The organism is Methylophilales bacterium MBRSF5 (genome assembly GCA_001044335.1).
GTDB lineage: Bacteria > Pseudomonadota > Gammaproteobacteria > Burkholderiales > Methylophilaceae > BACL14.
In genome coordinates, this window is record CP011001.1 from 1,153,431 (window position 1) to 1,211,101 (window position 57,671).

Annotated in this window: 56 protein-coding genes and 4 pseudogenes (2 of these 60 cut by a window edge); 36 read left to right on the top strand and 24 right to left on the bottom strand. The window is 34.6% G+C overall.

Features of this window, described 5'->3' with window-relative positions; genetic code table 11:
• The 6 genes in view from UZ34_06190 to UZ34_06215 are tightly spaced (at most 3 nt apart) and all read left to right on the top strand, a layout consistent with a single transcriptional unit that may run on beyond the window.
• Positions 1–919, top strand: the 3' portion of a protein-coding gene (locus UZ34_06190; protein ID AKO64934.1) for a hypothetical protein. 308 nt of this gene lie to the left of the window's left edge; 919 of the gene's 1,227 nt are visible here — the last part of the coding sequence; the start codon falls outside the window, past its left edge; the stop codon is at positions 917–919.
• A gap of 3 nt (positions 920–922) precedes the next feature.
• Positions 923–1,999 (top strand): peptide chain release factor 1, encoded by a 1,077-nt coding sequence (gene prfA / locus UZ34_06195; protein ID AKO64935.1) that lies wholly within the window; start codon positions 923–925, stop codon positions 1,997–1,999.
• Positions 1,999–2,844 (top strand): hypothetical protein, encoded by an 846-nt coding sequence (locus UZ34_06200; GenBank protein AKO64936.1) that lies wholly within the window; start codon positions 1,999–2,001, stop codon positions 2,842–2,844. The genes prfA and UZ34_06200 overlap by 1 nt, the downstream gene beginning before the upstream one ends.
• A gap of 1 nt (position 2,845) precedes the next feature.
• Positions 2,846–3,958, top strand: a complete 1,113-nt coding sequence (locus tag UZ34_06205) for a homoserine acetyltransferase (GenBank protein ID AKO64937.1) — start codon at positions 2,846–2,848, stop codon at positions 3,956–3,958.
• 1 nt (position 3,959) lies between these two features.
• Positions 3,960–4,538 (top strand): methionine biosynthesis protein MetW, encoded by a 579-nt coding sequence (locus UZ34_06210; GenBank protein AKO64938.1) that lies wholly within the window; start codon positions 3,960–3,962, stop codon positions 4,536–4,538.
• Between the two features lie 3 nt (positions 4,539–4,541).
• Positions 4,542–5,768 (top strand): hypothetical protein, encoded by a 1,227-nt coding sequence (locus UZ34_06215; GenBank protein AKO64939.1) that lies wholly within the window; start codon positions 4,542–4,544, stop codon positions 5,766–5,768.
• Here UZ34_06215 and UZ34_06220 read toward each other — a convergent pair.
• Positions 5,750–6,529: a DNA-(apurinic or apyrimidinic site) lyase gene (locus UZ34_06220; GenBank protein AKO64940.1), complete on the bottom strand. Its 780-nt coding sequence runs from the start codon at positions 6,527–6,529 to the stop codon at positions 5,750–5,752. The two genes, UZ34_06215 and UZ34_06220, sit on opposite strands and share 19 nt — an antisense overlap.
• A gap of 2 nt (positions 6,530–6,531) precedes the next feature.
• Between UZ34_06220 and pyrE the strand changes: the two genes are divergently transcribed.
• Positions 6,532–7,164: an orotate phosphoribosyltransferase gene (pyrE, locus tag UZ34_06225; protein AKO64941.1), complete on the top strand. Its 633-nt coding sequence runs from the start codon at positions 6,532–6,534 to the stop codon at positions 7,162–7,164.
• Here pyrE and gatB read toward each other — a convergent pair.
• Genes gatB through UZ34_06240 form a run of 3 tightly spaced genes read right to left on the bottom strand, consistent with a single transcriptional unit; the run spans position 7,161 to position 10,331 of the window.
• Positions 7,161–8,588, bottom strand: a complete 1,428-nt coding sequence (gene gatB, locus UZ34_06230; GenBank protein ID AKO64942.1) for a glutamyl-tRNA amidotransferase — start codon at positions 8,586–8,588, stop codon at positions 7,161–7,163. The two genes, pyrE and gatB, sit on opposite strands and share 4 nt — an antisense overlap.
• Positions 8,585–10,039: a glutamyl-tRNA amidotransferase gene (locus tag UZ34_06235; protein ID AKO64943.1), complete on the bottom strand. Its 1,455-nt coding sequence runs from the start codon at positions 10,037–10,039 to the stop codon at positions 8,585–8,587. The genes gatB and UZ34_06235 overlap by 4 nt, the downstream gene beginning before the upstream one ends.
• Before the next feature lie 4 nt (positions 10,040–10,043).
• On the bottom strand, positions 10,044–10,331 hold the full coding sequence (locus UZ34_06240; protein AKO64944.1) for a glutamyl-tRNA amidotransferase: 288 nt from the start codon (positions 10,329–10,331) through the stop codon (positions 10,044–10,046).
• Between the two features lie 83 nt (positions 10,332–10,414).
• Here UZ34_06240 and UZ34_06245 point away from each other — a divergent pair, with 83 nt between their 5' ends.
• From UZ34_06245 to UZ34_06335, 19 genes and pseudogenes are all read left to right on the top strand, one after another.
• Positions 10,415–11,470: a rod shape-determining protein MreB gene (locus UZ34_06245; GenBank protein ID AKO64945.1), complete on the top strand. Its 1,056-nt coding sequence runs from the start codon at positions 10,415–10,417 to the stop codon at positions 11,468–11,470.
• Complete coding sequence (locus tag UZ34_06250; GenBank protein AKO64946.1) at positions 11,470–12,309, top strand: hypothetical protein; 840 nt, start codon at positions 11,470–11,472, stop codon at positions 12,307–12,309. Before UZ34_06245 ends, UZ34_06250 begins: the two co-directional genes overlap by 1 nt.
• Before the next feature lie 2 nt (positions 12,310–12,311).
• Positions 12,312–12,746 carry a hypothetical protein gene (locus tag UZ34_06255; protein AKO64947.1) on the top strand — a complete coding sequence of 145 codons (435 nt, stop codon included), beginning with the start codon at positions 12,312–12,314 and terminating at the stop codon, positions 12,744–12,746.
• A pseudogene (locus UZ34_06260) lies at positions 12,736–14,523 on the top strand (hypothetical protein). Before UZ34_06255 ends, UZ34_06260 begins: the two are co-directional and overlap by 11 nt.
• 14 nt (positions 14,524–14,537) lie before the next feature.
• On the top strand, positions 14,538–15,632 hold the full coding sequence (locus UZ34_06265; GenBank protein ID AKO64948.1) for a hypothetical protein: 1,095 nt from the start codon (positions 14,538–14,540) through the stop codon (positions 15,630–15,632).
• 2 nt (positions 15,633–15,634) lie between these two features.
• A complete protein-coding gene (locus tag UZ34_06270; GenBank protein AKO64949.1) occupies positions 15,635–16,432 on the top strand; it encodes a lipoprotein in 798 nt (265 codons plus the stop codon).
• Entirely contained in the window at positions 16,413–16,694 is a 282-nt protein-coding gene (locus UZ34_06275; GenBank protein ID AKO64950.1) for a hypothetical protein, read from the top strand. Before UZ34_06270 ends, UZ34_06275 begins: the two co-directional genes overlap by 20 nt.
• Before the next feature lie 7 nt (positions 16,695–16,701).
• The gene (locus UZ34_06280) at positions 16,702–17,307 is read left to right on the top strand and encodes a hypothetical protein (GenBank protein AKO65186.1); all 606 of its coding nucleotides are present in this window, start codon (positions 16,702–16,704) and stop codon (positions 17,305–17,307) included.
• Positions 17,288–18,220, top strand: coding sequence for a lipoyl synthase (locus UZ34_06285; protein ID AKO64951.1), 933 nt, complete (start codon positions 17,288–17,290; stop codon positions 18,218–18,220). Before UZ34_06280 ends, UZ34_06285 begins: the two co-directional genes overlap by 20 nt.
• Entirely contained in the window at positions 18,217–19,485 is a 1,269-nt protein-coding gene (locus UZ34_06290; GenBank protein ID AKO64952.1) for a glutamate--cysteine ligase, read from the top strand. The genes UZ34_06285 and UZ34_06290 overlap by 4 nt, the downstream gene beginning before the upstream one ends.
• The gene (locus UZ34_06295; protein AKO64953.1) at positions 19,478–20,398 is read left to right on the top strand and encodes a hypothetical protein; all 921 of its coding nucleotides are present in this window, start codon (positions 19,478–19,480) and stop codon (positions 20,396–20,398) included. Before UZ34_06290 ends, UZ34_06295 begins: the two co-directional genes overlap by 8 nt.
• Positions 20,364–21,410, top strand: a complete 1,047-nt coding sequence (locus tag UZ34_06300; GenBank protein AKO64954.1) for a hypothetical protein — start codon at positions 20,364–20,366, stop codon at positions 21,408–21,410. The genes UZ34_06295 and UZ34_06300 overlap by 35 nt, the downstream gene beginning before the upstream one ends.
• An 88-nt stretch (positions 21,411–21,498) precedes the next feature.
• Positions 21,499–21,747 (top strand): annotated as a pseudogene (locus UZ34_06305) (hypothetical protein).
• Positions 21,728–22,258 carry a heptaprenyl diphosphate synthase gene (locus UZ34_06310; GenBank protein ID AKO64955.1) on the top strand — a complete coding sequence of 177 codons (531 nt, stop codon included), beginning with the start codon at positions 21,728–21,730 and terminating at the stop codon, positions 22,256–22,258. The pseudogene UZ34_06305 and the gene UZ34_06310 overlap by 20 nt, the downstream one beginning before the upstream one ends.
• A gap of 153 nt (positions 22,259–22,411) precedes the next feature.
• Entirely contained in the window at positions 22,412–23,665 is a 1,254-nt protein-coding gene (locus UZ34_06315) for a diaminopimelate decarboxylase (protein AKO64956.1), read from the top strand.
• A 92-nt stretch (positions 23,666–23,757) separates the two neighbouring features.
• Positions 23,758–24,678, top strand: coding sequence for a 4-hydroxy-3-methylbut-2-enyl diphosphate reductase (ispH, locus tag UZ34_06320; GenBank protein ID AKO65187.1), 921 nt, complete (start codon positions 23,758–23,760; stop codon positions 24,676–24,678).
• A 5-nt stretch (positions 24,679–24,683) separates the two neighbouring features.
• A complete protein-coding gene (locus tag UZ34_06325) occupies positions 24,684–25,121 on the top strand; it encodes a hypothetical protein (GenBank protein ID AKO64957.1) in 438 nt (145 codons plus the stop codon).
• Positions 25,114–26,211: a quinolinate synthetase gene (locus UZ34_06330; protein ID AKO64958.1), complete on the top strand. Its 1,098-nt coding sequence runs from the start codon at positions 25,114–25,116 to the stop codon at positions 26,209–26,211. The genes UZ34_06325 and UZ34_06330 overlap by 8 nt, the downstream gene beginning before the upstream one ends.
• Positions 26,204–26,617 carry an HIT family hydrolase gene (locus UZ34_06335; protein ID AKO64959.1) on the top strand — a complete coding sequence of 138 codons (414 nt, stop codon included), beginning with the start codon at positions 26,204–26,206 and terminating at the stop codon, positions 26,615–26,617. Before UZ34_06330 ends, UZ34_06335 begins: the two co-directional genes overlap by 8 nt.
• Here the strand turns inward: UZ34_06335 and UZ34_06340 are convergent.
• From UZ34_06340 to UZ34_06360, 5 genes and pseudogenes are all read right to left on the bottom strand, one after another.
• On the bottom strand, positions 26,606–26,917 hold the full coding sequence (locus UZ34_06340) for a hypothetical protein (protein ID AKO64960.1): 312 nt from the start codon (positions 26,915–26,917) through the stop codon (positions 26,606–26,608). The genes UZ34_06335 and UZ34_06340 overlap by 12 nt on opposite strands.
• A 1-nt stretch (position 26,918) precedes the next feature.
• Positions 26,919–27,314: pseudogene (locus UZ34_06345) on the bottom strand (hypothetical protein).
• 341 nt (positions 27,315–27,655) lie between these two features.
• Positions 27,656–29,002 (bottom strand): UDP-N-acetylmuramate:L-alanyl-gamma-D-glutamyl-meso-diaminopimelate ligase, encoded by a 1,347-nt coding sequence (locus UZ34_06350; protein AKO64961.1) that lies wholly within the window; start codon positions 29,000–29,002, stop codon positions 27,656–27,658.
• 5 nt (positions 29,003–29,007) lie between these two features.
• Positions 29,008–32,757 carry a methionine synthase gene (locus UZ34_06355; GenBank protein AKO64962.1) on the bottom strand — a complete coding sequence of 1,250 codons (3,750 nt, stop codon included), beginning with the start codon at positions 32,755–32,757 and terminating at the stop codon, positions 29,008–29,010.
• 39 nt (positions 32,758–32,796) lie between these two features.
• The gene (locus UZ34_06360; protein ID AKO64963.1) at positions 32,797–33,030 is read right to left on the bottom strand and encodes a phosphoheptose isomerase; all 234 of its coding nucleotides are present in this window, start codon (positions 33,028–33,030) and stop codon (positions 32,797–32,799) included.
• A 211-nt stretch (positions 33,031–33,241) separates the two neighbouring features.
• Here UZ34_06360 and UZ34_06365 point away from each other — a divergent pair, with 211 nt between their 5' ends.
• From UZ34_06365 to UZ34_06385, 5 genes are all read left to right on the top strand, one after another.
• Positions 33,242–34,039, top strand: a complete 798-nt coding sequence (locus tag UZ34_06365) for a hypothetical protein (protein AKO64964.1) — start codon at positions 33,242–33,244, stop codon at positions 34,037–34,039.
• Between the two features lie 34 nt (positions 34,040–34,073).
• Complete coding sequence (locus UZ34_06370; protein AKO64965.1) at positions 34,074–34,412, top strand: nitrogen regulatory protein P-II 1; 339 nt, start codon at positions 34,074–34,076, stop codon at positions 34,410–34,412.
• A 10-nt stretch (positions 34,413–34,422) separates the two neighbouring features.
• Positions 34,423–35,826, top strand: a complete 1,404-nt coding sequence (locus UZ34_06375) for an ammonia channel protein (protein ID AKO64966.1) — start codon at positions 34,423–34,425, stop codon at positions 35,824–35,826.
• Between the two features lie 124 nt (positions 35,827–35,950).
• Positions 35,951–37,861: a sulfatase gene (locus UZ34_06380; protein AKO64967.1), complete on the top strand. Its 1,911-nt coding sequence runs from the start codon at positions 35,951–35,953 to the stop codon at positions 37,859–37,861.
• Positions 37,858–40,053, top strand: coding sequence for a hypothetical protein (locus UZ34_06385; GenBank protein ID AKO64968.1), 2,196 nt, complete (start codon positions 37,858–37,860; stop codon positions 40,051–40,053). Before UZ34_06380 ends, UZ34_06385 begins: the two co-directional genes overlap by 4 nt.
• A 203-nt stretch (positions 40,054–40,256) precedes the next feature.
• On the opposite strand, the gene UZ34_06390 is transcribed toward UZ34_06385, so the two are convergent.
• The 10 genes and pseudogenes from UZ34_06390 to UZ34_06435 form a co-directional block, all read right to left on the bottom strand.
• Positions 40,257–41,486: a murein transglycosylase gene (locus tag UZ34_06390; protein ID AKO64969.1), complete on the bottom strand. Its 1,230-nt coding sequence runs from the start codon at positions 41,484–41,486 to the stop codon at positions 40,257–40,259.
• Positions 41,483–41,863, bottom strand: coding sequence for a magnesium transporter ApaG (locus UZ34_06395; GenBank protein ID AKO64970.1), 381 nt, complete (start codon positions 41,861–41,863; stop codon positions 41,483–41,485). Before UZ34_06395 ends, UZ34_06390 begins: the two co-directional genes overlap by 4 nt.
• A gap of 1 nt (position 41,864) precedes the next feature.
• Positions 41,865–42,632: a thiazole synthase gene (locus UZ34_06400; protein AKO65188.1), complete on the bottom strand. Its 768-nt coding sequence runs from the start codon at positions 42,630–42,632 to the stop codon at positions 41,865–41,867.
• Between the two features lie 16 nt (positions 42,633–42,648).
• Entirely contained in the window at positions 42,649–42,849 is a 201-nt protein-coding gene (locus UZ34_06405) for a thiamine biosynthesis protein ThiS (protein AKO64971.1), read from the bottom strand.
• A 12-nt stretch (positions 42,850–42,861) separates the two neighbouring features.
• Positions 42,862–43,602, bottom strand: a complete 741-nt coding sequence (locus UZ34_06410; protein ID AKO64972.1) for a dienelactone hydrolase — start codon at positions 43,600–43,602, stop codon at positions 42,862–42,864.
• A gap of 9 nt (positions 43,603–43,611) precedes the next feature.
• The gene (locus UZ34_06415) at positions 43,612–43,812 is read right to left on the bottom strand and encodes a hypothetical protein (protein AKO64973.1); all 201 of its coding nucleotides are present in this window, start codon (positions 43,810–43,812) and stop codon (positions 43,612–43,614) included.
• Between the two features lie 69 nt (positions 43,813–43,881).
• Positions 43,882–44,271 carry a hypothetical protein gene (locus tag UZ34_06420; protein AKO64974.1) on the bottom strand — a complete coding sequence of 130 codons (390 nt, stop codon included), beginning with the start codon at positions 44,269–44,271 and terminating at the stop codon, positions 43,882–43,884.
• A 160-nt stretch (positions 44,272–44,431) separates the two neighbouring features.
• Positions 44,432–45,229, bottom strand: a pseudogene (locus UZ34_06425) (hypothetical protein).
• Between the two features lie 60 nt (positions 45,230–45,289).
• Positions 45,290–45,952, bottom strand: a complete 663-nt coding sequence (locus UZ34_06430) for an NrdJb (protein ID AKO64975.1) — start codon at positions 45,950–45,952, stop codon at positions 45,290–45,292.
• 9 nt (positions 45,953–45,961) lie between these two features.
• A complete protein-coding gene (locus tag UZ34_06435) occupies positions 45,962–48,121 on the bottom strand; it encodes an NrdJa (protein AKO64976.1) in 2,160 nt (719 codons plus the stop codon).
• Between the two features lie 229 nt (positions 48,122–48,350).
• Between UZ34_06435 and UZ34_06440 the strand changes: the two genes are divergently transcribed.
• A complete protein-coding gene (locus UZ34_06440) occupies positions 48,351–49,604 on the top strand; it encodes a hypothetical protein (protein ID AKO64977.1) in 1,254 nt (417 codons plus the stop codon).
• On the opposite strand, the gene UZ34_06445 is transcribed toward UZ34_06440, so the two are convergent.
• Genes UZ34_06445 through UZ34_06455 form a run of 3 tightly spaced genes read right to left on the bottom strand, consistent with a single transcriptional unit; the run spans position 49,588 to position 52,149 of the window.
• Complete coding sequence (locus UZ34_06445; protein AKO64978.1) at positions 49,588–50,142, bottom strand: isochorismatase; 555 nt, start codon at positions 50,140–50,142, stop codon at positions 49,588–49,590. The genes UZ34_06440 and UZ34_06445 overlap by 17 nt on opposite strands.
• On the bottom strand, positions 50,132–51,523 hold the full coding sequence (locus UZ34_06450) for a type I secretion protein TolC (protein ID AKO64979.1): 1,392 nt from the start codon (positions 51,521–51,523) through the stop codon (positions 50,132–50,134). The genes UZ34_06445 and UZ34_06450 overlap by 11 nt, the downstream gene beginning before the upstream one ends.
• Positions 51,496–52,149 (bottom strand): hypothetical protein, encoded by a 654-nt coding sequence (locus UZ34_06455; protein AKO64980.1) that lies wholly within the window; start codon positions 52,147–52,149, stop codon positions 51,496–51,498. Before UZ34_06455 ends, UZ34_06450 begins: the two co-directional genes overlap by 28 nt.
• 226 nt (positions 52,150–52,375) lie before the next feature.
• Here UZ34_06455 and UZ34_06460 point away from each other — a divergent pair, with 226 nt between their 5' ends.
• The 3 genes from UZ34_06460 to UZ34_06470 are packed head-to-tail and all read left to right on the top strand — an operon-like array spanning position 52,376 to position 56,077.
• The gene (locus UZ34_06460; protein ID AKO64981.1) at positions 52,376–54,265 is read left to right on the top strand and encodes a thiamine biosynthesis protein ThiC; all 1,890 of its coding nucleotides are present in this window, start codon (positions 52,376–52,378) and stop codon (positions 54,263–54,265) included.
• A gap of 6 nt (positions 54,266–54,271) precedes the next feature.
• Positions 54,272–55,066: a UDP-diphosphatase gene (locus UZ34_06465; protein AKO64982.1), complete on the top strand. Its 795-nt coding sequence runs from the start codon at positions 54,272–54,274 to the stop codon at positions 55,064–55,066.
• Positions 55,067–56,077 carry a hypothetical protein gene (locus tag UZ34_06470; protein ID AKO64983.1) on the top strand — a complete coding sequence of 337 codons (1,011 nt, stop codon included), beginning with the start codon at positions 55,067–55,069 and terminating at the stop codon, positions 56,075–56,077.
• Here the strand turns inward: UZ34_06470 and UZ34_06475 are convergent.
• Positions 56,066–56,503, bottom strand: a complete 438-nt coding sequence (locus tag UZ34_06475) for a hypothetical protein (GenBank protein AKO64984.1) — start codon at positions 56,501–56,503, stop codon at positions 56,066–56,068. The two genes, UZ34_06470 and UZ34_06475, sit on opposite strands and share 12 nt — an antisense overlap.
• 56 nt (positions 56,504–56,559) lie before the next feature.
• On the opposite strand from UZ34_06475, the gene UZ34_06480 reads away from it, so the two are divergent.
• On the top strand, positions 56,560–56,967 hold the full coding sequence (locus tag UZ34_06480) for a DoxX (GenBank protein AKO64985.1): 408 nt from the start codon (positions 56,560–56,562) through the stop codon (positions 56,965–56,967).
• 27 nt (positions 56,968–56,994) lie between these two features.
• Here UZ34_06480 and UZ34_06485 read toward each other — a convergent pair whose 3' ends face one another.
• Positions 56,995–57,671 carry the 3' portion of a beta-lactamase gene (locus UZ34_06485; protein AKO64986.1) on the bottom strand. It continues 223 nt past the right edge of the window, so the window shows 677 of its 900 coding nt (coding positions 224–900); the start codon falls outside the window, past its right edge; its stop codon occupies positions 56,995–56,997.

The window sequence follows — 57,671 nt, forward strand, 5'->3', positions numbered from 1 at the left end:
TAGTATGATTATTGGGGAACCTCAAATCCTTGGCCAGGTAAAGCAAGCTTATCGTATATCTGAAAATGGCAGTTTACTAGACAACAATTTAATACCTTTTTTTAGCAAAGTGTTTGAGTTATCAAAGATAATTCGCTCAAAAACCCAAATAGGTACCAATTCAACTACCATTGCATCCGCTGCCGTTAGACTGATTACAAAAATTTTTGGAGCCATCAGTGACCTTAATATTTTATTCATTGGTGCAGGAGAAATGAATGAATTAAGTGCAAAATACTTTGCAAAATATTCCCCAAAAAAATCCACAATAGCCAACAGGACTCTAGATAAGGCATCCAAGCTTGCAAAAAAAATTAATGGTGATTCATGTTTAATCAGTGACGTTGAAAAAATCATTCATCAATATGATGTTGTAGTGTCATGTACTGGCAGTCAATTGCCCATCATAGGGCTTGGTATGATCGAAGAGGCTATCAAAATAAGAAAACATAAACCCATGTTCTTTGTCGACCTGGCTGTTCCAGCAGACATTGAAAAAGAAATAGAAAACCTTGATGATACCTTTTTATACAACTTAGATGATTTGGCGATGTTAGCCCAAGAAGGCATAGATCTACGCACACAAGAACTTGAAAAAGCTTTTAGACTTCTTGATAAACTTTTAAATGATTATCTAAAAAATCAAAACACAAAAAATGTTCCTCTGACTATTTCACTAAAAAATCTTTTTGATGATACAAAGTCTAAAGAGCTTGAAAAAGCGATTAAAGAAATTCAAAAAGGTATTGATCCAAAAGAGGTATGCGAAAAACTTGCCAGGAACCTTACTAAAAAATTACTTCATTTTCCAACGAAATCTATTAATGAAGATAAAAATAACGCCAAGCTAATTAAACAAATATATAAGTTAAAGGATTAACTAATGAAAGACTCCATGAAGAATAAATTAGAAAATTTAATCCTAAAATATGAAGAATTAAATAATAAATTGAGCTCGGAAGGAATCACTTCTGATTTAGATTTATTCAAAAAAATATCAAAAGAACATGCTGACCTAACACCTATTATCGAAACTTATTCGGGATATAAAAAACTCGCCCAGAATATTGAAGAAGCAAAAGAAATGTTATCCGACCCTGAGATGAAAGAGTTTGCTCAAGAAGAAATTGATAACAGCAAAGATGAAGTCATAAATTTTGAATCAAAATTACAAACACTTTTGATACCTAAAGACCCGAATGATGATAAAAATATTTTCCTAGAAATCAGGGCTGGTACTGGCGGTGATGAATCTGCTTTATTTGCTGCAGATCTTTACCGAATGTACACGCGTTATGCGGAAAGAAATAATTGGAATGTTCAAGTAATTTCAGCAAATGAAAGTGGGCTTGGAGGTTACAAAGAAATTATTGCAAAGATTAACGGAGACGGAGCTTACTCAAAGCTAAAATTTGAATCCGGGGGGCATCGTGTGCAACGTGTTCCTGACACAGAAACACAAGGAAGAATTCATACCTCTGCATGCACTGTTGCTGTACTGCCTGAGGCGGATGAAATTGAAGATGTAGATGTCAATCCTGCAGACATCAGAATAGACACATATCGTGCATCTGGCGCCGGTGGACAACATATTAACAAAACTGATTCTGCAGTTAGAATTACTCACGAGCCAACTGGAATTGTAGTTGAATGTCAGGATGATCGCTCACAACATAGAAACAAAGCACAAGCGATGAGTATTCTTGCAGCAAAAATAAAAGACAATCAAATTCAAGCTCAGCAATCCCAACGGGCCAGTGAAAGAAAAAGTTTGATCGGTAGCGGGGATAGAAGTGAAAGAATAAGAACATACAATTTTCCTCAAGGAAGAATTACTGATCATCGTATTAATTTAACTCTCTATAAGATAGATTTTATTATGGACGGTGATCTTGAAGAAATGATCAATGCTCTCTCTCTTGAGCACCAAGCATCACTTCTGGCTGAAGAAAATGAGTAATGACTTCAATCAGTCTTAGTCAATTAAAACATGAGTGTACACAATTATTATCGGATAATTTAAAAATTTCATCTAGAGAAATATCTTTAGAAGTAAATCAAATTTTACTGTTTGTCCTGAAAATAGATAACTCTCAATTGCTTTTAAAAAAAACAATAAGCAAAGCTCAATATGAAAAAATTAAAAAATTTGTCAGTGTCAGAGCATCAGGAAAACCCCTCGCCTACATTTTTAAAGAATGGAGTTTCTATGGGCGATCTTTTTATATTAACTCATCGATGTTAATTCCCAGACCTGAGACAGAATTAATTATTGATATATTGAAAGAAAAAAATATCTTAAATGATAATGTCGAGCTTTTAGATTTGGGTGCTGGCAGTGGATCAATTGGCATTTCAGCTAAATTAGAAACAAAAAACAAAGTAAATCTTCATTTAAGTGATATTTCGAAACGTTGTGTTCATGGTATTAAAAAAAATCTACAAAAATTTGACATACAGGCCAACGTTTATTTAAGCAACTGGTTTGAAAATATTCCGAACATAAAATTTGATGTCATTATCTCTAATCCACCCTACATTTCTTATAAAGATCCTCATTTAAATGAACTTCACTTTGAACCGAAGCGAGCATTAGTATCAAAAAATGACGGGCTTGCTGATATTCATAAAATTATTAAAAATAGTACTCACTATTTAAATAGACAAGGCTTAATGATTATTGAACATGGATATAATCAAAAAGATGAAGTACAAGAGATTTTTAATAGGTATAATTTTAATCAAGTAGAATCTTATAAAGATTTATTAGGCTATTACAGAATCACTAAAGGGTTATTTTCTTAAATTGGGTAAATCGGTTGGCATTGTAGAGTCAAAAATATTTCATTGTAAGGATGAGCTGGCACTGGTTTGTGGCAAAAAGCTCAGTGAATTTGATTTAATTTATGAAACCTATGGTAAATTAAATAAGAACAAAACAAATGCTATCTTTATTCCTCATGCCCTATCAGGAAATCACCACATAGCTGGCAAATATCATAAAAATGATAAATATTCAGGGTGGTGGGATAACATGGTTGGACCAGCCAAGCCTATAGACACAAATAAATATTTTGTTATTGGTATTAATAATCTTGGCGGTAACGATGGTTCTACATCTGCAAAATCAATAAACCCAAAAACAAAAAAAGTATGGGGATCTTCATTTCCTATTTTAACAGTGAAGGATTGGGTTGCCTCTCAAAAAAAATTAATTAATAGTTTAGGTATTGAAAAACTATATGCAATTGTTGGAGGAAGTTTAGGTGGAATGCAAGCTATGCAGTGGTCCATTGACTTTCCTGATGCAGTTGAAAAAATTTTATGTATTGCTGCAGCTCCCAGTCTTACCGCACAGAATATTGCATTCAATGAGGTTGCCAGACAAGCCATTCTTCAAGATGATGAATTTTATAAGGGTAATTTTTATGAACAAAAAACAAAACCAAAAAAGGGGCTTCGAATAGCTAGAATGCTTGGTCACATTACCTATCTGTCAAATGATTCTATGGACAAAAAATTTGGAAGAAAATTAATTCAAGGAAAATATAACTATAATTTTCAACAAAATTATGAAATAGAATCCTATTTAAATTATCAGGGTGATAAATTCGCAATGACTTTCGATGCAAATACCTATCTACGAATGACTAAGGCGCTTGATTATTTTGATCTAGAAAAAAATTTCAAAAATAAATTATCAAAAGTATTTGCAAAAATAAAAGCTAAATATTTAGTTGTTTCATTTTCAAGTGACTGGAGATTTCCTCCATCACGATCTAAAGAAATTGTAAAAGCTCTCTTGGATAATAATATCAATGTCACATACGCTGAGATTGAAGCTGAAACAGGGCATGATGCATTCTTGTTAGAAAGTGAGCATTATCATAATACTGTCAGGAACTATCTAAGGTCTTAATATGAATAGACTCGATTTTATTAAAATTTCTGAGTGGATAGAACCTAATAGCAAAGTATTAGATTTGGGTTGTGCCGATGGAGCTTTATTGAAATATTTACAAGCAGAAAAAATGACTGCTGGCTATGGCATCGAAATCAGTCCAGCAAATATTGAAAAGGGAATTAAGAATAAAATAAACATTATCCAAATGAATCTTGAGGATGGTTTATCTGTTTTTGATAATCAATTTTTCGATACAGTTATTTTATCTCAGACCCTACAAGCCATGGTCAATATTGAAAAGATTATGGATGAAATGAAAAGAGTTGCAAAAAACATCATTGTTTCATTTCCTAATTTTGGTTATTGGAAAAATAGATTGCAAATCATAAATGGCAAAATGCCAAAGTCATCAGATTTACCTCATGAGTGGTATAACACTCCCAATATTCATTTGTGTACAGTGAAAGACTTTTATGATTTATGCGAAAAAAAACGTTTAATTATTGAAGATCAGTTATTTCTTACTCAAAATCAATCAATCAAATATTTTTCTAACTTAAGAGGGTCAATTGGTATTTTTAAATTAAGCAAATAGCCAATGAATAAATACCTAAAAGTTCTTCTTAATAAAAAAATGGGCATATGTTGCCTGACAGGTTTTTCTTCTGGCCTGCCACTTTTTATCTTAATTAGTTTAATACCCGCTTGGTTAAGAATTGAAAATATTGACTTAAAAGTTATCGGATTATTTTCTCTTATTCAGTTACCTTTTACCTGGAAGTTTATATGGGCTCCGATATTTGATCGATATAGAATTTTAATGGGCCGGCGGCGAGGGTGGCTTATTGTTTTCCAAATTTTATTACTTTTATCAATATCATCACTAGGTTTTTTCAATGCAGCTATAGATTTAAAAACAATCGCTTTAATTTCATTTTTAATTGCAATCTTTAGCGCAAGTCATGATGTCGTTATTGATGCTTACAGAAGAGAAATTCTGGATGATGCTGAACTCGGTATAGGAAATGCAATTCATGTAAATGCTTATAAAATTTCTAGTTTGATCCCAGGATCTCTGTCACTTATTCTTGCAGATATGATCTCATGGCAAAATGTTTTCCTCATTACTTCCCTATTTATGTTGGTTGGAATTGGGATGACCTTAACTGTCAAAGAACCTGACACACAATATATTCAACCAAAAAATCTTAAAGATTCTGTTATTCAACCTTTTATTTCTTTTTTCAAAAAAAATGGCAGGGAAAATGCTTTGTATATTTTGTTATTCATATTTCTATACAAGCTGGGTGATAGTATGGCGACGGCATTAGTTACTCCATTTTACATTGATCTCAATTTTTCGATGACCGAGATAGGAATTATTGCGAAAAATGCAGGGCTGTGGGCAAGTGTGATTGGGGGCTTTCTTGGTGGGATTTGGATGATCAAAATTGGTATTAATAAGGCGCTTTGGATTTTTGGTTTCCTCCAGCTTGTTACAATCATTCCATTTATTGTCTTATCAATGGTCGGGCATAACCTAATTTTATTAGGCATTACAGTCGGTTTAGAATCTTTTGCAATGGGTTTAGGCACAACAGCATTAATTGCTTTTATATCCAAACAGACTGATCCTAGATATACAGCAACTCAATTTGCCTTGTTCACAAGCCTTGCGTCTATCCCAAGATCCATCACCAATGCTTCAACAGGCTTTGTAGTGGAATCACTAGGCTGGACAAATTTCTTTTATTTATGTTTTTTGCTGGCCATCCCTGGAATGTTATTGCTTCTGAAAGTTGCTCCTTATAAATTAAAATCATAATCCACTATCAATGGGGAATGATCACTAAATCGTTCTTCCTTGTAAACTAGAGCATCTTTTATTTTGAAGTTAAAGCTAGGTGATGTCATTTGATAATCAATCCTCCATCCAACATTATTTGACCAGGCCTGACCCCTGTTGCTCCACCATGTATAAGCCAACTCTTCTTCATTAGGATAAACATTTCGATAAGTATCTTTCCAACCTATTTCCTCTATTAAATAAGTTATCCATGCCCTTTCTTCAGGTAAAAACCCGGAATTCTTTTTATTGCCTCTATGATTTTTTAAATCGATCTCTTTGTGAGCAATATTTAAATCACCACATAGAATTATTTTTTCTTTTTTTTGAGTTTTAAAATTTAAAAATTTAGTCATAAATTTAAGAAAATCAAATTTTATTTCTTGACGAATATCGCCACTTGAACCGGATGGAAAATATGAAGAGATTATGGATAAATCATCGTAAATTAATTCAATATATCGTCCTTCATCATCAATAGTGTCAAAATTCAATTTGGTAATTATTTTTTTTGGTTTAATTTTTGTATAGATACCTACACCGCTATATCCAGGCTTCTGAGCATATGAAAAATACCCAACATACCCATTAATATTAAGCATTTCTTCGGTCATATCTTTCTCTTGAGCCTTAAGTTCTTGAATGCAAATAAAATCAGCATCTTGTAATCGCATCCATTCAAAAAATCCCTTTCTTAAAGCAGATCTGATACCATTTAAGTTGACTGTTATAACTCTCATATATGAATACACTTTCTGAACAATTTATCAATTTTACCATTTCAAATCAGATACTTAAATTTGGAGAATTTAAAACAAAAGCAGGAAGAATTTCTCCTTATTTCTTTAATATGGGTCTTATCAATAACGGTAAGGATTTGAAAGAATTAGGAGAGTTTTACAGGGATCTCATTAAAAAAAATAATATTACTTTTGATTTATTGTTCGGTCCAGCATACAAAGGAATATCGATAGTCAGTGCAACAGCAATAGCGTTTGGAGATGCAAAGATAAACTTTGCTTTTAATAGAAAAGAAGTAAAAGATCATGGTGAGGGAGGTCAAATTGTTGGGTATCCAATTCAAGGTGATGTGATCATCATTGATGATGTTATTTCTGCTGGTACTGCTATTCGTGAATCAATAAATATTATTAAAGCACACGGGGGAAATCCAAAAGCAATTATCGTGGCCATTGATCGCCAAGAAAAAGGACAAGGTCCTGAAAGTGCAATTCAAGAGGTTAAAAATGATTTCAATATTGATGTTTTTTCTTTGATAAATCTTGATGATGTTATAGATTTCATCAAGAAAAATAAGGAATTGAATCAATACTTAGAAAAAATTGAAAATTACCGAAGTGTTTATGGGGCCTAAAGTTTATTCAGCTCATCTTTTAGGATTTCACTGACCTGTCCTGGGTTTGCCTTCCCTTTGGATAATTTCATTACCTGTCCGACAAGCGCATTAAAGGCTTTGTCCTTACCAGATTTAAATTGTTCAACCATGACTTGATTATTTGCAATAACCTCCTGAACCAATGGAAGAATCGCTGATGAGTCACTCACTTGCTTAAGCCCCAAGGACTCAATAGATTGATCAACATCAACTTTTGGATTATCCCAGAGCAGTTCAAAAATTTTCTTCGCCGCATTATTTGAAATAGTCTTGTCCATTATCCGACGAATAAGCAATACAAACTGATCTTTATTAATTGGGGAATCATTGATGCTTAATTCGTTATCATTTAATTTTGCAAATAAATTTCCCACAATCCAATTCGCTGTAATTTTTGGATCTAGTCCTTCAGAAATCAGGGATTGAAAAAAATCATACGTTTGCTTATTGGATGTGAGGATTGAAGCATCAGCATCATTTAATTTAAAATCCTTGACTAACCTTTTAATTGATACCTCAGGAAGTTCACCCAAAGTGGATCTAATATCATCCATATCTTCTTGGGTAATTTTTAGAGGAAGCAAATCTGGATCAGGGAAGTAACGATAGTCATTAGCCTCTTCCTTAGATCTCATAGCTCTCGTTTCACCGGTGTCAGGATTGAATAAAACTGTGGATTGAACTATTTCATTTCCATCCTCAAGCTGTTCAATTTGCCAATTCACTTCGAAATTGATTGCTTGCTCCATATTTCTAAATGAATTTAAATTTTTAATTTCCCTACGTGTGCCGAGCTTCTCGTAACCACTCGGCTTAACAGAAACATTTACGTCACATCGGAAGCTACCCTCTTGCATATTTCCGTCGCAAACTCCAATCCATTGGACCAGATTGTGTAATTTTTTTGCATAGGCAATTGCTTCTTGAGCGGAGTTCATATCAGGCTCTGTCACAATTTCGAGCAAAGGAGTCCCTGCACGATTTAAATCGATACCTGTTTGATTATTTAAGATTCCATGGACAGACTTGCCTGCATCTTCTTCAAGATGAGCACGCAGGATTCTAATTTTTTTATTATCACCAATTGTTAAAAAACCATTATTCAACACAGGTAATTCAAATTGACTTATTTGGTAACCTTTAGGCAGATCAGGATAAAAATAATTTTTTCTAGCAAAAACAGAATGCTCAGCAATGTCAGCATTCACAGCCAAACCAAACTTAATGGCTTTTTTGACAGCTTCTTTATTAAGTACCGGAAGAGTTCCAGGATAGGCAAGGCTGACTAAACAAGCATTTTCATTGGCTGGCATGCCAAAAGAAGTGGAGGCGCCAGAAAAGATTTTTGTCTGGGTGGTTAACTGTACGTGAGTTTCTATGCCTATTACAATATCCCAGCTCATACAGCAGCCCCTGGAGTTTTTTGATGCCAATGAGTTATCTGCTGATATTGGTGTGTAAAGTTTAATATCGTGGCCTCATCGAAATAGTTTCCAATCAGCTGAAAACCGACAGGCATCTTGTTTATAAACCCTGCCGGAGAACTGATCGCAGGAAGTCCGGCTAGATTCGTTGAAATTGTATACATATCCTGCATGTACATTGAGACAGGATCTTCTGTTTTGTCACCAATTTTAAAAGCTGTTGACGGGCAGGACGGAGCCAAAATTAAATCACATTCTTTAAAGGCATTTTTAAAATCATCAGCTATTAGTCTTCTAATTTTTTGTGCTTTCAAATAATAGGCATCGTAATATCCAGCGCTAAGAACATAAGTACCCACTAAGATTCGTCTCTTAACTTCCTCTCCAAATCCCTGCTCTCTAGTTTTTAAATACATTTCTTCAAGATCTTTAAAGTCTTTCGCTCTGTATCCAAACTTCACTCCGTCATATCTGGATAGGTTACTTGAGGCCTCTGCTGGCGCAATCACATAATAGACAGGTATTGAGAGATGTGAATTGGATAGTGAAATTTCCTTGAAGTTAACTCCCATTTTCTGATAGGAATCGATCACTTGCTCTAATACAATCTTCACTTCCTGATTTAAATCATCATTAAAGAACTCTTTTGGTAGACCAATTGTTTTCCCTTTAATTGGATTATCAAGATTTTTTGGATAATCAGGAATTTTCTGATTGATTGAGGTCGAGTCTCTTGTATCATGGGCTGCCATGACTTTCAGCATTAACGCACAATCTTCTGCAGATTTTGCGATTGGGCCAGCTTGATCAAGACTGGATGCAAAAGCAATCATCCCAAAACGAGATACTAAACCGTAGGTCGGTTTTAAACCTGTAAGGCCACATAAAGATGCTGGCTGTCGAATAGATCCACCCGTGTCAGTTGCTGTTGCAGCCGGAGCCATACCGGAAGCTACAGCAGCTGCACTTCCTCCAGAACTTCCTCCTGGAACATAATCTAAATTCCATGGATTCCTAACTTCGCCATAGTATGAAGTTTCATTTGACGATCCCATAGCAAATTCATCCATGTTGGTTTTACCAATATTGACTGCACCGCATTGGTTGAATAACTCGATCACTTTGGAATCATAAGGTGAATAAAAATTATCAAGCATTTTGGAGCCACAGGTTGTCTTCCAACCTTTGGCGCAAAAAATATCTTTTTGTGCAATTGGTATTCCCGTCAATTCATTCATATTATCTTGACTAATTCTCTTGTCAGCATCGCGTGCTTGTTGAAGACTTTTATCTTCATCAATGGTAATGAAAGCATTAATTTTAGGATTAGATATTTTTATTTCATTTAAAAAAAACTTGGTGAGCTCCTCGCTTGAAAATTTTTTACTTGATAGTCCCAAATTTAATTCTTTTAAAGATAAATTCTTCATAAATTTACTCAACGACCCGAGGAACTATAAAATAATCATCATTAGATTCTGGGCCTAACTCTAAGAAATCATTTTTTTGATTTTTTTCCGTGACCACATCTTCTCTGAGTGGCTGAGTGATATCAAGGGCATGTGACATGGGGTCAATGTTATCGGTATTCACTTTCTGCATGGAATCAATTAGCTTAATAATTCCATCTAATTTGGCAAGAATAATTTCTTCATCTTTTGAATCAATTTTAATTTTTGCTAAATGACTCAGTTTTTTAATATCTTTGTCTGTTAGGGCCATAAATATAAGGATATAATGTTCAGAATGCAGTATTATACATGGACAAAAGTATTCATAAATAGTTTGTAAGACATAATTTAATCATGAAGAATTTTTTAAAAAACCTCTTTTCTGAACAAGACATGGCTATTGATCTTGGTACGGCCAATACTTTAATTTACGTTAAAGGTAAAGGAATCATTTTAGATGAGCCTTCCGTTGTTGCAATGCGATATCAAAATGGTCCAGCTGGATCTCAACCTAAAACAGATATTCTTGCAGTTGGAGCCAAAGCAAAAACCATGCTTGGTCGCTCACCACAAAATATTACTGCGATCAGACCGATGAAAGATGGTGTTATTGCTGACTTTAATGTTACAGAAGAAATGATCAAATATTTCATTAATGAAGTTACTTCAAAAAGTTGGTTTTCCCCCAACCCAAGAATCGTCATCTGTGTCCCCTACGGCGCTACTCAAGTTGAACGAAGAGCAATTCGTGAATCTGCTGAACGTGCTGGAGCAAAACAAGTTTTTCTAATTGAAGAGCCTATGGCAGCCGCTATTGGAGCAGGGCTTCCTGTTAATGATCCGACAGGTTCGATGGTCATTGATATCGGTGGAGGAACTGTTGAAGTAGGTGTAACCTCGCTGGGAGGAATCGTATATGCCATATCGGAGAGAGTAGGTGGTGATAAAATTGACCAGGCGATCATTGATTATATGCGACGCAACTATGGCATGATGATTTCTGAACCCACTGCAGAAAAGATCAAAAAACAAATTGGTAGCGCTTTCCCATTAAATGAAATTTTAGAAATGGAAATTACAGGGAGAAGTATGTCAGAAGGACTGCCTCGTAAGATTATCATCAGTAGTAATGAAATTCTCGAAGCTCTAGCTGAGCCTTTAAATGCAATAATTAGTGCAGTTAAAAATGCACTTGAACAAACACCGCCAGAGCTTGGAGCAGATATTGCTGAAAATGGTATGGTCCTCACTGGTGGAGGAGCCATGCTGAAAAACTTAGATAGGCTTTTATTTGAAGAAACTGGGATCCCTGTATTGGTAGCAGAAAATCCATTAATGTGTGTCGTAAACGGTTGTGGTATGGCTCTTGATGCTTTGGATGAGTTTAAAAATGCGTTTGCAAATGATTAATGTTTTTATCCTCAAAAAAAAGTAAATATAAAACACTTTTCTCAAAAAATGAAATAAATCTTAATCTGTTAATTATTTTATTTATCATAAATTTTTCAATTTTTTCAAGTAATCAGGACAATAGATATCTCAATCAAATAAAAAAATCACTTCAATTTGGACCTCAGTCTATTAGTTTAATTTTTGAATTTGGGGCCAATTTACTTAATGACGTATCAAGCTATTTTATTTTCAAACAAAACCTTCTGAGTGAAAATGAAAAACTCCAAAAAGAAAATGCTGAATTAAAAGCCTATGTTATGCAAATGGCGGATATCGAGTCAGAGAACTATGAATTAAATAATAAATTGAATATCCAAAAAAAATATTTTAAGGAATCCATCATCACCCAAATTTTAAATTTAAATTATCAAGGTCAAAATCATCATTTTTTGGTCGACAAGGGTGAAGTAGATGGTGTTTATGCAGGGCAAATTGTTGTAGATAAATCAGGTATTGTTGGACAGGTTATCGAAGTAAACAATAACAGCTCTGTAATTAGAACAATATTATCCAATCAGCTATATCTCACTGGTTACATCAAATCAGGAAAAAATATTTATCAATCGCTCATCCAAGGTAATGGAAAAAATCTCACCGTAAATTATTTCAACAAAACCAATAAAATTAATCATGGTGACGAAATATTTACTACCGGCGATAATTTGAATATACCTAAAGGCTTGAGAATCGGTAAGATAAAAAAAATTCTTAATACTGAATTGAATGATTTTTATAAACTAATCATTGAACCATCTTCAAACCCATACAAAGAAAGATTCTTAGTGATCGTTAAATAAATATGATTAAATTTTTTCAGATAAAACTCTTTGCCCTCAGTGCCCTTCTTACCTTATTGGCAAGCCTCTTTGATATCTTTTACCCCACAATTAGTTTGATTATTGCTTTTTTTATCTATTGCTTTTTTGTCTCTACTGATGGATTTAAATTTTTCTGTGTATTAATTAGCGGCTTTTTATTTGATGGTTTTTTTAACTTTAATTTTGGCACATGCAATTTAATTTTTTTAAGCTTGGTATTTTTTGATTTAACCTTAAAGAAGTTCATTTCCATAAAGAAAAAACAAATTAATTATTATTTTCTTTTATTGATTGTATTAGGACAGCTTATTTTTCTCTTACTTCACCCTTTAAGCCAAAATTTTATTCCTTATTTACTTATTAACAGCTCTCTCAGTATTATTTATCTCATATTATTAATTAGGTATGCTAAATAATCGACTCATACTCGTCCAGAGATTTAATATCCTTATTGCATTTTTATTTTTAATTTTTCTTTTAATCTTTCTAAGATTATTTTGGTTACAAATATATAAAAATGATTTTTATCTTGAAAGCTCAAAATCAAATTATGAGAGGGTCGAACCGATAAAGCCACTAAGAGGTCTTATTTTTGATAGAAACAATAATGTCCTTGCAGAGAATATTCTTACTTATAATTTAGAAATTAATATCGAAAATAAATCTAAAGAAGACCTGAATGCAATCATTAAAGAATTATCAAAAATACTTCCCATATCTGAGCATGAAAGAAATCTATTTTTTAAAATTTGGTCCGATCGAAAGTTTCTCAGAAAAATTCCACTGAAAACTAATATTAATAATGATGAATTAGCCTTTTTTGTTTCAAAAATGTTTTTATTTCCTGATGTTAATTTAAAAGAGGAGTTTTTAAGAAGCTACAAATATGGTAAAAAAAACGCACATTTAATTGGCTATATTAATCGAATATCCAAGAAGGATCTTGAAAAGATCGAAAATGATCCTGAAAAATTAGATAACTATTTTGGAATAACTCATATCGGTAAGCAAGGAATTGAAAGATCATTTGAAAATAGCTTGCGAGGTAAGTCGGGTTTTAAAAAAATTAGAGTCAATGCTAGAAATTCATTTATTGCTGAAATTGAAAACAAAAAAGCTTTTGATGGTCAAGATTTAATCCTTTCAATCGACCTTGAACTTCAAAAAAAATCACATGAACTTCTTAGAGGTTATAAAGGCTCATTAATCATGACAGACATTTCAAATAATGAAGTATTAGCCTATCAAAGTAACCCCAGCTTTGACCCAAATCTTTTTGTAAATGGAATAGGTTTTTCGGAATGGGATAAATTAAATACAGATCCTAACAAACCTATGCTGGATCGGGTTACCAATGCGGTGTATCCACCAGGCTCCACTATAAAACCTTTTCTTTCCATAGCTGGACTTGAGAACAACGTAATTAATACTGCCTATTCAATCAATGATCCTGGTTTTTACCAACTTCCGAAAACAAAGAAAATATTCATGGACTGGAAAAAGGAAGGGCATGGTAATGTCAACATTATTAACGCAATTGCTGAGTCTTGTGATGTTTATTTTTATGATTTAGCTTACCGATTGGGTATCGAAAAAATGGATAAAAGTTTAAGAAAATTTGATTTTGGTCAAAAAACCGGAATCAACTTACCCGCTGAGAAAAAGGGAATCCTACCATCACCTGAATGGAAATTAAAACGTCATAAAAAAAAGTGGAATACTTATGAAACCATCAATACCTCAATTGGACAAGGGGATTTTTTAAGTTCCCCAGCTCAACTTGTTCATGCTTTAAATATATTATTGAATAACAAGAAAATGCCTCCGTTGAGTCTATTAAAAAATCAATCTTCTGATGCCCCATTGAGCGTAGAAAAAATTACAGATGAAAAATATATTGAAATAGTGAAAAGAGGGATGCAAGAAGTAACCAATTCAAACGGAACATTTAGATCTATTGCCAATAACAATAAGAACAAAATTGCTGGGAAGACAGGAACAGCACAAGTTTTTTCTTTGAAAAATCAAGAATATGATGAAGACAATATTGCCGACCATCTCAAAGATCATTCCCTATTTATTGGCTATGCTCCATATGATAACCCTCAAATATCGATTGCTGTTATCATTGAAAATGGAGGCCACGGAAGCACTGTTGCGGCTCCAGTTGCAAAGAAAATGATTGATTTTTATTTTGAAACAATAAAATGACAAATTTTTTCACCTTTTTATTTTCTAGAACAGATAAACAATTATTTATCCTTTTGTTAATCATCTTACTTTTTAGTTTAAATTTAATAGGACAAGCTGCTGGATTTCACTCTCCTTTCTTTTTTAAGCAACTTTTTTTTATTTTTACTGGCCTCATCATATTTATGCTGGTAAGCATTTTAAATCTAAAATTCTTATTTAGGCATTCGTTAATTATTTATATATTATCAATTCTGCTTTTAATCTTAACTGCTCTCTTTGGAACTGAGATTAATGGATCCAAGCGCTGGTTAGATTTTGGGGTATTTAAACTCCAATCATCAGAAATTTTGAAACTTACATTGCCGATTTTTCTTGTTTCACTCATAGAGTATTTTAAAAATAGATCACAAATTTTGAGTGAATTAGTATTTCTTTCAATTAGTTTTATTCCATTTTTTATTATTTTGAGACAGCCTGATCTTGGCTCTGGGCTAATTATTGTCTTTTCTGGATTGATTATTATTTTTCTAAATGGACTGAGTTTAAAAAAGATATTAATTGGGATTTTGGGTTTTTTAATACTTTTACCCTATGCATGGTTAAATATCCTTAAAGATTACCAAAAGGGAAGAATACTTAATCTTATCGATCCCTTCAGTAATCCGCTTGACGGGGGCTACCATGCAATTCAATCATCAATAGCTATTGGCTCTGGTGGTTTGTTTGGAAAAAGTTCTGAATTCTCCAGTCAACATGACCTTTTATTTCTTCCAGAAACTCATACTGATTTTATTTTTGCCGTATTATCTGAAAAATATGGATTTTTAGGAAATATCATTTTTTTCTTAATATTCTTTTTATTTATCTATAAGTTAGTAATCATTTCCATTAATCTTCACTCCCACTCCCATCGATTACTTGCAATGACCTATGTTATGATTTTTACTATATGTTTTTTAATAAATATTGCCATGGTCTCGGGTCTTTTTCCAATTGTTGGAATTCCTTTGCCATTGATTAGTTACGGTGGATCTTCTCTTTTTATTTACCTTATTATGTTTGCTTTAATCAATTCATTAAACTATAACAAAACATTAATCGCTGATTAGTTATGAAATTTTTATTTATCCTAATTATTATCTTATTAAACTCTTGTTCCTCTTTACAAGTATCTTCAGACAACAAAGGAGCCTATTACCAAGATGATGGGCCCCATGAAGTCATAGATGTGAAACTCGAAAATATTAAGAATGCTATTCCAAAAGTTGAGGCAATTAATAAAAACACAAAAAAACCATATAAAGTTTTTGGCCAAAAATATATTCCCATGACAAAAATAGTGCCTTTTAAAGAAAAAGGCTATGCATCATGGTATGGAAAAAAATATCACGGAAACAAAACCTCTACTGGAGAAATCTACGACATGTATGCTATGACGGGTGCACATAAAATTCTCCCCTTACCTTCATATGTCAAAGTGACAAACTTAAAAAATAAGAAATGGGTGATTATTCGGTTAAATGACAGAGGGCCATTTTTAAAGGATAGAATAATTGATCTCTCTTATGCTGCAGCGCATAAATTAGATATTATTGAAAAAGGGAGTGAGTTAGTTAAGGTTGAATTAATCAACCCGAAAGAGTATAAAGAGGCAGTGGTAGATAATCAAAGCAATGACGAAAATTATTTACAGGTAGGTGCTTTTAAGGATTTTATCAATAGCCAAACATTGCTTGATAAAATTAACAACTTAAAAATACTCGATGACTATGAAGCAAAAAATATCCAAATCAATAATTTATTTCATATTTTGATCGGGCCTATCAAAAATAGTGGTGAGCTTAATAACATTAAAGAAAATTTAGAATCAGAATATAATCTTCCGGTGTATGTCAAAAAATATCATTAATGAACAAGAATCTTTGATTAAGTTTCCATGTAACTTTATCATTAAAGTTACTGGGGTCATGAAAGATAATTTCACCCACTCCATCATTGAAGAAATAAATAAGGTCGATAAAAGTTTCAATGCTTCAAAAATAGAAATACGACCAAGTCAAAAAGGAAATTTCATTGGATTGACTTGTAATGTTTATGTAAATTCTAAGTCAGATTTAGATTTAATTTATCAACATCTGTCCTCTCATCCTGATACCAGATTTGTCATCTAAATTTAAAATTAAATATTTTAGAATCGAAGATTACAATGTAATTTTTGAGGATATGAAGGAGGCGATAAAAAAACCTCTAGATATCAATCAATTTTGGATCCTTGAGCATTACCCTGTTTTTACCTTAGGGGTGAATAAAAAAAACATTGTTCTGCCCGATACAAAAATTCCAACTATAAGCTCAGATCGAGGAGGAAAAATTACCTACCACGGCCCTGGCCAGGTCATTATTTATACACTAATTAATCTCGATCAATTTAGTATGACGATAACTAAGTTAGTCAGAATTTTTGAAGAATCGATAATAGAATTTTTATCCCGATTCAATATATCTGGTAAGCAACAAGCTGATGCGCCTGGTGTATACGTCGATTTAAAAAAAATAGCCTCTATTGGACTAAGAGTTAAAAATAATCAAACATATCATGGGATCAGTATTAATAACAATATGGACCTGTCGCCTTTTAGTCTAATTGACCCATGTGGTTATAAAAATTTACAAATGACACAGCTAAAAGATTTTGGAATTATTTTAGATAATAAAGATGTAGCTGATAAAATAATAACCATTATAAAAAACAAATTAATGGAATATGAAATTACCAGGGACTAAAGACAGTCATAAAGATAAAGTTTCTCGCAATCCGATAAAAATTTATCCTAGTGTTCCAAAAAAAAAGCCCGCTTGGCTAAAAATAGAATTACCTCATTCAGAGAATTTTAAAAAAGTAAAAGAAATTATTCATCAAAATAATTTACATACTGTTTGTGAGGAAGCGAGCTGCCCAAATATTGGAGAATGTTTTAGCAAAGGTACGGCAACATTTATGATTATGGGTGATATTTGTACCAGACGCTGTCCATTTTGTGATGTATCACATGGGAGACCATTGCCGCTGGACAAAAATGAACCAAAAAATCTAGCCGAATCAATCAACAAACTCAATTTAAACTATGTGGTAGTAACCAGTGTTGATCGAGATGACTTAAAAGATGGTGGGGCTGGGCACTTTGTTGAGTGCATTGACTCCATCAGAAATAAAATACCAAGTATCGAAATAGAAATACTCATTCCTGATTTTAGAGGAAGAGAACAAACAGCGATTAAATCTTTTGCACAGTCACTGCCTGATGTTTTAAATCACAATATTGAAACCGTTCCCCGGCTTTATAAAGAAGTAAGACCGGGATCAGTTTATAGTCAATCTCTAAAATTATTAAAAGATTTCTCTGACACCTACCCTGAATTAGTTACAAAATCAGGGTTCATGATTGGCCTAGGCGAAACATTTGAAGAAATCGAAGAAACGCTTGCCGATTTAGCTGAACATAATGTAAAAATGGTGACTATCGGTCAATATCTTCAGCCCTCAATGGATCACCTACCAGTTCATACCTATTACGACCCAGCATATTTTGAACGAATTAATCAGGTTGCCAAACAGTTTAACTTTTCATCAATTGCCTGTGGTCCCTTTGTTAGAAGTAGTTATCATGCAGATATACAAGCAAAACAGTTATCATGATTCCTGAATTAAAAACTGCCATCAACTCTGAATTTTTAAAATTAGAAAATATTATTATTAGAAATTCGTGTGAGATTGAACAATGGTTCAGATCAAATTGGCTTGATCATGAAGCGCCTTTTTATGCATCGGTTGATTTAAGAAACTCTGGTTTCAAAATATCTCCAGTTGATACAAATTTATTTCCTGCTGGCTTTAATAATTTAAATCCTCAATTTGAACCTCTTGCCATCCAGGCTACAACTATTGCAATTGAGAAAATTTGCCCCGAAGCATCTAAGATTATCATTGTCCCAGAAAATCATTCACGAAATATTTTTTACTTCAAGAATTTACTCAGCCTAACTGAGATTTTTAAAAACGCAGGGCTTGAAGTAGAAATTGGGAATTTGGATCCTTCTTTTCAAAAGACAGAATATGATATTGAGAACCAAAAAATTGTTATCCACCCATTAAAAAAAGAAAATAATAAGGTTTTCATTGAGAATTATGGCGTTAAATTTATACCATGTTCAATTTTATTGAATAATGACCTCTCATCTGGCGATCCAAAATTTTTAAAAGATATTACACAAACCATTCTTCCAAATACCTCTGCAGGTTGGTTTAATAGACGTAAATCAAATCATTTCAAATTTTATAATGAGGTAGCTAAAGAATTTACAGACTTTTTAAACATAGATGAGTGGCTTATAAATCCTTACTTTGATGTTCATGAGGATATGGATATAAATAATCAAGATGATTTAAAAATAATTGCAGAAAAGTCCGAGTTTTTACTTAGAAAAATTAAAGATAAATACACTAAGTATGGCATCGATCATCAACCCTATTTAGTAATCAAAGCAGATGCGGGAACATATGGCATGGGAATTATTACTATTCAAGAGCCAAGTGAAATAATGCAACTGAATAGAAAAAAGAGAAACAAGATGAGCACCATCAAAGATGGCCAAAAAGTGTCAAAAGTCATTATTCAAGAAGGAATTCACTCTGAGGAGATTTTAAATGAGGCCGTCAGTGAGCCGGTTGTTTACACAATTGATCACTATGTGATTGGTGGTTTTTACAGAGTTCATACATCAAAAGATAAAAATGAAAATTTAAACTCTCCTGGGATGCAATTTTTTCCAACACCCTTTGAGCAATCCTGTCTCATGCCAGATCAAGGACGTGATTGTAATGATCCACCAAATCGATTTTATGTTTATGGAGTTATCGCACGATTAGCTTTACTTGCTGCAGCACGGGAAATATATGGCTAAATCCATCCTATTTATTATCGATCCAATCCAAGCTTTAAAAAAAGATAAGGATACAAGCCTCCTTTTGATGAAAACGTCCATGGAAATTGGTCATCAGGTTTTCTTTTGCACTCACACTGATATCAGTTTAAAAAATAATATTCCGTATGGAAAAATAAAAGAAGTTAAAAAATTTAATGATGAATTTTCAGAGGTAGTTGAAACACAAGTTAATCTCAATCAATTGGATGTTATTTTTATCAGAAAAGATCCTCCTTTTAATAAAGATTATTTATTTTTAACCATCTCACTCAGTCTGTTAAAAAAACCAAAAATTATTAATTGTCCTCAATCGCTGCAAACCCATAATGAAAAGCTTTCCATTTTAAATTTTCCAAAATTAATTCCAAAAACGCTTGTGAGTGGTAATTTAAAGGAAATAATCCAATTCATTTCAAAATACAAACAAGTTGTATGTAAGCCTATCGATGAAATGGCTGGAAATAAAATTTTTCTTTTAAAAAAAAATGATCCTAATATTAATGTAACTCTAGAGGTCCTTACTGATAATTACTCAACTCTAATAATGATTCAAGAATATATCCCTGAAATTAGAAAGGGAGACAAGCGAATTATTATTGTTAATGGTGAACCCCTTCCATATGGTTTATTAAGAATTCCTAAAAAAACTGATTTTAGGGGAAATTTAGCAAAAGGTGGCAAAGCGAAAGTTTTCAAATTGTCATCATCTGATCTAAAAATTACAGAGGCTATTAAACCTTATCTAATGGATCATAATTTAAATTTTGTTGGTATCGATGTGATTGGAAATTACCTAACTGAAATTAACATAACAAGTTCCACAGGACTTGTTGAAATTCAAAAGTTAACCAAACAGAATGTTGCCAAGACAGTTATTCAAAACCTTTTTTAATTTACTAATTATTTGTCTGCTGCTGCTCAATAGCTCTTGCACAAAACCAAACTTCTATGAAAAAAAATTTTTAGTGTATGGGACTATTTTAGAGTTTAAATTCTTTGAAACACCAAAAAATATTGCCGATGAAGCGATGGCAAATATCATTGCACAATTAAATGAATTAAATTCAATCTTTCATCCTTGGCAGAATACTGTAATAAAAAAGTTTAATAACAATCAAATTGCTAACATTTGTGATGATAGACAAATTCAAATTATTTATAGAGCCTCTCATTATGAAAAAGTAACTAATGGTTTTTTTAATCCAGCTATTGGGGCCTTGATTGAAGCATGGGGATTTCATACTGATGAAATTGTTGAAAAAACTCCAGATGATGCTTTAATTGATAAAATTATAAATTCTCGCCCCAGCTTAAAGCAACTTAATTTAAATCAGGGGTGTTTAGAAAAAGTAAATCATTTTCTCCAGATCGATTTAGGAGGAATGATAAAAGGTTATGCACTTGATTTAGCAAAGGATGAATATCAGAAACTGAATATTAAAAATGTTTTAACTAATTTTGGTGGGAATATTTACGCTCATGGACAACCTGAAAATCGCTTTTGGGAAGTTGCTATTCAAGACCCATATGATCAAACTCAATTATTAGCTAAGTTAAAACTTCCACCTGGATCCGCCATAGGTACTTCAGGAAATTATGAAAAATATTTCATGCATAATGGAAAAAGATATTCCCATCTAATCAATCCAACAAATGGTAGTGCATTTTCCAATCATTCCTCAGCTACTGTTTTTATTAGTCCTCAAGATGAAGTTGGGGTTAAGTCAGATGTCTTTTCAAAACCATTTTATTTTTCTAGTGATTTAAAACAAACTCAGTTGGATATGAATTTTAATAACTTTTTTGTTACAGATCTTAATCGTAATATTTATATTACAGAATCTATGTTAGAAAAAATTGAATGGGTGTTTGAGGAAGGGAAATATTTTGTTCAAGGCATTTAAACCGGGCGATTTTTTAATTCTTACACTTTTTTCCATCATTCTAATAATGTCGATGACAATTTATCTAAAATTACCTAGTGGGGATATATTGAAAATTGACTATCAAAATCAAACCATAAAATATTCATTAAATCAAAATAGAAAAATTAAACTAGGTGACTTAGATGTTGAAATCAAAATGAGTAAAGCGCGAGTCAGTCATTCTAATTGTAAGAATCAATATTGCGTGATGCAAGGTTGGATTTCACATATTAATCAATCAATTTTATGTGTTCCAAATCTTTTTAAAATGACAATTACTCAGAATACTAACGAACATGACAGCACAAACTACTGATATTCATATCATCGCAAAATTGTCTGCTATTGCAATAGTACTTCATACGGCAGAGTTTTTTCTTCCATCACCGATTTTTGGCCTGAAGCCAGGTATTGCTAATGTTGTTGTTCTTTTTGCTTACTATTTTTTTAATCTTAGCTCAGCAGTATATGTGTCTCTTATACGCGTATTTATCTCGAGTTTGATACTTGGTACTTTTCTAACCCCTACCTTTTTTCTAAGCTTTTCAGGTGCAATTTCTAGTCTAGGATGCTTAGCAATTGCATCTTATTTTTTAAATAAAAAGTATTTTTCCATTTATTCATTCAGCATGCTCATGAGTTTAGCTCATGTTGTTGGTCAATTTATCTGTGTAAGACTATTCATTATTCAAGATAATGGTGTATTTTTCTTGATTCCAATATTTATTATTTTTGCTTTTATTTTTGCATTGATCAATGCGTATATCGTTGACAAAATAATGAGAGTATCCAAATCGCAGATTAAAAATGATAAAATTTACCCATGAAAAAAATACTTTGTTTATTTCTATTATTCATTCTTCAATCCTGTGGAACAAAGGGTTCGTTGTATCTTCCTGAAGAGCTTTATCCTCTTGATGATTCTCAATCAAATCAAAGACCTGCTGCTGAGGAATTAGATGACTCATCAGGAACAGTGGATGAATAAATCTTTACTCCGAAAGGAATCAAGCCATTATTTTATTGAAGACGTCAAACTAACAGACATCGCTCAAAAATTTGGCACTCCAGCTTATGTGTATTCGAAAAAACATATTCTTGATCAAATCAATTTTTTACAAAATGCTTTAAGCGATATTGATCACCTGATCTGTTTTGCTGTTAAAGCCAATTCTAATTTGAGTATTCTAAAATTGTTCAAAGAATGTGGTTGTGGTTTTGATATTGTTTCCGGTGGCGAGTTACAAAGAGTTTTAACTGTAGATTCATTAAACTCAAAGATTGTTTTTTCTGGGGTTGGTAAGTCATTTTCTGAAATTGAAATGGCATTAAATAATAATATTCTTGCTTTTAATGTTGAATCTGAAGAAGAGCTCTTCCGAATCAATAATATAAGTCAACGTTTATCCAAAATTGCAAAAGTATCTATTCGAGTTAATCCAAATGTTGATGCCAAAACCCATCCATATATATCAACGGGTTTGAAAGATAACAAATTTGGTATTGATGAAACAAGCGCAATAAAATTGTACAAAAAAGCAGCAAAACTTGATCACATCAAGATCACTGGAATTGATTGCCACATTGGATCTCAACTGACTGACCTCTCTCCATTTGAAGATGCATTTATTAAATTGGCATCATTGATTGATGAATTAGAATCAAATCAAATAGCAGTAGAACACATTGATATCGGTGGTGGTATAGGAATTTCATACAATAATGAAGATATCTCTCCTATTGATTTTTATGTGCAGATGATAAAAAAATACCTCTTAAAATATAATAAAAAAATTATTTTAGAGCCAGGTAGGTTCTTAATCGGAAAAGCAGGCTTAATGCTGACCAATGTTGAATACATAAAAAAATCAGAACATAAAAATTTTGTTCTTGTTGATGCTGCTATGAATGATCTAATGCGACCATCACTTTATAACGCCTTTCATGAAGTAATTAATCTATCCGATACTCAAGACTCGAATGATATCTTTGATATAGTTGGTCCAATCTGTGAAACAGGTGATTTTCTTGCAAAAGACAGAAATATTAAAGCTAACCAAGGCGATATTTTAGCCATTATGGATGCAGGAGCTTATGGATTTTCGATGAGTTCAAATTATAATTCAAGACCAAGGATACCAGAGATAATTGTTGATAAAGATGAGTTTTACCTGATTCGTGAGCGTGAAAATTTTTGCGACTTAATTGCTCATGAAGAAAAATTCTTAAAATAAAGATCATCACATCTTAAGAAAAACTTTCATAAGTGCTACGATAATTATTATTTAATAAACAAGAAAAACTCAATCTGATGGATAAAAAGATAATATCAATTTCATTAGCTAATCCAAGGGGTTTTTGTGCCGGTGTTGATCGTGCTATTGAAATTGTCGAACAATCCTTAGATAAATATGGTGCTCCTATTTATGTTAGAAATGAAGTAGTACATAATAAATTTGTCATTGAATCACTAAAAAAGAAGGGTGCAATCTTTGTCAATGATCTTAAGTTAGTACCAGAAAATTCATATCTCATATACAGTGCTCATGGTGTTTCAAAAAAAGTAAAATCTGATTCTGATAACTTTAAACTTAAAAGTATCGATGCAACCTGCCCATTAGTGACTAAGGTGCATAAAGAAGTGAACCATTATTTAAAAAATAATTATGAAATTATCATGATTGGTCACAAAGGACATCCTGAAGTAGAGGGTACACTCGGACAGGACCCAACTTCAAAAAAAATGCATTTGATAGAAAAGGTATCCGATATTCATTATCTTAATATTTCTGATGAAAACAAGATTGCATATGTGACACAAACGACCTTATCACTTGATGAAACTAAGGATGTAATTAATGAATTAAAATCTAAATTTCCAATGATTGAGGGTCCAAAAGCTGATGATATCTGTTATGCAACGCAAAATCGGCAAGATGCAATTAAACAATTATTACCGCAAGCAGATATACTTTTTGTAGTTGGATCAAAAAATAGTTCTAATTCAAATCGTTTAAAAGAACTTGGTGAAAAAAAAGGAATACCAAGTATATTGATAGATAATATGTCTGATTTCAATCCTACTTGGCTTGATAATAAAAAAAATATAGCTATAACTGCGGGTGCCTCAGCACCTGAAATTTTAATCAAACAGCTTACTAAGTTAATACAATCTCATTCCAATGCAATTATTAATGAAATTGATGGTCCTAAAGAAAATATAAAATTTAAGTTACCAATCATTTAATTGTTTTGAAAAAAATACCGATATCTATTCAGGTCATTATCTTTTGTGATGATAAAAATATTTTACTTTTACAAAGAAAAGATAACCCCAATTATTGGCAGTCAGTCACTGGAAGTATTGAAAAAGATGAATCACCCAAAGAATGTGCTGGACGAGAAGTATTTGAGGAAACTGGTCTAATTGTAAATGATTATAATTTTTACTCGCTCAATCAAAGGAATCAGTACCAGATTTATCCTGAATGGAAACACCGTTATGATGAAAATGTCTCAACCAATATTGAACATTTGTTTGCCTTACAATTGCCTAAAAAAGAACATATAATAATCAACCCACAAGAACACGTTGAATACATATGGACCGACCTGGAAGATGCAATAAAAAAAGTATTTTCCTGGACCAATAGAAATGCTTTAATTAATTTTAAAAAATTTTATGAATGAAACTGTAATACAATTTGAAAAATTTCATCAACTTCAAGAAAATGATTGTCAGCAAAAAATCATAGATGCCAAGTCGAAGCTTAAAGACAAGCTGGTTATTCTTGGACATCATTATCAAAATGAATCAGTATATCGACACGCTGATTTCACCGGAGACTCTCTCAAATTAGCTCAATATACTCAAAACCTTGAGGCGCAATATATTATTTTTCTTGGCGTTCACTTTATGGCTGAAGTCTCTAATATCTTATCTCGAAATGATCAAGTGACAATACTCCCTGATCTTTCTGCAGGATGCCAAATGGCCGATATGGCCGACCTACAAAAGGTGCAAAGAACATATCGTGAATTAAATAAAGTCTTAAACTTTGATGAAGTCATAACTCCAATTACTTACATTAATTCTGCGGCAGACTTAAAAGCCTTCTGTGGAGAACATGATGGCATCGTCTGTACCTCAACTAATGCTCCTAAGGTTCTTGAGTGGGCATTTCAACAAAAAGAAAAAGTATTATTCTTCCCTGATCAACATCTGGGTAGATGGACCGGATTTAAAATGGGAATTGATCTTGATGATATGGTTGTATGGGATCCTGATTTACCCCTAGGAGGATTAACAAAAGAACAAATACATCGAGCTAAAATCCTATTATGGAAAGGTCATTGTGCGGTTCATCAGATGTTCCGAGAGGATCATATTAAAAAATTTAGAGAAGAAAATCCTGATGGTATAGTCATTTCACATCCTGAATCGCCTTTTGAGGTCTGTGTTAACTCAGATATGGTTGGATCCACCGAATTTATTTTGAATACTATTAAAAATGCTGAAGCGGGAACAAAATGGTTAGTTGGGACTGAATTAAATTTGGTGAATCGTCTCGCCAATGAAATGATTAAAGAGGATAAAGTGGTTAAATTTATGTCACATATCGTATGCGAATGCACGACCATGGCTAGAATTGACCCACAACATTTATCATGGGTCCTTGATAATTTACTTGAAGGGAAAGTGGTTAATGAAATAGTCGTTCCCCCATCAATCGCTCAGTCGGCTAAAGTTGCACTGGATAGGATGATGGCCATTGTCTGATTGTGAATTATGTATCAGATCAACTTTACCCATATTGTGGCAAAACAAGACTTTTAGGATTGTCTTAGTTAATAATCAGAACATTAGAGGCTATCTCCGTTTAGAGCTAATTGATCACGTCAAGGAAATACACCATCTCACCCCTGCCATTCAATGTGAAATGTATAAGATAATTAATATCATTGAACAAATTATCACTGATATTTATAAACCAGAAAAAATTAATTTAGCGTCCTTGGGAAACAAAACTCCCCACCTGCACTGGCATATCATTGCAAGATTTATGAATGATAATTTTTTCCCTGAGAGCATATGGGCTGATCCTGTTCGTCATTATAAATTTGAAAATTCAATAGATGAAATAAATCAACTTAAACAACAGCTAGATTTGAATTTAAATCATTAAACGTTCAACTGTTGTGTTGTTAATGATATGCGATTGAATAATTTCATCGATATCTGCTTCATCAATAAATGTGTACCAAACTGCATCTGGATAAACAACCAACATAGGTCCTTCTGAACAACGATCAAAACAGCCGGAACGATTAATTCTCACCAAACCTTTACCGCGTAAATTTAATGTTTTAATTTTTTGCTTCATGTAATCAAAAATTTTTAGTGCATTAAATTGTGAACAACACTGTGCTCCGTCGTCCCTTTCATTAAGACAAATAAAAATATGATATTTATAATAATTGTTCATATCACTCCATTAGATTATTTGTAAATCTCCATATCCGCCTAATCTGCAAAGTATCTACTTGTTCTTTAATTGACGGAGGAAAAGGAGCATAGGGTGATCCAAGATTCACAATTTTTTTCGCTGCATCATCCAATTGGGGAACTCCTGAGGACTTATTAATTTTTATATCTAACACTTCTCCCTGATCATTCAGTATTACCGTCATAACCAGTGACTCACTAATTCCATTTCTAGCCGCAGCGGGATAATTTAAAGCCCCTATTTTTTCTACTTTATTCTTCCACACCTGATAGTAAGATTGAAAATCACGTTCTTTAGTTTTACTAGATATGACCTTTGTTCGTTTATCAATTTTTTTCTTATCGACAATATCAGATAATTGAGACTGGATAAAAGATGGATCAAGTTTAATTGGTTTTATTTTTTTCTCTTCTACTTCTTCTTCTGGTTTACTTTCTGGGGTTGAAATGACAGTAGATTCCATAGCTTCTTGAATAATTTGTTGTTGAAATTTTTTTTGATCCTGTTTTATTTTTTTTATAACTTCTGGCTTCACCTCTTTTTTTAGATCAATCGTTTCTATATCCGTCACTTGATTAGGTATTTTTAAAATATTGACGATCAATTCTTTTTCATTAACCACCTCGTTAGATTTTAAGTTGAAAAAATATAAGAGGCTCCCATGTAACAGCACTGAAATAATAAAAAAGATCGAAAAATAATTTGGTTTAATAATTTTCATTTTCTTAAAAAACCAATTATTTTACTTTGCACACCCTCAAAACTTCCATTGCTTAAAAAAACAATATGGTCATAATCAAAAATTATATTTTTTAGTTTTTCAATAAATGCAGCAGCATCTTCAGCGATAAAAATTTTTGAGTCTAGGTCTGCAAGGTATTTCGCTGGTTCCCATAACAAATCTTTTGAAAAGAGCATAAATGCTGGAATATTTTTCAAAATACTTCTTAACTCTTCTTTTAAATCTCCTCTTTTCATGGTGTTTGATCTAGGATCAATCACAAATAGAGTTTTATCTTTCGGGAAATTTTTCTTAAATGTTTCCGCTATAAAATGTATGGCTGTTGGATGATGAGCAAAATCATCATAGATTATTAGATTATTTTTCTTATAAATTATTTCTAAACGTCGCTTGGTATTTTTAAATGACGACAAAGACCTTAATGCATTTTCTTCTGAGACTCCCACATGTCTTGCTGCCAAAATGGCTGCCATGGCATTTAACTCGTTATGCTCCCCTATCAAATTCCAATTAAGATGACCTATTTTTTTTTCTTTGTTAAAAAATAATTTCTCTTCATCGATCTGTTTAATATGCCATGATTGGGAAGAATTGAATTCTTCGATCTCAGACCAGATTCCCATGTCTACTGTTTCTTTTGTATTTTTATCCTGTTGATTAATTACGATTTTTCCTTGTTCGGGAACAGTTCGAATCAAGTGATGAAAATGTCTTTTAATATGAGAAATATCGTCAAATATATCGGCGTGATCAAATTCAATATTATTTATCACCAAAGTCTTTGGGTGATAATGGATAAATTTTGAGCGTTTATCAAAAAATGCTGTGTCGTATTCATCTGCTTCGATGACAAAAAATGGTGAATCCGATTGTGACAAGGAGCTACTCGATGAAAAGTTTCCAGGGATCCCTCCGATAAGGTAACCGCAATCAATATCGTTATCTCTTAAGATCCAGTTGATCATTGATGTTGTTGTGGTTTTTCCGTGAGTCCCAGAGACGGCTATCACCCATTTATCGTGCAAGAGGTTTTCATATAACCACTGAGGTCCAGATTGGTACCTTAAATTTTGATTGAGAATTTCTTCCATCAAAGGATTGCCTCTAGAGACAACATTTCCCACAATAAATAGATCAGGTTTTAAATTTACTTGGTTCGCATCAAACCCTGGAGTAATCTGAATATCTTTTGATTCTAAAAAAGTGGACATTGGTGGATAAACATTTTGATCGCACCCAGTAACCATGTGGCCTAAATCTTTTGCAAGAGAAGCCATGCCTGCCATAAATGTACCGCAGATTCCAATCACATGAATATGCATAAAGACTACTTTATATTAGAAGATAGTAACCGTCGAGCATTATCCACATCCATTGAAGATCGATTGGCAAAATCATTTAATTGATCCTCATCAATCTTGTCGACACTAAAATAGGTAGATTCTGGATGAGCAAAATAAAATCCTGAGACAGAGGAGGCCGGAATCATAGCGTAATTTTCAGTCAAGGACATCCCGATCTCATCCGTCTTCAAAAACTTAAAGAGATCTTCTTTCACAGAATGCTCAGGGCAAGCAGGATATCCAGGTGCTGGTCTTATTCCAAGATATTTTTCTTGAATTAGTTCTTCATTGGATAATTTTTCTTTTTGTGCATAACCCCAGAGATCTTGCCTGACTCTTAAGTGCATATATTCTGCACATGCCTCAGCCAATCGGTCCATCAATGCCTTGAACATGATGCCGCTGTAATCATCTTTATTTTTTTCATATTGGTTCAGATAAAATTCACCACCATCACCAGCCGTCACAGCGAACATGCCGATGTAGTCATCAATAAGAGACTCTTGTGGAGCAATAAAATCGCTTAATGATAAGTTTGGCTTGGGCTTACCGCTAATAATTGGTTTTTCCGATTGTTGCCTTAACGTATGAAAGGTAAATTGTAAGTTATCTTGCTCATCTGATATGGCAATATCATCCTCAATTGCATGTGCCTTACAAAAACCCACTACCGCATGAGCTTTTAATTTTCTGTCATTGATTACTTTCTTCAGCATCTTTTGGGCATCATCAAATAATTGATTTGCGGTATCACCAACCACCTCATCTTGTAAAATTTGTGGGTATCTTCCAGCCAAATCCCATGTCTTGAAAAATGGAGTCCAATCAATAAAATCAATTAATTCATTTAAATTAATATTTTTAAATACTCTTCTTCCAATAAACTTTGGTTTTATTGGATTGAAATTTAAAGATAATTTGTTTTCTCTAGCAGCTTTTAAGCTAATGTATTTCACCCCTTTTTTTTGCCCATGAAGTTGTCGGACTTTTTCATAATCTGCTTTTAGTTTCTCGATATAGTCCACCTTGGTGTCTGATGATAATAACGACTGCATCACAGATACGGATCGAGATGCATCTGCCACATGCACAACCGGGCCCTCATAATTAGGTGAAATCTTGACCGCTGTATGTGCTCTTGATGTTGTTGCCCCACCAATTAAAAGTGGCATTTTTACCGACCTGAAATAGGGATCTCTTTGCATCTCACTGGCAACATGAGCCATCTCTTCTAAGGATGGAGTGATTAACCCAGATAGCCCAATGATGTCGACATTTTCTTCTTTCGCCTTATTTAAAATTTCAGCGCAAGGAACCATCACGCCCATGTTCACCACTTCAAAGTTATTACATTGGAGCACAACAGAAACAATATTTTTTCCTATGTCGTGGACATCGCCCTTAACGGTTGCGATCAGCATTTTGCCTTTTGGTTTGGATTTTTGTCCCGTCCTGGCCTCCTCTTCCTCCTTTTCCTTTTCAATAAATGGAATCAGGTGGGCCACCGCCTGTTTCATAACCCTGGCTGATTTAACCACCTGAGGCAAAAACATTTTTCCTTCAGCAAACAAATCGCCCACCACATTCATACCATCCATTAGGGGCCCCTCGATCACATTGATCGGACGACCACCACTTTCCATGATCTGTAAACGAGCTGTTTCTGTGTCTTCCTCGATGTAATTAGTGATGCCATGAATGAGGGCGTACTCGATTTTTTTCTCAACAGACACAGGCTGAGTATCAGAACCTCGCCACTCATTAGTATCTTTTTCTTTTTTCTTTCCTTGCAGGGAACCAGCAATTTCAATCATGTGATCGGTAGCATCCTCGCGGCGATTTAGAACCACATCTTCAACCACCTCTTTTAACTCTTTCGTCAGATCATCAATCACCCCAATCATGCCTGCATTAACGATACCCATGGTCATCCCGTTCTTTATGGCATGATTTAAAAATACGGTATGGATGGCCTCCCTCGCAGCCTCATTCCCTCTAAAGCTGAAACTCACGTTGGATACCCCACCAGAAATTTTTGCATGAGGCAGATTATCCTTGATCCACTTGGTCGCATTGATAAAGTCGACCGCATAATTGTTGTGCTCTGCAATTCCTGTAGCGATGGCAAAAATATTTGGATCAAAAATGATATCTTCCACCGGGAAGCCAACCGTGTCTTTTAAAATGTTGTAAGCACGCTCACAAATTTCAATTTTTCTCTCATAAGTATCCGCTTGTCCTTGTTCATCAAAAGCCATGACAATCACTGCTGCGCCATACTGCATACATAATTTAGCTTGATGAATGAAGCTCTCTTCACCCTCTTTTAATGAGATCGAATTGACTATCGGTTTACCCTGAATGCATTTGAGACCAGCTTCAATGACTGACCATTTTGAAGAATCAATCATAATCGGCACCCTAGAAATATCTGGCTCAGAGGCAATCAAATTGAGGAATGTCGTCATCGCCCTCTCGGCATCTAGCATACCCTCGTCCATATTGATATCGATGACCTGAGCCCCATTTTCAACCTGCTGCCTAGCTACACTGACGGCCTCCTCATAATTTTCATCAATGATTAACTTGGCAAAAACTCGTGAACCAGTCACATTGGTTCGCTCACCAACGTTCACAAATAAATCATCGTCGCCAATAATCATTGGCTCGAGTCCTGATAGGCGCATTTTTTTTGCAATCGTTGGTAATGTTCTGGGTGGAATATTTTTGAGTGATTGGGTAATCGCAAGAATATGCTCCGGTGTCGTTCCACAACACCCACCAGCCACGTTCACAAAACCGCTCTCAGCAAATTCCTTTAATAAGGTAGACGTGTCTTCTGGTTTTTCGTCAAACCCAGTATCTGACATTGGATTAGGTAGTCCCGCATTTGGATAAATACACACAAAGGTTTCGGCAATGTTAGACAATTCTTCAGCATACGGTCTCATGAGTGCTGCCCCTAGGGCGCAGTTTAATCCAATAGTCAAAGGTTTCGCATGTCGAATCGAGTTCCAAAATGCTGTCACCGTCTGGCCTGATAAGATACGCCCAGAAGCATCAGTGACCGTCCCAGAAATCATGATTGGGAGAGTTTTTCCTAATTGATCAAATGTAGATTGCACTGCAGCAATGGCTGCTTTACAGTTCAGGGTATCAAACACGGTTTCAATCAGAATAATGTCAGCCCCATTAGATATGAGAGCCTCCGCCTGTTCAGCATAAGAATCAAATAACTGGTCGAAGGTGATGTTTCTAGCACCCGGGTCATTCACGTCTGGTGATATGGAAGCCGTTTTGGGTGTTGGTCCGATCGCGCCGGCCACAAATCGCGGCCTATCTTCGGTGGAATATTTCTCTGCCGCCGCCTTCGCTAATTTAACCGACTCGATATTCATCTCTTTCACGAGGCTAGCCATGAAGTAATCTTCCTGGGCCACGCTATTTGCACCGAAGGTATTGGTTTCAATAATGTCTGCACCCGCAGCTAGGTAATCCTCATGGATTTTTTGAATGACAGTAGGCTGGGTAATACTGAGAAGCTCATTATTTCCTTTTAAAAATAATTCACGTTGGCCTTCTGGGGCCGCGAAAGATTTAAATCGCTCACCCCGGTAATCTGCTTCAACAAATTGGTGTTGTTGGATCATCGTACCCATCGCACCATCCATAAAAAGAATACGCTTCTTTAATTCAGCCTTTAAAAACTCATCTGTATTTTTATATGGGTCCATGGATTATTAGGGTGTGTATAAATGGTTTTCTGTATGAGATTACTTTGACTGTTTAGTTTCATACTCAGCCAAGGCTTTTTCCATGGCTTCTAACTTTTCACGGGTTTTGCGGAGCACTTCGGTTTGCACATCAAATTCTTCACGAGAAACAAGCCCCAAATCAGTGCACTTGTTCTTAATTAGTGCATTTATATTGTTTTCCATGTCCTCTAATGGTGAATTTTTTAATAATTCACGAATTTTGTCAGAAATATTTTGAAACTTGTCTTTCATCTATATAACATATCGTTGTAAATCGTTGATTCTAACAGAGTTTTCTGATTTACATAAGGCAGAAAATTAACATTGTTATTCCCCAATAATAAATTAATTCAGCTATGAAATTTAAGTTGGCACGGAAATTGCATTATAAGAATTACATGTTTATGTTTTTTTCGGATCACTTAAACATTTTATAAATTATAAAATCTTAGGAGAGTATTTTATGAAAACTTTAAAACTTGCGTTGGCAGCTGCCTTAACAATGCCAACGATGAGTATTTTTGCGGAGGAAGCCGAATCAGACCACAGCGTATCTTATAACGTTGGTTTGTTTTCTGAATACGTTTTCCGTGGATATACTCAAACACATAATGACCCTGCCTTACAAGGCGGTGTCGATTATGAACATTCTAGCGGTTTTTACTTAGGCCTTTGGGCTTCTAACATTAGTTGGCTTCGTGATGCAGAACAATCTGACAGTGGTCACTCACTAGAGGTTGATGTTTATGGAGGTTATGCCGGTGAATTTGGTGAAACAGGCATCGGTTATGATGTTGGTTTCTTACAATATTTCTATCCAGGAGAGCTTAAAACAGGTCAAGCTGCAGCAAATACACTAGAGCTGTATGCAGGTTTAAGCTACAAGGACTTAGCAGTTACTTATTATGAAGTAATGACTGAAGATGCTTGGACATGGGGTAACTCAGTCGCTGGCGGTCTACCTGATAGTGCCAAAGGTACTTACTACTGGTCAGTTGACTATGATCATGACGTAGGTCAGTACATGGGCATTGATGGCTTAACTGCAAGTCTTCATTATGGTCGTCAAGAATTTGAAGGAAACGCTCATGATCCATACAGCTACTCTGACTATCTTGTTGGTCTAGACAAAGAAGTAATGGGTCTGAATGTCGGCTATAACTTCACCACAACCAATCAATCAAAAACCACTTGGGGCAAAGTTGATGGTAAATACCTTGGTGAGTCAAGACACATATTTTACGTAGCAAAAGAATTTTAATTAATTCTTAAAATTTAATTTAAGGGGAATAACAATGAAATTAATCACTGCGATTATCAAGCCGTTTAAGCTTGATGAAGTCAGAGAAGCCCTGTCCGATATCGGTGTACAAGGTGTCACCGTGACTGAAGTAAAGGGCTTTGGACGACAAAAAGGTCACACTGAACTCTATCGAGGTGCAGAGTACGTTATCGACTTTTTACCAAAGGTAAAACTCGAGGTCGCTATTGCTGCCAAGCTCGAAAAAAAGGTAATCGATGCAATTGAAAAATCTGCGGTCACAGGAAAAATTGGTGACGGTAAGATTTTTGTATCTGATTTAGAAAAAGTTATTCGTATCCGAACCGGTGAATCCGGCGAAGATGCGCTATAAGGAGATCAGTATGAAAAAATTATTATCCAAATTAGGATTAGTAAGTCTCATCAGTCTTTTCTTAATGGGCTTTACTAATATCAGTTTTGCTGACACCTCAGTGTTCAGTGACAATTCATTTCTGGTGGCAGAGATGGAAGAGATGCCAGCAGGAGATGAAGCAATGGCTTCGGAAGAAGCTGCAGAAGAAGCGACGATTGATACCGGCGATACCGCATGGATGATCGTGGCAACCATCCTCGTCATTGTGATGGCCATTCCTGGCTTAGCCCTCTTTTACGGTGGACTAGTGAGAGCTAAGAATATGTTATCCGTGTTGATGCAAGTATTTGTAACGTTCTCACTCATGTCTGTACTTTGGGTGTTCTACGGTTACAGCTTAGCTTTCAGCGACGGTGGTGCATGGAATGATTACATTGGTGGTCTCAGTACTGCATTTTTAAGTGGCATTACAGCAGACTCAGTGTCAGATACGATTCCTGAATTTGTGTTCGTGACTTTCCAGTTAACCTTCGCAGCATTAACACCGGCACTGATTGTTGGTGCATTTGCTGAGCGTATTAAATTTTCAGCACTACTTTTATTCATGCCATTATGGCTAACACTGGTGTACTTACCTATCTGTCACATGGTCTGGGGTGGTGGACTCATCGACTCATGGGGCGCAGTTGACTTTGCTGGTGGTACGGTAGTTCACATCAATGCAGGTATTGCCGCATTAGTGGGTGCAATCATTATCGGTAAACGTATTGGTCTTGGCAAAACAGCCATGGCACCTCACAATCTTCCAGCAACCATGATCGGTGCATCTTTACTATGGGCTGGTTGGTTCGGTTTCAACGTGGGTAGTGAATTAGCTGCTGATGGAACTGCTGGCTTAGTGATGATTAACACACAAGCTGCAACTGCTGCTGCCGTACTTGGCTGGTTAGCGATCGAATGGGCTGCTAAAGGTAAACCATCCATGCTTGGTGGTGCATCTGGTGCAATTGCTGGACTGGTTGCAATTACTCCTGCTTGTGCAGTGGTTGGTCCAATCGGTGCAATCGTACTGGGCTTTGTAGCAAGTATTATTGCTTTCTGGGCATGTAGCTCACTTAAAAATGCTCTTGGTTATGACGACTCATTGGATGTCTTTGGTATCCACGGTGTCGCAGGAATCATCGGCGCGATTGGTTTAGCAGTCTTAATGGCTCCACAATTTGGTGGTGTTGGTTATGACGACGGTGTGACTATGGCTACACAACTTTGGTCACAAACTAAATCAGTGTTATTCACCATTGTATGGTGTGGTGTGATCAGCTTTATTCTATTCAAAATCGTTGACGCAGTTATCGGTCTTCGAGTGTCTGAAGAAGATGAAGTGTCTGGTCTAGATACATCATCACATGGTGAGACAGCTTACCGCAACTAAGATACCTCTCCTCTCTTCAAGATATCTTAGTGATCCTAAAAGGGTGCATGTAAATGCACCCTTTTTTTATTCATAAGGCTTAATCTTTCAGTATAATTCGCATAAGTAATAAAAAAATTAACTTATGTTTTCTAAGCTATCAAGCAATCCTTACCACCCATTTCTAAAGGCTTATCTTTTTGGTTTAATTTTTTTTAGCCTATCAAGATTGGGGTTAATCTTTTGGCAGTTAGATGCCGTTAATGCAACCGATAAATTATTAAATATTATCGTACAAGGTGTTCGAGTGGACCTTATCCAGCTGGGATTAATATTTCTAATTCCCTTGTTAATTTTTCCACTCAGTTTCATTAATAGTCAAACAAAAAATATTTACTCTGCATTTTTAAGATTTTGGATCATTGTCAGTTTTATAATTTTATTTATCATCGAAGCATGCTCAATCACATTTATCAATGAATACAATACAAGACCTAATGTCCTATTTCTAGAATATCTAAAATATCCCAGAGAAGTCTTTGAAATGTTATTTAAGGGATTTACCCTGGATGCGATTTTAGTGGTTGGGTCTGTGTTACTTTTCTCAAGACTTATCATTCTTGCATTCCGAAAACAAAACCAGATTGAGCATAAATTAATGCACCTTGTGATTTGGCCAATCATCCTCGTCTTAATGTTGATCAGCATTAGGTCAAGCTTTGGTCACCGTCCTGCAAATCCGGCAATGTTTGCAATCACTGACAATGCTATGGTGAATTCTCTTGTTCTCAACTCCCCATACTCTGTGTTTTACGCTGCTTATAGTATGAAGCATGAAGCCTCGGCCTCAAAAGTGTATGGAAAGATGGATGTTGATAAAATTTATTCTTTGACATCTCAACAGGGCCCGGCTGAATACCCAACCCAAAAATCTTTAACGCCAAGCTATCAAGGTAAACCCAAAAATATTGTTATCCTCCTTCAAGAAAGTTTGGGTGCCACTTTTGTTGAGTCTCTGGGTGGAGTACCGGTCACCCCAAATTTAGAAAAATTAAAAAATGAGGGCATCTGGTTTACCCAGCTGTACGCCACAGGAACACGTTCTGTCCGAGGAATTGAGGCCGTCGTCTCAGGTTTCCCGCCTACACCGGCGCAAAGTACGGTGAAGCTGCCCTTGTCACAATCTAATTTTTTTACTCTGGCTACTTTATTAAAAGAGAAGAATTATGATACAAGTTTTATTTATGGCGGAGAAGCCCATTTTGATAATATGCGTAGCTTTTTTACTGGGAACGGTTTTAAAAAGATAATTGAACAAAAAGATTTTACTAACCCAATATTCAAAGGAAGCTGGGGTGCGTCAGATCAGGATCTATATCAAAAGGCACATGAAGAATTCTTAGAACGTCATAACCAAAATCAACCTTTTTTTAGCCTGGTCTTTACGTCCTCCAATCATGCACCTTTTGAATTTCCAGCAGGTGTAATTGATTTATACGAACAACCGCAAGCCACAGAAAAAAATGCTGTGAAATATGCAGATCATGCCTTGGGTGAATTTATACAAAAAGCAAAACAAAGTGATTACTGGAAGGAAACTATTTTCTTGATTGTAGCTGATCATGACATACGCCCCAGAGGAGACTTCTTAATTCCAATAAAAAACTTTCATATACCTGGCTTAATCATGGGGGGCGGTATCAATCCCAAAGTCATCAGCTCAATTACTAGCCAGATTGATTTGCCTGTGACCATACTCTCATTAGCAGGCATCCATGCAAAACATCCTATGATTGGACAAGACATGAGTGCTATTGATCAGTCCTATAAAGGTCGAGCGATTATGCAATACTACGATAACTTTGCCTGGATGGAGCAGGACGAACTCTTTGTTTTACAACCTAACCAAGAAATTTTTTATGGCAAGTATGACTTTATAAATAATAAAATTATCCCAAGCGACAAAAATAATATTAACTATGATAAACAGTTAGCACATGCCCTGCTGCCCAGTATTTTATATAGTCAGAAACTTTATAGATTGCCTCCACAATGAAATTGAGTCATATATTCACAAATTTAAAATACCTCTCACAATTTCTTCTATTTTATGCACGATCAAATATAAGAAATATTGAAAAAGCAGATGCACGCCATGTTGTTCCCGAAAATTTTATCGGAGTGAATATTGCCAGCAATGAAAATGAGGAAACCGATGAATATATCTTAGACAAAATTCAGGATCTTGAAGTAAAAAACTTAAGGATATATTTTACATACCAAGATTTGAACAATCATAAAGCAAGATTGCTAAAAAAATTAAAACATTTTAGTGGATCAATCATTGTCAATCTCAGCCCTCCACCCAAGGATGCTGTCAATATTTCAACTGAGCATGGAATGATCGCCTGGAAAAATTTTATCAATAAATTCTTTAATGATTTTAAAGAAATACCATTTGCAGTCGAAATAGGATCCACAATTAATAGACCATCATGGACAAAACTCACTTTTAAAAGCTTCTTCATGATCTGGGCCTCTACTTACTCAGTGTGTCGAATTCATAAACGTTCTATCATCGGCCCTAATATTACTGACTTTGAGCCCTTTATCAATTTTGGAATATATAAGTCTTTGCAATCCAAACATCAATTACCAGATGAGATATCAAATAATCTATTTGTGGAAAGAACGATTGAACCGGAACCATATGATCGTCGTATCTTTTTAAGAAAATATCCAAGGTTGTTTAAGTTTGATATATATAAAAAATCAGCACTATATAAAGTTATAGCAGAGCACTTTAATATTAAATCCCTGATATCTCCGTGTGCATTCTGGAGTAAAAAAAGAGTCAATAGACTTATAGGACAGCCAAATCTTCAAAGGTCGAAATATGTAACTCGTTACTTTGCCCTGCTGGCAGCTAAGGGTGACTTCTCAAAAGTATTTTGGGGTCCACTGATTTGTGGACGTGAGGGACTGATCTCCAACAGCATCAAGGAGCCAGATTATCCCAAGCTAGAACAGGTCACATACTACAAAGAGGCTCGGGGTCAGATTTCTGACTTTAATATTAAAAAGATGTATTATGCCCTACGTTTTTTTAACACTACTATCCCTGGTGCTAAATTTATTAAGGATTATTCTTATGATCAAAATATTCATATCTTAGAGTTTGAAAAGAATAATCAGATCATTCATCTCATATGGACACAAAATAACTTAATTCAAGATATTCAACTTCACTATCATTTAAATGATTTAAGCAACGGACAATATAAAGACCATCTTGGCAATGAGATTGAAACACCACATACCATAACTGAAAATCCTATCTATATTTTTTGGAATAAATTAAATCAACCTAATTTAATTCAAGCTCCCAAAATCTCTAACCATTATTTTATTCACCATAATTCAGAAAAGTATTTTTTTCTTCATGATGCGGAATGGAATGGGCTAATTAAAGTAAACAATAAAATGGCATTAAATTCATTTTTAAAGGCCTGCCATCCATCTAAACTAGTCAGTCCTGACAAAAAAGACAGTCTTAGACTATCTAGGAATGCAGTGTGGATTCATGATATTCCAAATTTAGGGAAGGTCGTGATCAAAAAGCCGGCACATGTCTACCCACATAAACATTTCCTTGATCGACACCGTCCTAACAAATCCATAAGAGCTTGGAATGGGGCAAATGCCTTACTTGCAAAAGGAATTAATACCGCACCTCCAATTGCAGTATTTAGCAAAAAAAATGATAAGACAGGTCTTGAAAATTTTTATATTTGTTCACACAGTGATGCATACAATTTTAACGACCTCGCTCTCCATTTCCAAACTGAAAATACATTCAAAGGGTTAAGCAAAAGACATATTTTTGAGCGTACAGCTCGATTTATTAATGATATGCATGGCCGTGGTTTATTTTTTAATGACCTATCTGCGGGGAATCTCTTTATTAACATTAATGATAAACACTTTGATTTTGAATTAATTGATACAGGTAGGGTGAAGAATTTTTACAGCAATCTTAGCTTCCAGTCGCGCAAGAAACAACGGATGAAAGACATCGTAAGACTGCTTAATAAATTTGATTGGGAGACCAGAAATATTTTCCTTAAATATTATTTCCAATTCAATAATCAATCTTTAACCCTATTAGATAAGCTATCTCTTATAAGGTACGATATTTTTGTTGAAACCAAAAGATATAGAAAGAAAATACAAAAAAAACTCTCATGAAAATCATTAGGTTTTTTTCAGCGTTATTAAATGTTTATTTTTTGATCTTTTAAGTAAAGTAAATCTACTGTTTTATACAGAATTTAATTGAAAGGAGATTACATTATGTGGACAACACCTGCTGCTACTGAAATGCGTTTCGGTTTTGAAGTAACAATGTACGTATGCAATAAGTAATTATTGTTTAGGTATAAAAAAGGAGCTTATTGCTCCTTTTTTTTATTGATCTTAAATTCTTTGGGTAACATAACCCAAATATTTCCTTGCTGTTTCATGGCGCCCGCCTTTTTACCCGCTTCTGGTCCTGCCCCCCAATAATAGTCTGCTCGAATTGGGCCTCTGATTGCTCCTCCCGTATCTTGTGCAATGACCAAACGATTTAGTGATTCATTTGAATTAGGAAATGTGGTCGCGAGAAATACTGGAGAGCCAATTGGGACATAACGTCTATCAATGGCAATTGATCTCTCAGCCGTTATCGGAACTCCTTGGGCTCCAATTGGGCCATCCAGACCATTATCGAGCTCTCTAAAAAATACAAAGCTGGGGTTTTTATCTAGGAATTTTTTTAACTTTTTCTTGTTCTTATTGGCCCATGATTTTATTCCCTGCATGGATGCATTATCTTTTGTTAGCTCACCAGCATTAATTAATGCTCTTCCCATAGAGCGATAAGGGTGGCCATTTTGATCAGCATAGCCGATAGGTATCTCACTTCCATCCTCAAATTTTATTATTCCAGAACCTTGAATCTCAAGAAAAAATGCTTCAACCGCATTATCCACCCAAAATAATTCATTGCCTTTTAAGATATTCTCACTTGATGAGATTTGCTCTCTTGAAAAGTAAGGTAATAACTTATTGCCCTCAACTTTTCCTCTCAATCTTTTATATTTCATCTCTGGATAGAGCTCAGATAAATCGACCGTAATCAAATCTTCTGGTGTTTTGTAAATTGGGGTTGAATATTTTTTTGTTTTCTCCTTGCTGCCATTGAGAATAGGTTGATAGTACCCAGTGATTAATCCATAATCAGTGCCATCATCTTTCCATGACTTATAGAGAGTAAAGTTTGTTTTAAAAAATTCAATAACCTCTTCAGAAGATGGATCTTCCATTAAGTTAGCAATGCTGCACACTTTTTTCCATTGTTTTTGATTAATAAGGGTAGAACAACTTTTTTGCCAAGCAGGCCAAGAATCTTTTACATTGTCACTCTTTAAAATAAAATCTATCTCATACCACTCAGATTGCCTGAGCTGACTAAATGGAACAATATTTTCATCAGACTTTTCTTTTACCTCAACAACATTACATTCCTCAGACTTTTTACTTTCTACTGTTTCATCACATTGGCAATCTGTTTTTTCTATTTGCTTTGGAACACAGCCAATGAAAATAAAAAATATGAGCGGAAGAAGAAATTTAATCAATGCAGACTCCTCGGCATGATCAAATCAAATTTTGGTATCTCTGCATCAAACCTTTCACCAAACTCAGTTTCCATAGAGTAGGAGCCAAACATTTCGCCTATAGGTGTATCTATTTCAGTAGCACTGGTATAGGTAAAATTATCACCAGGATAAATGATGGGTTGTTCGCCAATAACGCCGATTCCATCTACTGTTTTGATATTACCGTTAGAGTTGACTATCTTCCAATGCCGAGAGACTAATTGGACATTGATATCAGATTCATTTTTGATGGTCACCGAATAAGCAAAAAAATATTTGCTTTCTTCATCTGATGAGTGTGAAGGCATATATTCTGTCAGCACACTGATTTCAATTTTTTTACTCAGATGGCTCATGTTATTTGATTAGTCCAGAAGTTGGTGAACTGGGATCAGCTTGATATAATTTTTTATCCATCCTCCCAGCCAGATAAGCTTCTCTTCCTGCATCAATAGCCTTTCTCATGGCTCCAGCCATCATGATAGGATTTTTTGCCTCAGCAATAGCCGTATTCATTAATACGCCATCGCATCCAAGCTCCATCGCAATAGAAGCATCGGATGCTGTTCCAACCCCAGCATCAACTATAACTGGCACTGATGAATTCTTTATGATGATTTCAAGATTCCATGGATTCAAAATACCCATTCCCGAACCAATTAAAGATGCAAGAGGCATAATCGCTACACAGCCAATATCCTCTAACATTTTGGCAACAATAGGATCATCTGATGTATACACCATGACCTCAAAACCATCATTTACTAGAACCTTTGCCGCCTCAATGGTTTCAATCACATTTGGATATAGTGTTTCTTTATCTCCTAACACTTCAAGCTTCACCAAATTATGGCCGTCTAACAATTCACGAGCCAACCTCAGTGTTCTAATTGAATCTTCAGCATTAAAACAGCCGGCCGTATTTGGGAGATAGGTAAAGTCTGAGGGTGGTACGAAATCAATTAGGCTAGGCTCACCTACATTTTGACCAATGTTGGTTCTTCTAATAGCAACAGTAACAATTTCAGCCCCAGATTCAGTTATTGCTTCTTTTGTCTCTTTAAAGTCCTTATACTTTCCAGTGCCTACTAACAATCTAGAATTAAATTCTCTCGAACCAACTATAAATTTATCTGAAGTGCTATCCACCACCAACTGCTCCGACAATTTCAAACTTATCTCCCTCTTTTACTAGCGTATCTTTAAGACTACTTTTTGGAATAATCTCACCATTACACTCAACTGCAAATTTTTTACTCGCCACACCAATTTCTTCTACTAAATTGTATACAGTTAAATTTTCCTCAAAATTTTTTATCTCGCCATTTACCCAAATCTTCATGGTCTTTATTCGTTATGCACTAAAGTTTCTTGTAAAAAATCTAAACGACATCTCATAACAAATTGAGGCCAATTCAGCATCATATCGATCACCCTCATCCCTCATAAAGGCATGTTGTGCATTAAATTCGTGCCATTCAAATGTAATATCTGTTGATAATAACTTTTGTCTAATTTCAGACAATGCCTCTGTTGAGACATGGGTATCCTGTTTTCCCCAAATCATTAACAGCTCACCCGAGATGTCTTTCAACCGCTCCATGCTGTGTTGACCTGGCTTATTGGGAATGATGGTTGTATGTAAGTCTGTGGCATAAAAACATGCAGTCGCCTTTATATTCTTATTTAGCGCAGCGCGAAAAGCTAAATGGCCACCAATGCAAAATCCCATCGCTCCAAAATTACCGTTATGCCAATCTTGCTCTTTTGCCCAATTTATAAGGGCATCGTTATCACTATCGTACGACTCAACATCTTTATTTGCCTTGTCCGCATTTCCTTTATCCCTTCCTGCGTCGTCATATCCCAACACCGTTCCGATTGGATTTAACTCATGGAACACCTCTGGTACAAGAACGTTATAACCATGACTTGCTACAATTTGTGCAGCGCGCAATATAGGTCCAGTTTGTTGAAAGATTTCAGAATAAAATAAAATAGTTGGAAATTTGCCTATTTGTGCAGGCTGATGAACATATGTTCTCATCTTTCCGGTAGGGGTATCAATATCAATATGATGGGATTTGATTAGCATTTTCTTTCCTTAATAATCAGCACTTCTTCCTGTTGCATAGTTTTCTGGGAGATCATTTTGCCATCTATTGCACGATCCACATTGATGATCTTCCATTGTTGGGCAGTATTTTAACCCTTTGTTATTACAAAATTTACATTCATTATTTTTATTTTTTTTGTGGATTTCTGTCGCTACTTTTGAACTTCCAAGACCGTATTTATTATCCATAATAAGTAACTCATGAAGTTTAACAATATAACTATAAGTTACTCTATGTTAACTATGTTATCAAGCATGCTAATTGCTCCGAACAGGATTACAATTGGAAAAAACAAAGTCCATATTTTCTTGCTCTTTTAATGTTTTAATGTTCACCTGACTGTTTGAGAGTTTCAGAATCAGCATGTCGTTTTGATAAGTCTCATCGTCTATGAAATTAAGTCTATACTCCATATTTTTTAAGATAAGCCACTTATCAATGTTTTCTTCAACACCAGAAATATCTCTCAAATAAAATTCTTTGTTTTCTTCACACTGATATAACGTTGAGTCTTTTGGAGTGGTATCAAGCTCATAATAATCGGTTGATAAAACACGGCCGATCTTGTCTGTATTGACGTAAGAACATGCTTGAAAATTTAATACAACAAATAATAAGCTAATTTTTACTAAATTCTTGAATTTCACTATCTAATTCCATGAAGACTTTTGAATGGTATTCAGATTTTACCAAATTTCCTTCATCTGCATATATTTTTGATAGCAATTGATGTGCCATAGAGTGATTTTCTTTTTTGGCAAGCACTTCCATGAGTTCATTTTTCGATTCCTCGACCTGATTGAGATGATATAAACTTCTAGCAAAATAATATTTTGCCTCAAATGCATTCGTTTCTTTTATCCATTCTTGAGAAATATTTTTCAATTCATTCCAATCTTCATCAAATAAGGGTTTAACTATTTTCATAAAGTAAGGAAGATTGGTTGGAGGTTCATCCCAAAAAGGAATCTGAGCTTGTGTAGTCACCTCTAAGCGCTCACCTTTTTCTATAAGCTCCTTAACTACCTCAATTGGGATTGAATAATATAAGGCGCCGCGCCCAGGGGTCTTAAATGTTGTAATACCTAATAGCTTTCCGGTTTCATCAAATAAACCACCACCACTTGCTCCTAAAGAAAACCATGTTGACGACTGAATCACTTTTTTACCCTTTAAATCAAAAATATCTCTGACTTTACCAATTGATGTCACCGGCCTGGTAGCATTACCACCATAGCTTTTAGCGATTACGTTAGTGCCGTAATCAACATCAGAACTAGAACCCAATGTCACAGGCTCTAAATTAAGATATTTGAAAGTGAGAATACATATATCATGCTCCCAATCCGCGATTAATTTTTCTGGGGGATAGCTCGTTCCATATTTTGTGACATGAATGCCTGTTGAATTTGCGATCACGTGACAATTAGTAACCACATGATCTTTTGCAACCACAACGCCTGAACCCACTCCATGGTTACCTGCCTGGTTAGCAGAATGAACTTTCACTATGGAACGATTTAATTGCAATGTTAGCTCTTGGGTAAGGCCAGCTGAATTAGAAATTGTAGGGATTAAAAAAAGGATTAATAATAATTTTTGCATCGTATCTTATCAAAAGTTTATCTAATAGTTCTGATAAGATACGCAACAGTTAGTTCATGATTAACCGCATTTACTTTCACCGCAGTTTAAGCAGGTTAGACATCCATCCATGAGAATGGCTGCTTTGGTATTACATTTTGAGCATAATTGACTATCCTTAGGAAATCCAGACTGATCAAGCTGGTCTTGATTCTTATCTAAGTACTCTTTCTTTTTTTCTTCAACTAATTTTTTTTGATGTTCATCAAGCTCTTTTGTTTTCAGCATGCCAATGTCAATCAAATGTTTTTCTAAGACCTCACCAATCTCAGCAACCAGGCTTGGAACGTACTTACCACCTTTTTTGTAATATCCACCATTAGGATCAAAAACACTTTGCAACTCTTCGAGCAAAAAAGTAACATCGCCGCCTTTACGAAAAACTGCAGACATCACTCTCGTTAATCCTACGATCCATTGAAAATGGTCCATATTTTTTGAATTAATAAATATTTCAAATGGTCTTGAGTGTTCTTGATCAGTGCCTTCATTCATCACCACGTCATTGATTGTGATATACAAAGCGTGCTCAGTAACGGGTGTTTTTACTTTATAAGTAGTTCCTCGAATATGCTCTGGTCTTTCAAGCGGCTCCCCTAGTTGAACAACATCAGCCTTAGGGGCATCGTTTTTGTCATTTAATACAGAGTAACCAACAATCTTTTTTTCAATTTTCTTTACCATATTTATCCCCTAGAACTTTCCGTAATATCCTTCTTTTAAAGCGTCATACAAGTTAGCTGCGGTGTGTTTTTCGCCGTCGTATTCAACTTCGTCGTTACCTTTTAACTCGACCGTAGATCCGTCATCTAACTTGAATTGATACTTCGTATTTTCTAAATCTTTTTCGGTCACTAACACGCCTTGGAAAGCCTCTGGATTAAATCTAAATGTTGTACATCCTTTTAACCCTTTATCATAGGCATACATATAAATCTCTTTAAAGTCTTCAAAGTCGTAGTCTGTTGGCACATTAATAGTCTTTGAAATGGAGCTATCAATCCATTTTTGTGCAGCCGCCTGAATATCCACATGATTTTTTGTTTTAATTGTAGATGAATCAATAAAATAATCTGGCAATACTTTATCCTCTTTTTCAGAAAAAGGCATGGCTTTATCATTGATCAAAGATCTGTAAGCCAATAATTCGAAAGAAAAAACATCTACTTTTTCCTTAGTTTTTTTACCTTCTCTAATCACGTTTCTGCTGTAATGATGGGCAAAAGATGGCTCGATACCATTACTTGCATTATTTGCTAATGATAATGAGATAGTCCCGGTTGGAGCAATTGAGCTATGGTGGCTAAATCGAACTCCATTTTCAGCGATCTCGTTTCTTAACTCTTCCGGGAACTGCTGCATATATTTGCTGTATTTTCCCATTAATACTTTACCAGCAACCTTATCTCCAACCTTGATTCCATCAGCTTTCATTTCTGGTCGCATCTGAAGCATTTGCTCAGTTATTTCAAATAACTCTTCCATGATAGGTGCAGAACCTTTTTCTTTGGCTAACTTAATGCCAACTTTCCATCCTTCTTCAGCAAGTATACGAGTCACTTCTTCAGTAAATTTAATTGATTCTGGGTCACCGTATTTAATTTTCATCATCGTAAGTGTTGAGCCAAGGCCAAGGTAACCCATACCGTGTCGTCTTTTCTGCATGATTTCATCACGCTGCTTGCCAAGCGGGAGGCCATTAATTTCAACGACATTATCAAGCATCCTGGTAAAAATACTGACTACTTTTTTATACTCATCCCAATCAAAATAGGCATCATCAGTAAATGGGTTTTTTACAAACATCGTAAGATTTACTGAACCTAACAGACATGCTCCATATTCGGGAAGAGGTTGTTCCCCACAAGGGTTTGTGGCGCGAATATTTTCACAGAACCAGTTATTGTTCATTTCATTAACGCGGTCGATCAAAATGAAACCAGGCTCTGCATAATCATAAGTTGATGCCATAATGACATCCCATAATCTTTTCGCTTTAATGGTTGAATAAACCTTGCATGCAACTTTCCCAGCATCTTTTCCTGACTCTTTGACTATGTACTTTTCTTTCACCGGCCAATCGCGCCAAACTATTTTTTCAGAATCTTTGAGGTCAAGGTTGTCTTGTTTGGCTTCTTTTTCGGTTACAGGAAAAGCTAGTTTCCAATCTGAATCTGATTTAACAGCCTCCATAAATTCTTTGGTTATCAAACAGGATAGGTTGAACTGACGAAGCCTTCCGTCCTCTCTTTTTGCTTTAATAAAATCAGTCACATCAGGATGAGAAATATCAAATGTTGCCATTTGAGCACCTCGACGACCACCCGCACTAGATACGGTAAAGCACATACGATCATATATATCCATAAATGAAAGAGGTCCGCTGGTATATGCGCCGGCTCCTGCGACAAATGCTCCTTTTGGTCTTAAAGTTGAGAATTCATAACCGATACCACAACCTGCTTTTAAAGTAAGGCCTGCTTCATGAACTTTATCTAAAATATCAGTCATGCTGTCCTGAACTGCTCCCGAAACGGTGCAATTAATTGTACTGGTGGCTGGTTTGTGTTCTTTCGCACCCGCGTTCGATGTAATTCTTCCTGCTGGAATCGCGCCGTGTTGTAAAGCCCATAAGAAATTATCTTTCCATTCTTTCTTATTGGAGGGTTCTACATCCGCCAAAGCCTCTGCAACTCTTTCATAGGTATCTTGAATCGTCTCATCGACATAATTTCCGTCCTTCTTTTTCAGTCGATATTTTTTATCCCAAATATCAACAGAAACTGACTGCATCTCTATTTTAGTTGCGACTTCGCCTTGGTCGGATTTATCTGAATGGACGGCTTCTAACATGAATTTCCCCTGAAATATATTGCAAAAAAAATGATAATTAAGAAAATTGTAGCAATTCTTTAAATCATTTAAAACCACAATATGTTGTGGTCTTTAATCAATATTGTAACATCAAATTGTGGTTGGTCAATACATAAAATTGCTCAAAATTAGTGCAATAATGATAAAAAGTATATAAATCAAAGACTTCAGGATGAAATTTTTTTTTAGAGGTAAAATAACAATAATTATGAGATTTTTTTTATATCAGTTACTTATTCACATTCTTATTGTTTTGTCTCCCATAAAGTTTATTTACCGGAGCATCAAACAACCTGATTACTTAAAACATTTAGCTGAACGATATGGAGTATACAATCTTAAAAATATCAAAAATAATGATCTGATTTGGTTTCATTGTGTGTCTTTAGGAGAAACTAAAGCCATCAACAGTTTACTATCGCACTTAGTTCCCAGATTTAAAGATAAATTTTTTTTAGTTACTCATTCAACTCCCACCGGAAGAAATACTGAAATTTATAATTCAAACAGAATATTTCGAGCTTACCTGTGTTTTGATAGTTGGTTTTTAAACAAACTTTTTTTAAATTATTTTAAACCTAAGGTTGCGATTTTTTTAGAAACAGAGATTTGGCCAGGAATAACTAAAGAACTAAAATTAAGAAAAATTCCATCCCTATTGGTTAATGCAAGATTGTCCGATAAATCTCTAACAAAATACCAACACATCAAATATTTTATTAAACCAACTTTTGATTCATTTGATTTGATCATAGCGCAGTCAGAACATGATAAGAATAATTTCAAGTCAATTACTGATAATAAAATTCAGATTTGTAGTAACTTAAAATTTAATCAGCCCATTACAGAATTAACGCCATCTGAAAAAAATAAATTTAAAAAACTTTTAAACATAAATTCTAAAAAAGTTATTTCTTTGATCAGTTCAAGAAAAGGAGAGGAAGAGCTATTTTTAAAACAAATAAAGTTATTAAAGAACTTTAATGATTTTACATTTATGATTATCCCAAGGCACCCTCAGCGCTTCAAGGAAGTAGAAACGCTTGTATTGAAAAATGGGTATGCTTGTAATTTAGCTAGCCATCCAAAAAAAACTAATCAATCCAACACCATAGTTCTTGGAAACACCATGGGTGAAATGAATAAATATATTTCGATTAGTGATTTAGTTTTAATTGGTGGTAGTTTCAAAAACTTTGGCTCCCAAAGCCCAGTTGAGTCTCTATTATTAAAAACTCCATGTTTAGTTGGTCCATCCATTTATAATTTTTTATCGATCATACAACATGGAATAGCTGCAAAAGTAATCAAACAAATTACACCTGATGCCATAGCTGTTGAAATAAATAATTTTTTTAAAACCAAAAATAAAAAAGTTTTTGAACAACATTTAAATAAATTTCTTTTAAAGAATAAAAAAGATGAAGAGAAGGTTATTCAGCTGATTAGCAAATATTTTTAATTAATGGTGCGATTGTTTTAAAGCTTGGGTTATCAGAATTTTTTAACCATTCAAATACGATTGATTCGACATTAGTTAGAATACAACCAACATCGCGCAGTCTGAAAATTGCATTTTGTTTATTTAAAATATTTCTTGATACTATGGCATCTTCTAAGATGTATACTTTTTTACCTTGATCAATCAAATCGAGTGCCGTTTGTAGTATACATATATGTGACTCCATTCCAGCTAAAATAATTTGGTCTCTGGTTTCTATTAGTTTGGAATTAAACTTTGGCTCATCCACACATGAGAAAGCTGTTTTTTCAATAAAGCTTGCATGGGTTAAAAAAGGAATCATACTAGAGAGTGTTTTACCAAGGCCCTGGGGATACTGCTCAGTGACTAGAACTGGAATTTCTTCAATTTTAGCTAAAGTAGCAATAAGCTCACAACGTTGAATCATTTTATTAACCACTTCTTTAGGCATTGCGCCTGCAAGCTTGTCTTGCATGTCAATAATGACTAATTGACTTCTCTGTATTTCAGCTTTCATCTTCCTGACTAACCGTTAAATATTTGTTAATTTCTTCTAGATCTTTAATCGATAAAGTTCCAACAGTATGCTTCAAGTTTAACAGATTCTTCAAATAATTATACCTAGAAGATAGTAAATCATATTTTGCAGAAAATAACATTTGTTGAGCATTCAACACCTCAACACTATTTCTTAGACCTTCTCTAAAGCCGACTTGTGTGGACTTTAATTGCAGCTCAGATGATTTTAAAGCTTGCTGATAAGCATCAATTGCTGAAAGGTTAGTTTGAAGATTTAAATACGCCTCTCTTACCTCTAATTCAACTTGCCTTTTTAAGGCCTCAGCTTCTTGAATTGACTTTTCTTTTAATAATTCTGCTTCTCTAATTTTTGATGAAGTAAACCCACCAGAAAAAATTGGAATATTTATCTCAACGCCAATCGTATCTGAGTAATTTCTTAAACCAAAAGCATATCCATCCTTATCCCAGGTTCTCCTTCTTGCAGCAAGAGCATCTATGGTTGGATACTGATCCCCTTTACGAACATCAATTTCTTTTCTGGCAACCTCTACTTCAGCATCCTTAATTAAAATAGCTACACTGTTTTGCATTGCAATGTCTACCCACTCTTCTGGGAGGTTGTCCATTTTTTCAAATGAAATAAAATTCATTAGAGGTTTAAGTACGCCAGGTAATTCTCCGGTAATGGCTTCAATCTCTCTTTTTTTAATCTTTAATTCTTTAACTGCATTAAGCAAATCCACTTCCATTAAATCTTTTTTGGTTTTAGCTTCATTAATATCAGTGATAGATATTAATCCTGCTTCAAATTTTATTTCAGCTTCCCGAAGTTGTTCTTGAATCGCTAATCTTTGAGTTTGAATGAGATCAACTTTATCTTTTGCCAACAGTGATTCAAAATAAAGCTCGGATACCTTCATCATTAAATCTTGCTGAACTAAATGATATTTTTTATCAGCCAAACTGGTTTGTGCAAGAATTTGCTTATATGTTGAATAGGCAGAATAATTAAAAAGAGGTTGACGGATTACAATATTATAACCATAGGCATCATAATCGGCTTTAGTTCCCCTGGTAAATAAACTGCTACCAAGTGCTGCATCTGTATTTAAAAATTTTCTCTCTTGGTTACGATCATCATAATTCATTGTGGCTGAAATAGATGGAAGAAAAAGTGAACGGCCCTGATTGATTAATTCTTTAACCGCTTCATTTTGAAATTTTTCAGAAGATAAGACGGGATCATTTTGTAAGGCTTGAAGATATAACTCAAAAAGATCTTTCTCTTCAGCAGTTACATGACTGAAATAAAAAAAGATTAGAAAAAGAGTAAATAAATTCTTTAGCCTTAAAATAAAAATTTGTTTGGCTCCCATGATTCAATAAGCTGAGGAATTGAGGCCTCAAACATTGTTTGAGCACTATATTCTGAATCAGATAATCTTTTAATTACTTTTGCATGCTGAAGCGATTGATCGCCTTCGAAAATAAACAGTTGTCCATCAATATTGAGTTGCTCTCTCAATCCTGGAGGCTCTTTCACATGCGATGCAGTAAATACAATAAGGTCATATGGGGCTTCTTGGTAATACCCATTAAACCCGTTGCTTACAATGTACTTAACGTTATTTAACTTATTTTTTTTAAGTAATTGTTGTGCATGCGCAATAAACTCTGAGTCGATATCAACTGTGTATAACTCTTTAACATGACTTGCCAATAAAGCTGCAAAAAAGCCACTACCGGTTCCAATATGTAAGGCTTTCATTTTTTTATTCAACTCTAGCGAATCGATTATTTTTGCTTCAACTTTTGGAGCTAACATTGAAGCACTAGCATTAATTGGAATTTCTAAATCAGCAAATGCTAAGCCTTGATATTTTGAAGGTACAAAAAGTTTACGATCGTATTTTCTAAATAAATCTAGAACAGATTCATTAAGAACATTCCATGTTCTTATCTGCTGTTCAATCATATTAAATTTACTTTTTTCAGAATGCATATATGTCTTTGAATAGTATTAAAAAATAATACTTGAATTATATCTTATATTTTTGGTCGTTAAGACTGAAGGCATTAACCTAAATTCATAATTTATGTACAATGTTTAAATATTTGCTGGGGGTCAATTTTATATTGTGAGAAACACCCTTGGAACCTGATTCGGATAATACCGACGTAGGGAATGCAAAAGATGCACTCCTTACTTTTCAACTTAAGGAGACTTAATGAACGCACCAGATAAAAATATTAATCAACAACCTGATTTTAATAAATCAGATGCGACGATTGATCCTAACGCATTACATTCTTTTAAAAATTCAAAAAAGATATACGTTGAAGGAAACCATAATATCAAAGTTCCTTTCCGTGAAATAAGCCTTTCTGATACTGCCTCACAATTTGGTGCTGAAAAAAATAATCCTGTTGTTGTTTATGATACATCTGGTCCGTATACCGACCCAGCATATCAAATTGATATTCGAAATGGTTTGCCAGCATTACGATCTCAATGGATTCTTGATAGAGGAGATGTTGAAGAATTAGATGGGCCAACTTCAGATTTCGGTAAAGAAAGACAAAGCGATCCAGAGCTTGAAAAAATGCGTTTTAATTTAAAAAGAAAACCTTTAAAAGCAAAACCTGGGCAAAACGTTTCACAAATGCATTATGCCAAAAAAGGAATCATTACGCCTGAGATGGAATACATTGCCATCCGTGAAAATCAGAGAAGAGAAGGGATTTCAGAATTCATTCAAACACAACACCCAGGACAGAGTTATGGTGCATCTATTCCAAAATTAATCACTCCAGAGTTTGTGAGAGAAGAAGTTGCAAAAGGAAGAGCTATTATCCCAGCAAATATTAATCACCCCGAAACTGAACCAATGATTATCGGTAGGAATTTTTTAGTTAAAATTAATGCCAATATTGGAAATTCAGCACTTGGATCAAGTATTAGTGAAGAAGTTGAAAAAATGGTGTGGGGAACTCGATGGGGGGCTGATACCGTCATGGATCTATCTACAGGAAAAAATATTCATGAAACTCGTGAGTGGATCGTTAGAAACAGTCCTGTGCCTATTGGAACAGTTCCAATCTATCAGGCCTTAGAAAAGGTTGATGGCAAGGCGGAAGATTTAACTTGGGAAATATTTAAAGATACTTTAATCGAGCAGGCAGAACAGGGCGTTGATTATTTTACTATCCATGCTGGAGTGAGGTTGGAGTATATTCCTATGACGGCTAAACGAATGACTGGCATTGTCAGTCGTGGTGGTTCAATCATGGCCAAATGGTGCTTGGCTCATCATAAAGAATCTTTTCTCTACACACACTTCGAAGAAATTTGTGAAATTATGAAAGCCTATGACGTGAGTTTCAGTCTCGGTGACGGGTTACGTCCTGGCTCTATTTATGATGCTAATGATGAAGCACAATTTGCAGAGTTAAAAACTCTAGGTGAGCTTACCAAGATAGCATGGAAGCATGATGTTCAAACAATGATTGAAGGCCCAGGTCATGTCCCAATGCACATGATCAAAGAAAATATGGACTTACAATTAGAACATTGTCATGAAGCTCCCTTTTATACTTTAGGCCCTCTGACAACAGATATTGCTCCTGGATATGATCATATTACATCTGGAATTGGTGCCGCAATGATTGGTTGGTATGGATGTGCGATGCTCTGTTATGTAACACCTAAAGAACATCTAGGCCTTCCTGATAAAGAAGATGTCAGAGAAGGAATTATTACCTATAAAATTGCAGCGCATGCTGCAGATCTTGCTAAAGGTCACCCGGGTGCACAGATAAGAGATAATGCCCTTTCAAAAGCACGATTTGAATTTAGATGGGAGGACCAGTTTAATTTAAGTCTCGATCCTGAAAAAGCAAAAGAATTTCATGATGAAACTCTTCCTCAAGAAGGAGCCAAGCAGGCTCATTTTTGCTCCATGTGTGGGCCACACTTCTGTTCGATGAAGATTACACAAGATGTAAGGGAGTATGCTAAAGAAAAAGGGATCTCAGAAGAAGAGGCTTTAAAAGACGGAATGGAGCAAAAATCTATTGAGTTTGTAAAAAAAGGTTCTGAAGTTTACCAAAAAGTTTAAACTTCAATGACCTTAATTTTCTTTATTCAGGCAGTTGTATTAGGAGTTATTGAAGGTCTCACAGAGTTTTTACCTATCAGCTCCACTGGTCATTTGATCATTGGAGCTCATCTCATTAACGCCAACCATCCCAACATTGAAGTTTTTGAAATTTTTATTCAGCTCGGCGCAATACTAGCCATCATCTATGAATATAGAATTCAACTGCTTAATAAAACACTTCATCTCTCTGACCAGAAATCAAAAACATTCTTTTCAAACATTTTTTTAGCATTTCTACCTGCAGCAATTGTAGGATTAGCATTCCATGATGTGATCAAAAAATTTCTATTTAATCCTATTGTTGTTAGCTGTGCTTTGATTATTGGAGGGATACTAATATTGCTGATTGAAAAGAAAACAAATATTGGATCAACAAAAACTGTAGACCATATCTCTCATAAGCAATCTCTTGGAATTGGATTGTTTCAATGTTTAGCATTAATTCCTGGAACATCAAGGTCTGGAGCAACAATTATGGGAGGGCTACTTTTAAAATTAGATCGAAAAACAGCGACCGAATTTTCATTTTTTTTAGCAATCCCCATTATGTTCGCTGCCTCATTTTATGATTTACTTAAAAACCTTCATAGCCTCTCATCAGATGACTTATGGTTTTTCTTAATTGGACTTTCTACGGCTTTTATATCAGCGCTGATAGTAGTTCGATTTCTAATAAAATTTGTTGCTCATAATGATTTTAAAATTTTTGCCTACTATCGGATTCTTATCGGGATCATTTTTCTAATTCTTTTTTATTAGATGATAATTTCACAGTCCCAAAAAAAATTTTCAAATAAAATTTTGCGATGGCATAAACAACATGGAAGGTATGATCTTCCATGGCAAAAAAATAAAGATCCTTACTTTGTGTGGGTGTCAGAAATAATGCTTCAACAAACCCAGGTCAGCACCGTTATCCCTTTCTATATTAAATTTATTGATCGATTTCAAAATATCAAACATCTAGCTGAAGCCTCTGAAGACGAAGTCATGTCTCACTGGAGTGGTCTTGGGTTTTATTCAAGAGCGAGAAACCTTCATAAAACTGCGAGAATTATTGCCGAGCAATATTCTTGTAAATTTCCGGATACGTTTGAAAGCTTAATTCAACTTCCAGGAATTGGGAGATCAACGGCCGGAGCAATTTTGTCATTTTGCTTTAAAAAAAAATTTGCTATTTTGGATGGCAATGTCAAACGAGTGTTAACTCGTTTTTTTGGCATTCAAGAAAGCATAAGTTTAGCTAAAACAGAAAAAGATTTATGGGATCTTAGCGAGCAACTATTACCTGATGGTGACATTGATATTTATACTCAAGGCATAATGGATTTTGGGGCCACATTGTGTACTCCCAAAAACCCTCAATGTCATTTCTGCCCAATGAATCAGACATGTATTGCAAAACAAAATAATTTAACCGAAACCATTCCTGTAAAAAATAAAACGAAAACCAAGGAGGACCAATCAACCGAATTTTATATTTATGAATGTAATAAACAAATACTATTAGTCAAAAATAGAATAGGAGTTTGGAGTGGGTTATGGATTCCTCCTCAAAAAAATTATTTAAGAAAAAAAAACAACCTTATCAAGCAAGGTGAAAGACAATGTGTCTTTTCACATTATCGATTAAAGTACAAATACTTTTTAATTAAAATTACCAACAAATCAGATTTGATGGTTGATGGACTGTGGTTTGATTGGAAAGAAATACCAGAGCTTGGGCTCCCAGCTCCGATTAAGTCGCTGTTAATTAGTTTAACGAACTAACTCCATATCATAATGAATAATTCCAGCATCTAAGTATTTGTTCCCTCTAATTTGAAATAAGTTTTTTTCATAAAAAGGGATGGCTTGCTCTTGGGCTGATAACATAATTTTTTTTGAATATTGCCAGCTATCAACCTGATTAATAATATTTGATAACAAAAATGACCCCATCCCTAACCTTCTATATTTTTTCCTTACAGCCATTCGGCCAATATGAATTTTTTGTTTAATCAGAACCCTTGCATAGGCAATTAAAATGTCATTAGATAAAATACCAACATGATGTGCGTCTTCATCATCTTTATCCCACTCAAGTTCCTCTGGAATATTTTGTTCTTTGATAAACACCTCTGTCCTTAAATCTTTGATAATTTGAATATCTTTAGCCCAAGATAGGAGGACAAATTTTTTGTCGTTAACTTGCATAGTTTTTATTTTAAAGGCATCATCTTATTCAATTAAATAAATTATAAGGAAATATAATGTCTAAACACATTGGTCTCATATCAAGAATCTTGTTAGCTCAGATCTTTTTTATTTCTATTCTTTTTATTTTAAATAACATTATCTCCACACCAGGAGGTTATGGAATGTATCAAGATATGCTGGGGGCAAGGGGATTACCAGGAATCATGGCGCCGATTAGCATTCTTGTTCAATTTGTTGGTGGTTTAGCGCTAATCCTTGGTTATAAAACTAAAATTTCTGCATACGTATTATCTGCTTATTCTATCTTATGGGCATTAATTTACTTCATGAACGCTATGCAAGGTCAACCAGTCCTTATTATGAGTCTCTTATATGTCGCAATAGCAGGCGGCCTTCTCTTGGTTGGTGCTCATCCTGAAAATGCAGGATGCAGCCTTGATCAAAAACTTGCAAAAAAATAGTTTATTAAATGATGGGAATAAAAATTTTTATTCCCATTCCATCATTGGAAAAATACGATTAACATTTCTTTTATTCTGAACATCAAATAACAGCCACTCCTCCTTTAATGAGCTAGCTGCGTTTTCCATAGCAAACTCCAAAGACTCTCCTTTATCAATAAATTTGCGGACATCATCTCTTAATTGAATAAGGTAATTTAAAATAGGTTGAATTGCCTCATTCTTTAGTGAAGGTTGTCCATGGCCCGGGATCACTAAGTCAATCTGTTTTTTATTTATTACCTCTAAAGCTTTTATGAAACCATGAATATTTCCGTCGATAACTGGCGTTCTTTCTCGAAAGACCAAATCACCCGTCCATAATGTTCTGGTATTTTGATCGAAAATAATCATATCTGCTTCAGTATGTGCATCTGGGAAAGACTGAAGCGTAATTTGTCGTTCACCAAGATCTATAATTTTATCCTTGCCTATCTCCACCATATTGTTAGGTAAAATAAGTGGGCTATCTTTAGAAACTTTACCTAAATACTTTTCGTTTAATTTGCTATAAATCTCTTCTCGAGACTTCATCGCTTTGGTTAGGTTTGCGTGACCATATATTTCGGCTTCGGAAAAGACCACATTGCCGTATATATGATCTAAATGAGGATGGGTATTGATGACATATTTAATTGGTTGATTAAAATTTTCAGTAATATATT

Coding starts and splice junctions, on each gene's coding strand:
- UZ34_06365 (AKO64964.1), top strand. CDS start 33,242: ATGAAAACTTTAAAACTTGCGTTGGCAGCTGCCTTAACAATGCCAACG.
- UZ34_06245 (AKO64945.1), top strand. CDS start 10,415: ATGAAGAATTTTTTAAAAAACCTCTTTTCTGAACAAGACATGGCTATT.
- UZ34_06255 (AKO64947.1), top strand. CDS start 12,312: ATGATTAAATTTTTTCAGATAAAACTCTTTGCCCTCAGTGCCCTTCTT.
- UZ34_06265 (AKO64948.1), top strand. CDS start 14,538: ATGACAAATTTTTTCACCTTTTTATTTTCTAGAACAGATAAACAATTA.
- UZ34_06350 (AKO64961.1), bottom strand. CDS start 29,002: ATGCATATTCATGTGATTGGAATCTGCGGTACATTTATGGCAGGCATG.
- UZ34_06290 (AKO64952.1), top strand. CDS start 18,217: ATGATTCCTGAATTAAAAACTGCCATCAACTCTGAATTTTTAAAATTA.
- UZ34_06355 (AKO64962.1), bottom strand. CDS start 32,757: ATGGACCCATATAAAAATACAGATGAGTTTTTAAAGGCTGAATTAAAG.
- UZ34_06235 (AKO64943.1), bottom strand. CDS start 10,039: ATGAAGAATTTATCTTTAAAAGAATTAAATTTGGGACTATCAAGTAAA.
- UZ34_06275 (AKO64950.1), top strand. CDS start 16,413: ATGTCAAAAAATATCATTAATGAACAAGAATCTTTGATTAAGTTTCCA.
- UZ34_06395 (AKO64970.1), bottom strand. CDS start 41,863: ATGAGCCATCTGAGTAAAAAAATTGAAATCAGTGTGCTGACAGAATAT.
- UZ34_06460 (AKO64981.1), top strand. CDS start 52,376: ATGAACGCACCAGATAAAAATATTAATCAACAACCTGATTTTAATAAA.
- UZ34_06435 (AKO64976.1), bottom strand. CDS start 48,121: ATGTTAGAAGCCGTCCATTCAGATAAATCCGACCAAGGCGAAGTCGCA.
- UZ34_06220 (AKO64940.1), bottom strand. CDS start 6,529: ATGAGAGTTATAACAGTCAACTTAAATGGTATCAGATCTGCTTTAAGA.
- UZ34_06415 (AKO64973.1), bottom strand. CDS start 43,812: ATGGATAATAAATACGGTCTTGGAAGTTCAAAAGTAGCGACAGAAATC.
- UZ34_06315 (AKO64956.1), top strand. CDS start 22,412: ATGAATAAATCTTTACTCCGAAAGGAATCAAGCCATTATTTTATTGAA.
- UZ34_06285 (AKO64951.1), top strand. CDS start 17,288: ATGAAATTACCAGGGACTAAAGACAGTCATAAAGATAAAGTTTCTCGC.
- UZ34_06210 (AKO64938.1), top strand. CDS start 3,960: ATGAATAGACTCGATTTTATTAAAATTTCTGAGTGGATAGAACCTAAT.
- UZ34_06200 (AKO64936.1), top strand. CDS start 1,999: ATGACTTCAATCAGTCTTAGTCAATTAAAACATGAGTGTACACAATTA.
- UZ34_06250 (AKO64946.1), top strand. CDS start 11,470: ATGTTTTTATCCTCAAAAAAAAGTAAATATAAAACACTTTTCTCAAAA.
- UZ34_06310 (AKO64955.1), top strand. CDS start 21,728: ATGACAGCACAAACTACTGATATTCATATCATCGCAAAATTGTCTGCT.
- UZ34_06430 (AKO64975.1), bottom strand. CDS start 45,952: ATGGTAAAGAAAATTGAAAAAAAGATTGTTGGTTACTCTGTATTAAAT.
- UZ34_06370 (AKO64965.1), top strand. CDS start 34,074: ATGAAATTAATCACTGCGATTATCAAGCCGTTTAAGCTTGATGAAGTC.
- prfA (AKO64935.1), top strand. CDS start 923: ATGAAAGACTCCATGAAGAATAAATTAGAAAATTTAATCCTAAAATAT.
- UZ34_06475 (AKO64984.1), bottom strand. CDS start 56,503: ATGCAAGTTAACGACAAAAAATTTGTCCTCCTATCTTGGGCTAAAGAT.
- UZ34_06295 (AKO64953.1), top strand. CDS start 19,478: ATGGCTAAATCCATCCTATTTATTATCGATCCAATCCAAGCTTTAAAA.
- UZ34_06405 (AKO64971.1), bottom strand. CDS start 42,849: ATGAAGATTTGGGTAAATGGCGAGATAAAAAATTTTGAGGAAAATTTA.
- UZ34_06445 (AKO64978.1), bottom strand. CDS start 50,142: ATGAAAGCTGAAATACAGAGAAGTCAATTAGTCATTATTGACATGCAA.
- UZ34_06270 (AKO64949.1), top strand. CDS start 15,635: ATGAAATTTTTATTTATCCTAATTATTATCTTATTAAACTCTTGTTCC.
- gatB (AKO64942.1), bottom strand. CDS start 8,588: ATGAGCTGGGATATTGTAATAGGCATAGAAACTCACGTACAGTTAACC.
- UZ34_06480 (AKO64985.1), top strand. CDS start 56,560: ATGTCTAAACACATTGGTCTCATATCAAGAATCTTGTTAGCTCAGATC.
- UZ34_06215 (AKO64939.1), top strand. CDS start 4,542: ATGAATAAATACCTAAAAGTTCTTCTTAATAAAAAAATGGGCATATGT.
- UZ34_06360 (AKO64963.1), bottom strand. CDS start 33,030: ATGAAAGACAAGTTTCAAAATATTTCTGACAAAATTCGTGAATTATTA.
- UZ34_06300 (AKO64954.1), top strand. CDS start 20,364: ATGTTGCCAAGACAGTTATTCAAAACCTTTTTTAATTTACTAATTATT.
- UZ34_06450 (AKO64979.1), bottom strand. CDS start 51,523: ATGGGAGCCAAACAAATTTTTATTTTAAGGCTAAAGAATTTATTTACT.
- UZ34_06380 (AKO64967.1), top strand. CDS start 35,951: ATGTTTTCTAAGCTATCAAGCAATCCTTACCACCCATTTCTAAAGGCT.
- UZ34_06240 (AKO64944.1), bottom strand. CDS start 10,331: ATGGCCCTAACAGACAAAGATATTAAAAAACTGAGTCATTTAGCAAAA.
- UZ34_06465 (AKO64982.1), top strand. CDS start 54,272: ATGACCTTAATTTTCTTTATTCAGGCAGTTGTATTAGGAGTTATTGAA.
- UZ34_06375 (AKO64966.1), top strand. CDS start 34,423: ATGAAAAAATTATTATCCAAATTAGGATTAGTAAGTCTCATCAGTCTT.
- UZ34_06330 (AKO64958.1), top strand. CDS start 25,114: ATGAATGAAACTGTAATACAATTTGAAAAATTTCATCAACTTCAAGAA.
- UZ34_06385 (AKO64968.1), top strand. CDS start 37,858: ATGAAATTGAGTCATATATTCACAAATTTAAAATACCTCTCACAATTT.
- UZ34_06470 (AKO64983.1), top strand. CDS start 55,067: ATGATAATTTCACAGTCCCAAAAAAAATTTTCAAATAAAATTTTGCGA.
- UZ34_06440 (AKO64977.1), top strand. CDS start 48,351: ATGAGATTTTTTTTATATCAGTTACTTATTCACATTCTTATTGTTTTG.
- pyrE (AKO64941.1), top strand. CDS start 6,532: ATGAATACACTTTCTGAACAATTTATCAATTTTACCATTTCAAATCAG.
- UZ34_06455 (AKO64980.1), bottom strand. CDS start 52,149: ATGCATTCTGAAAAAAGTAAATTTAATATGATTGAACAGCAGATAAGA.
- UZ34_06410 (AKO64972.1), bottom strand. CDS start 43,602: ATGCTAATCAAATCCCATCATATTGATATTGATACCCCTACCGGAAAG.
- UZ34_06340 (AKO64960.1), bottom strand. CDS start 26,917: ATGAACAATTATTATAAATATCATATTTTTATTTGTCTTAATGAAAGG.